This is a genomic window from Shewanella sp. SG44-2 (assembly GCF_014164215.1).
GTDB classification, from domain to species: Bacteria; Pseudomonadota; Gammaproteobacteria; order Enterobacterales; family Shewanellaceae; genus Shewanella; species Shewanella frigidimarina.
The window spans coordinates 115,344-173,014 of the sequence record NZ_JACJEU010000004.1; the positions used below are offsets into that span (position 1 = coordinate 115,344).

Sequence of the window (57,671 nt, forward strand, 5' to 3'; positions counted from 1 at the left end):
GTCGGTAAGGTCATGATTGACCAATGCCAATACGCAGCCATCGCTCATACGTACGCCGCCCTTTTCACCGATTAAATTCGCAATCATGCTCACTAAGGTGTCAATGTCGGCAGTGATAATGTCAAAGTCATCGCGCATTGATGCTTGAGACTGTGCCATTAACTGACTAAAACGGGCAATATTGTTTTGTTGCAAAGCTCTGGCAGCATTACTAGTACGTTGATTTTCGGTAATGACATGGCGTGCTCGACGAAACTGAACATCACTGAGTAATTCTTTATCTGCCGTGAGTAGGCTCAATGATAAATCACGCAAAGAATCGAGGCCAAGTAACTTGGTTATCTGATTACACTCTTGCTTACGTTGTTCAAATTGTTGGGTAAAACCATGACGGTCTTGCTTTAAGTCGATTACGATTAAGCTAAGTTCTTCTGGTAATAGCACCGATTCGCTTTCTAATTCTAAACAATCAATCAATAAGGCATGATCAGGCTCTGCCATCGCGCTAATGATTTGGTCCATCATGCCGCAATCTAACAGCATAAATTGACTTTCGCCGCGTTGAGCTAATTGGGCAATAGCGATAGGAGATAAGTTTAATTGGCTGGCATAACTGATGGCGGTACCAAAAGCGATTTCCAGTGCTGCCGACGATGATAAACCGGCTCCCAGTGGTACGTCACCCACAATTGCTAAGTCTAAGCCCTTAGCTCGTAAACCCGATTGGTTCATAGCAGCGGTTACACTTTTGAGATAATGGCTCCAGTCATCGCCTGCAGCGACTGGGCCTTCTTCACCAAAGTGCCATTGCTTAATTTCCCCAGGGAAAGCGGTTGTCACCGCGCGAAATAAATTATCATCGCGATGCTTTACCGCTATAACAGTATGAAAGTTAATTGCAGCGGGTAATGCGAGGCCTTCGTTATAGTCGGTATGTTCACCCATAATGTTAACTCGCCCGGGCGCTTGGTATAAATCATCTGGCTTGGTGCCAAATGTACGAACAAATAATTTAGTGGCGCGTTGAGCAGGGTTTGACATACTTCAAAAAATCCGACAAAGGGTGACATGGAAAGACTTGTTACTTGAGTTATAGCATGACTTTACTGTGTCTGTAACGGAGATTTTTTTATCTGAAGCAAAATTGAAAATACGCTGTAGTAAACAAAAACGCCTAGAGAGTTATCTAGACGTTTATAATCGGCGATTAGTTTTATGATGGCGACTCAGATGTCGTATCGTTTATTGCCGATTGGTTTGGCTGATCACTACTAGCCACAACTGAACCAGGTACCAGTTCTGGTGGTGAATCGAGTAGCTCTTTAATCACATGGTCAACAAAACCGGCGCCTGCAGCTTCATACAAGTTATACACAGTATGAACACCAGACTCTTTTAATGACTCAGCATCTTCAGCGTATTGCACTATCGCGCTGATTTTCCCTTCGTAATTAAGCTTTTGCAATTGTTGCACTGCAAACAAATTACCCGCGTGATGTGGCATTGCCAGTAGCACTAACTCTAAGTGTGGCGCACGTTCAAGCTTGACCCAAAAGTCAGTATCGCTAGCGTCACCTTGTACAACATTACGGCCTTCATTTCGATGAAAATCAACCAGCTCTTGTTTGTGTTCAATCCCTAAAATTTCGCCGGTGTATTTGGCGCGTAATTCATCATATGCCCCAGAACCAATACGGCCCATCCCTAAGATCAAAAAGCGTGGATTACCAATACGGATTTGTCTGTCTTCTGGGTGTAATGGGTGGCGTTCGAGTTTGGTTAATTTTGATTGAAAACGCTGATAAATATTACTGACGTTATTATTAAACGGTGCTGCAAATAAGAAACTTATGCTTAACGCTACCGCAATAATGATCAGCCATTCTGGTGGTAACCAACCCTTGTGTGCCGCTACTGCCGCTACGATTAAACCAAACTCACTGTAGTTACCTAAGTTAAACGAGGCTAATAACGATGTGCGTGAGCGCAATTTAAAGCGGGTTAGCAGATAAACAAACATCAAAATTTTCACTGGAATTAGCGCAACTAAAATCGCCGCTAAACCAATATCGGCCAATGTGGGTAATCCGTTTAACCCAATGGTTAAGAAGAAGGCGACTAAGAATAACTCTTTAAAGAAGTAAATCGACTTGGCTAATTCGGATGATTTAGCATGCCCAGCTAATAAAATACCCACTATCAATGCGCCTAAATCGGGTTTTAAACCGACGGCTTCAAATAACCATGCGCCCACCACTAATGCCATCACAAGGCCAAACAATACCAGCATTTCACCGTGGCCGACGCGATCGAACACTTTATAAATAAGCGGTCTTGCAAGCGGCAGTAATAACAATGCAAACGCCCAAACTGACGGGATGTTACCTTTAGAAATGGTTAAAAAGATCACAGCGAAGATGTCTTGCATAATCAAGATACCAATCGCTACTCGGCCATAAAGTGACTGCATGTCACCGCTGTCTTCAAGCACCTTTACCGCAAATACGGTACTGGAAAAACTTAATGCAAAGGAAATTAGCATTAGTTGATTGAAACTGAACCCGTCGAGCTGCTCAATGCCTAAAAAGCCCAACAACTTCAGCACTGGCACAAAAAATAGAATCGAACCAATTAAATGTAAGCTTGAACCGGCCCAAACTTCGGCTTTAAACAGGCTCTTAAGATCAAGTTTAAGGCCAATGGAAAATAGCAGTAAGGTGACACCTAGGTCAGCAAGTTGCTGCAAAATAGGTAAGCTAGTGTCTTCAATGCCTAAGGTGAACAATACAAAACCAGCAGCAAGATAACCAATCAGTGGCGGTAAACCCACTCGGCTGACAAGCATTCCGCAAAGTAGGGTGATAATCAGGATAGCGGGTTCCATAAAGCGCCTTGAATGAGGGGGATAAAATCTTATTGTATAAGAAAAAAGTTAACTTTCGATGACTTTAATGCGTTAAATGCAAAAAACAGCATCTTTAGTAACTAAAGATGCTGTTTTGCATAATGTTTATTGGGTGAGGTTTACATAGCGCTTTAGCTAGGGTCTGTTGAACTTTTCTGGTTGAATTTTGTTCGAGTTAAAACCGATTTAATCGAGGCGAATGGATTGATGCCTAATCATCTAAGCAAAATTCATTCAACAAAGAGTAAAACATTTTTAGCCGAACCTTTCTGGCAGAGTTTGTTGGTCATTTTTACTGCGTTATCAACTTTTTATGTAGAATAACTACACATCAAAGTCTCTGCCTTGTACAAATGGCCAACAATTAGCTGCAAAAATAACCTTGAAAGATCAACAAACCCTAATGAACCCGCTAAATTCCTTTCGCTAATTTACTTTGCTAGCAGGATATCTAAATGAGCGGCAAAGTCTTTTGGTCCCATAAAGCCAGTAACGCGTAAATCTTCACGCTGTTTGCCATCGCTATTAAACATTAACAAGGTAGGTAAACCTAACACGCCATAATGTTCTAAAAGGGTGATATCAATGTCATCGCTGGCCGTTACGTCAGCTTGCAATAGCACCATTTGGCTCATGCGCGTGGCGACATCTTTATTTTTAAAGGTAATCGCTTCAAACTCTTTACAGGCCACACACCAGTCGGCGTATAAATCTAACATCACCGTTTTACCGCTAATGCTGGCTTTATCCAATTCAACTTCTAAGTCTTCAAGCGACTTAATACGAATAAAATGATTCTCTTTATTTTGAGTTTTTCCTTCAACACCCGCTTGAGTAATATCTGGGGTTTTATGACCAAAACCTGTCATGATTGCTTGGAAACCATACGAAAAGCTTGCCATCAAAGCCAGTAGTAAAAATACCCCACGAGTGCTTTGTTTCCAGTTAAATTCTGACAACCTGTTTTGATGCATTAAGTAAGCGACTAAGCATATTGCCCATAATGACCAGAGTAAATCGGACACTAAACCAGGCCAAATACGGCCAATCATTACTATCGAGACTGAAATTAGTAAGAAACCAAAGATGGTTTTAATAATGTCCATCCACGCTCCTGCGCGTGGTAAGATTTTGCCACCCGAAGTACCAATCACTAATAACGGTAAACCCATACCCATGCTGAGTACATACAGCGCTAAAAAGCCTTGCAGTAAATCACCAGACTGCGCCACGTAAATCAGCACGCCAGATAACGGCGCCGTGGTACAAGGCGAAGCGACTAAACCTGAAATCACCCCCATCATAAACACACCAATAAGGTTGCCACCTTTTTGGTTGTTCGACATCGAGTTCATTTTTTCTTGCCACTTCGATGGCAGTTTTAAATCGTACATGCCAAACATTGACAAGCTTAGCAGCACAAACATCACCGCTAAGAAAATCAAAATGGCTGGGTGTTGCAAGGCTGCTTGAAACTTAAGTCCGGCAGAGGCAACCACTAATCCTAATAAAGAGTAGGTAATCGCCATGCCTTGTACGTAGGCCATTGATAGAGTGAAGGCTTTAGCGGTAGATAACTTCTTACCTTGGCCAACAATAATGCCCGACAAAATAGGGTACATCGGAAACACACATGGTGTTAATGCTAAGCCAATACCTAAACCAAAGAAAATCACCAAGGTCCATAATAGGCTATCGTTTTGGAGCATTTGGTTTAACGTGTCTTGCTGAGTAATGGGTGCTGCAGGAGCATCGGTTGCCGTTGTCGATGCTTGCGCGTCATCAGGTGCACCAATCACTTTTTTACTGCTTAATGTGCCGTCATTTGCTTCAATCGCTGTTAATGTTACATCGTGTTTGGTCGGCGGGTAACATAAGGTACCTTCTGCACAACCCATAAAGGTGACATGAAATACCGCATCGGCTTGGGCTTCTTTAAATGCGATAGGGATTTCAACAAACGAGTAAAACACCTCTTGGTCGCCAAAGTATTCGTCGTGATGGTTTTTACCATGAGGTAATTCAATATCGCCAATCACTGCACCGTCGACCGAAAACTGCAGCTTGTCGCGATATAAATAATAGCCTTCAGCAATCACAAAATTGATTTTGAGTTGATTACCTTGTTGTTGGTAATCAAACACAAAAGCATCGTTAACCTTCATTAACTCAGGTTCGCTGCTTAAAAAGCTGAATTTATTACTCAACACATTAGCACTGTGTGCTGCTGGCGCGAGTAAAATTGATGACATCATTAACAATGATGTAAGGCATATGGCAACGAGTTTTTTCATGATGGTGAGTTGTCTTTTATCCATTGTAAATAAGGGCCAAAACCACCGATAATCGGAGTGGCAATGAATTCTGGTACTTCATAAGGATGCATTGTGATCACGAGTTGTTCAATTGCAGGGTAATCAGTTGTCATGCATTTTATCTGCATCGGCACTTCGTGTGATTGACAAATGTTATTGTCCCACTGATAAATTGACTCAACGGCTTGGCCTATTTGTACGCACGCCGCCAACTTTGCTTCTACCAATGCCGTCGCAATGCGACAAGCAATGTCAGCGTCTGGGCAAGTGGTAAAAATAAGTAGCTGTTCAGGTTTATACATAAGTTGTCTTAAAGTTTACTTAAGTTAATGCTGTTATCATGCGCAAGGTCATCACAGTACGCTTTTTTAAACGCATTTTCATTAAACTGAGGTGATATTCGTGACGCGTCTTGAAAAGAGACCCGTTCACCCCCATTTAAGTTTCATCGGCAACGGTTATTTTACAGGTCGCCACTCTGTTATCTTATAAGTCGTCACTCTATCAAAAAGCGATCCTTAGAGGCCAATATGTTTTTTATTTTATTGTTAATATTTGTTTTAATACCGGTTATTGAGCTCAATGTACTCATTGAAGTAGCCAGCTCAATCGGTTCATGGACCACAGTCGCGCTAGTGTTATTTACCGCGATTGTAGGTGTGTCATTAGTACGCAGCCAAGGCCTAAGTACTTTAATGAGCGTGCAACAAAAATTAGCCCGAGGTGAAGCACCAGGGCAAGAAATTGTTGAAGGTATGATGTTGGCTGCCGCTGGGGTGTTATTGCTTATTCCTGGTTTTGTTACCGACTTTATTGGCTTAATTTTATTAACCCCATTTACCCGCGCTCCTATTGCGGCATTTTTATATAAACGCATGCAACTTCGTGTTGTGGCTAATGGTGGTATTCCTCCTGGTTTTGGTGGCGGACAAAGTCCTTTTGGTCAATCCGGCCCATTTGCAGGGCAAAAGCCATTTGATCAACAGGGCAACACCTTCGACGGTGATTTTGAACATAAAAATGAACGTCCACGTAGCCATCAAATTGAAGTAGTTGATCTTGATGATGACATTAACAATGATCGTGATGATATTAAAGATAAGCGCCATGACGAAAATCGTGACGATATTATAGATGTCGAGCCTATTAAGCCTAAAGATGACGACAAGCCGTCTTAATACGCACCGCTTATGACACACCATCTTAATACACATTATGGTAATACCAGCTTATTTAACAAGACCAAGTTTGATCTGTGATTTGCCGTGATGTGTAGAGCTGGTTTTATTGAGCGCCGCGTTTAGCGCGTGATAAAAAAACAAGGTAAAACAGCCGACTAGTGCAGATGCATTGCTCGGCTGTTTTTGTTTATGCTTCTGTCTCGGAATCGGCTTGCAGCTGGAGTTGCTTATCTTGCTGAGCACCAAACCAAAATGCACTGGCGACACTTAATCCCCAGTTGGCTATAAATATCCAAGTGAGTGCTGGCATGGTTGAGTTACTGGCGTCGAGGGCTACGTTGGATACCGCGGCATAAATGGAGGTTAAATCGTTACTGATATTACCCGCTAAAATTTGCTCCGCAATCACTTGTGCACGGCTAATAATTTGATCCATTATCACCAAAATACACACCACACTGACACTGATAAACCCCCAGCCGAGTAGCTTTTGACCTAGCCAGATCTGGCCACTGCCAGGGCAAACAATGCCAGAAAGCATGGCGGCGTAAATGGATTTTTTCATGTTAAACCAAGATTTTTTACCAGTAATATAGTGTTATTAATCCACCGACACAGTTTAAAAAGCAAGTGTGGCTGCCATTATTAACACAGTTTAATATTCGCCAAGGCGAGAGGCTGATTTATTTTTGTCGTCTTGCTCGCCGTCAGTGGCTAATGAGTTATCTGAACAAGGCACTGTGTGCTTAATCTCTTTTGGTTCGCTAATTTGCGTCGCAAGGTAATAGCAAGCTATCCCCATCAATGTATTAGCAATGGGTAATGCCAATAAAATCCCTTTCACCCCACCAACATACGAGCCTAGCGCCGCCAACGGTAACATTAATAACATTAAGCGGCATAAGTTAATCACCAGTGAACTCAACGGCCTATGGTAAGCATTTAAGCTAGTGGCAACCATAATAACAATGGCAAGTGGCCCATAAGAGGCAGGCAACACCATAATATAAAAACTCAGCCACTCAATAACCAGTGGGTCGTGAGTAAACAATCTTGCGATAGGTTCGGCATAAAAATACAGCGGAATAAACAAGATTGTTTGAAATACAAAAGCAAATCGCAACGACATCAATAAGGCTTTTTTGGCGCGATCAGGTTGGTTGGCACCTAAATTTTGGGCAATAAACGGCATTAAACTCGACGACAGTGCCATCACCACAATCAACAGTACCGACTCAAGCCTAATTCCAGCACCAAAAGCAGCCACACCAGCATGATCAATCCGTGCCAACATTGCCATTATAATGCCGTTGGCAATAGGATTAATCACATTCATTAATGCGGCAGGGCGAGCAATATGGGATAAGACTTTCCAATGTAAAATTAATCGACCCACATCAAACTCAGTAAACTGAACCAGTTTACGTTTTACAATAATTAAGTGGCCCGCTAATGACATTGCCACTAACCAGGATAGTGTGGTCGCAATAGCAGCGCCTTGAATTTCTAAACGCGGAAAAGGGCCAATGCCGAAGATAAGTAACGGGTCGAGGATCAAGTTTACAATCGCGGCTAACATCATAATTTTAGCCGGTGAGTGGGTGTCACCCGTGGCGCGTAAGGCTTGATTACCCACCATTAACAACACCAATGCCGGAGCGCCTAAATACCAGTACCACATGTAGTCGTTAATTAATGGCAAACTGGCACTGTTGGCCCCAAGTAAACTGAAAATAGGTTCAATAAACACACAGCCCAGTATCGACAAACCCCAAATAATAAGCAGTGTCATGCACAAGGCATCAAATAAAAACACTCTGGATTCGGGCGCATGGCCAGACCCAATCAAGCGGCCAAGATTGGTAGACACACCCGCGCCAATACCAATGCCGATGCTCGTAATCACTAAGGTTACCGGAAACGTAAAGCTCACTGCTGCCAGTGCATCTGTACCCAACTGGCTAATAAAAAAAATGTCCACCAGACTGCCACCTAGAATGGTCATAATCCCAATCAGGTTAGGCAAAGTCATGTTAAGCAGTACACGACCAATAGGTGCGCTGAGCAACCCGTGTCTGTCTTTCATCTATTCTCAAACGTTTGATGTTTCAAAGGAGCCGAATTCTATCAGGATTAGCATTGCTTTAATAAAACAGACGTAAAAAAAGTGCAATTTTTTTTAAAATTCCCCTTGGATCTGTGACCAATCACCCCCATATCACATGCATCAAGGGGGAAACCCTTATTTGTTAGTCAATAGCCTCGCTTTTTGGGCATCAAATCATTAGGAGAGTTCATAGATGAATATTCGTCCATTACATGACCGCGTTATCGTTAAACGCTTAGAAGTTGAATCTAAATCTGCAGGCGGTATCGTGCTTACAGGCAGCGCAGCAGAAAAATCAACTCGCGGTAAAATCCTTGCAGTAGGCAACGGTCGTATTTCAGAAAATGGCACAGTTACACCACTTGACGTTAAAGTGGGCGACGTGGTGATCTTCAATGAAGGTTACGGCGTGAAGAAAGAAAAAATTGACGGTGAAGAAGTGTTAATCCTGTCAGAAGCTGACCTGATGGCAGTAGTAGGCTAAGCCTCACGCATCAATCGACTTTCCAATTAATCATTAAATTTAAAGGAACATCAAAAAATGGCAGCAAAAGAAGTCTTATTTGGTAACGACGCACGCGTAAAAATGCTTGCAGGCGTTAACATCCTAGCCAACGCAGTTAAAGTAACCTTAGGCCCTAAAGGTCGTAACGTTGTTTTAGATAAAAGCTTTGGTTCGCCAATGATCACCAAAGATGGTGTGTCAGTTGCTAAAGAAATCGAACTAACAGACAAGTTCGAAAACATGGGCGCACAAATGGTTAAAGAAGTTGCTTCTAAAGCCAATGATGCTGCTGGTGACGGTACCACTACTGCAACAGTATTAGCACAAGCTATTGTTGTTGAAGGCCTAAAAGCAGTTGCAGCGGGTATGAACCCAATGGACCTTAAGCGCGGTATCGACAAAGCGGTTATCGCAGCCGTTGCTGAACTTAAACTACTTTCTCAAGAATGTTCAGACACTAAAGCTATTGCTCAAGTAGGTACAATTTCTGCTAACTCTGACGAGTCAATCGGCGATATCATTGCAACCGCAATGGAAAAAGTCGGTAAAGAAGGCGTTATCACCGTTGAAGAAGGCCAAGCGCTTGAAAACGAATTAGACGTTGTTGAAGGTATGCAGTTTGACCGTGGTTATTTATCACCATACTTCATCAACAAGCCAGAAACTGGCAGCATTGAATTAGACAGCCCATTCATTTTATTAGTAGACAAAAAAGTTTCTAATATCCGTGAATTGTTGCCAATCCTTGAAGGTCTAGCTAAAACAGGTAAGCCATTGCTTATCGTTGCAGAAGACGTTGAAGGCGAAGCATTAGCAACACTAGTTGTGAACAACATGCGTGGCATCGTTAAAGTTGCTGCTGTTAAAGCTCCTGGTTTTGGCGACCGTCGTAAAGCAATGCTTCAAGACGTTGCTATCCTAACTGGCGGTACTGTTATCGCTGAAGAAATCGGTCTAGAACTTGAAAAAGCCACGCTAGAAGATTTAGGTACAGCTAAGCGCGTAATCATCACTAAAGATAACACTACAATCATCGATGGTAGTGGCGACCAAGTGCAAATTTCTGCACGTGTTTCGCAAATCAAACAACAAGTTGAAGATTCAACTTCAGACTACGACAAAGAAAAGCTACAAGAGCGTATGGCTAAATTAGCTGGCGGTGTTGCAGTAATCAAAGTTGGCGCAGCAACAGAAGTTGAAATGAAAGAGAAAAAAGCTCGCGTAGAAGATGCATTGCATGCAACTCGCGCAGCGGTTGAAGAAGGTGTGGTCGCCGGTGGCGGTGTTGCCCTTGTTCGCGTAGCAAGCAAAATTAAAGATGTTGAAGTATTGAACGAAGACCAAAAGCACGGTGTAGTAATCGCACTGCGTGCTATGGAAGCGCCTTTACGTCAAATCGCAACTAACGCAGGTCAAGAAGCATCAGTTGTGGCTAACACTGTTAAAAACGGCGAAGGTAACTTCGGTTACAACGCGGGTAACGATACTTACGGTGACATGTTAGAAATGGGTATCCTAGACCCAACTAAAGTGACTCGTAGCGCGCTACAGTTCGCCGCATCTATTGCTGGTCTTATGATCACAACAGAAGCGATGATTGCTGAAGTACCACAAGATTCTGCACCAGATATGGGCGGAATGGGTGGTATGGGCGGAATGGGCGGCATGATGTAATCTAGCTGGTCTAAATCGGTGATAACTGCGTTGCTTCACCACTCGTTTAAGAAAGCTAAACGTCGTGGTAAAGCGCCTTGTTCTAACACGATTTATCCTGCGCTATATACATTGTCGTTCTAAAGCCTAGAACTGAATTTCTTGTAAAAGAAAAGAGAAAGCCCCGATACTTAACTGTATCGGGGCTTTTTGTTATTAGTTATCTGGGTTTCTAAGCGATTGATAGCAGAATTGGTGGGAATTAATTTATCAAGTGCGCATAGAATTATAAATAAGACCTGACAATCTTATTTATATAAAGTGACCTTATTACTTAGCAAACATGGATGTACAACCCCATGCCGGGCTCAATATTCCTCTCAATACGCAGTCCAAAAGAATCATAAATGCTAATGATTGCATTTTTTGCGAGGCCGAAATCATCAAAGTCATCGAGTCCACTGAGGTCAAATTTTACCTTTATGGAGGTAAACGCTTCACCTAAATTTGAAAGTTGTTCCGCTAGTTTTGATGAAGATAGTAACTTTAGAAGAGTAGGGAAATGACTATCCATATCAATATCTAGAGTGTGAATATAACCTTGAGCGTAACCATACATATTGGCAATAAGCCTGATTCTTTTTGAGACGCTGTTGTACATCGTATCCAAAGGTAAAAGACCAGCTTGGTAGTTATTGATTAAATCTTCAATTTCATTTGGAACATCATTTAATGTCGCTTCTAGGGTATTAAGCACAATGTTAATATTGTCATCTGTAGCGCTCGGCGAAGACATGCAGTTAGCTAAGTATTCAGACCATGCACTTTTGCTTGTAATTAAGAATGCATCGTCAAAATCATCTATTAGTCTTGACTGATCCAGTGAATTTATATTCATCTCATGAACATGAACTAGCTCATGATGTATACGGTGTATAACTGGAGCCACATTATCTAGTGATACAGAACCGTCAGAATTTATAATGTCTGAAAAGAAATTAACACACAAAACCAATGCGTATTCAAGTGGTTGGCTACTACCAGATGATTTAATTAACAACTGTGCTATTGCGGTAGCTTGCTTGCTATTTGTAAATGTTGGTGAAGACTGATGGTTGAATTCACTTGCAATTTTCGCCAGTGCAGCTGGGAAATCACAAGAAATAATCACTTGTCTTAACTTAGTTATGTCTAATGCATATTTATTATCTAATGCTTTTATCACTTCAAGGGTTAGATTGCCTATTTCTTTGGCGACATGTTTACTGTTAAACCCTTGTATTGATATGTTTAAGTCGTTTTCCATATCTGTACCTTAATTATGAAATCAATAGACTTGATGTTAACGGATATCAAGTAACCATACCCTTATAAGGCCAGAATTAACTTTCTACCATCTAAATAATCTGCTTTTCAAATCCACAATCCACACAATTCAAGGTGTAGGTTTCTTTGCGCTTAGTGACTTCGGTGTTTTTACTCATGCATTGTGGGCATGGTAATTTCATCGATGTATTTTTGCTGCATTGGTTACAGTTGATGTAGTAACCGAATTTGCCATACATCGGGGTGTATTGTGTTGATTCACCGCAATGTTTGCAGCTTATTATGGGGTGTTGCTCAGGCGCGAATGCTGCTACTGGTGCAAGTATTGCGACAGTAGATTGAGCTAGATGATGAGTGGGCGCTGATGCTGGTTTAGGCCCTTGCTCAAGCTCTGGTTTAAATTCTGGTGTATTTGGTATCGGTTGGATTTGCTTTTGTTGTGCCGGAGCGGCTTCAGTTTGCTGAGTATTTGAATCGATATGTTGGCTAATAAGAAATTGACCAATTGAATCGAGTTCTTGCTGACTAAAGTCTGGTCGAGTGTCGGTGACACTGACCAAGCGGATCAGTTTGTGTTTAAGATTCATGATATTTTTGAGCTCATCGACCAAAAATTCAGTTTTATACAGTTTGTCCGAAATCTCTTTGGGCATGGTTTTTCGGTCGATCACAGCATTACTGGATACCGCACATAAATAATGCCAGCAGCGTCCATTGAAGCCTTGCTGCTTTATACCCAGTAACTTACCTAATATGTCATTCTTATGATGCTTGAGCATTTCTTGCAACAAGGCTTGTTGCAGCTCAACTTGCTTGATGGGCGAAGACATACCTGACCATTGGTTGTTATAACTGCGTGTCCATTCGCCTTGGTTGTTCACTTTAACGTGACCTTTAATGCTTTTTGATTCAATTAGCACAAAGCCATAGGTATACACGATCAAGTGATCGATTTGAGCAGTTTCATCATTAAAGCTGAATTTGAAGTCGTTAATAACCAGTACTTCAGGATGATCTTTAAATGCACGGCGTAAGAAGAAAGCTACATCTTGTTCCTGTTTTTGACCCGCAATCGTTTGCGGCGTTTTGGTCATTTGTAGTGTTTTAGTTTTAAGAATCATTTACCAACAGCATCCATTCATAACTTGATAATAATCAAGCTCATAATATCTATGATGCTGATAAAAAAGCCAGTGTTAATTTTAAACGTAGGGCGTAATTGATTCGATAGTGTAACAACCTACACTTATAACTCGTTTGGCGACTTAGATAATTAAAAAGTGTACTTAACTACACTTTTGTTGATCTTGACAGGGGAGATTACAATAAAGTGTAGGTTGTTACACTTTGCTGTTGAAATATCAAGCATTCAGAGCTAAAGTGTAGCAAAGTACACTTTGGACTAACGTTATGACACCTGCACTCAATCAACAATCTTTGGGTTTACTCATTAAAGAAACCAGAAACAATGCGGCACTGACTCAAGATGTAGCGGCGATGCTGTGTGGCGTGACCAAAAAGACGTTAATTCGTGTCGAGAAAGGCGAAGATGTTTATATCTCGACAGTGTTCAAAATTCTTAATGGCTTGGGGATTAGCATTTTGGCGGCACAACATAGTGATGCATACTCTAATGGCTGGTACTAATGATGAGTACAGCTGAAAAACTGACTTTGGATATGCATCTTGGCGATCAGATAATTGGTGAGCTGTCATTTGACCCCGCGACCGAGACATTCACTGTTCAATACACCCATGATTGGCAACAAAGGGGTTTTCCCATTTCGCCGATGGTCCCCTTAGATGGAACCGCTAACAGCCATCAAATTGCGATGTTTTTAGTAAACCTATTACCCGAAAATAAAGGCTTAGAATATTTAATTGAATCGCTAGGGGTATCTCGTGGTAATACGTTTGCCCTTATTCGTGGTATCGGCCTTGATACCGCGGGTGCAATCGCTTTTTCGCCAAAAGGAACATTGCTACCGGCAACAGCCTTAAGGGAGATAAGTGCTGATGAAGTGATTAAGCGAATTGATGATCCGCAGCTATGGCCAATGGAAGTGTGGGACGGAAAACCAAGGCTGTCAGTCGCTGGGGTGCAGTCCAAACTAAACCTGTTTTATAATGGCAATACTTTTGGCTTTGGTGACGGTTCGCTGGCATCCACACATATTTTGAAGTTTGCACCATACCGTCATTTAGTGATTAACGAGTTTCTTACCATGAGCTTGGCTAAGGCTATTGGTAACGATGTTGCTAATGTCGATATTGTCGAGTTTGGTCAACATAAATCCCTTTGTGTCGAACGCTTTGATCGTCGTTATATATCAGAGGCTCAAAAAGTCTTGAGACGGCACATGGTTGATAGCTGCCAAGCGTTGGGTTTCAGTGTTAGCAAAAAATACGAGCGTAACTTTGGCACCGGTCGTGATGTGAAAGGTATTCGAGAGGGCGTAAGCTTTGCTCGTTTGTTTAGCCTCGCCAGTGAGTGCACTAATCCTGCAGCTGCTAAACAAAATATGCTGCAGTGGGCTTTATTTAATTTACTGAGCGGTAATGCTGATGCCCATGGCAAAAACTACTCATTTTTCATGACTCCCACAGGGATGGTACCGACCCCCTGGTATGACTTAGTCAATGTGGCAATGTATAAGGATTTCGAACAGGAGATGGCAATGGCTATCGATGATGAATTCGATCCTAATAAAATTTATGCTTATCAACTGGCCTCGTTCGCCGAGGAACTGAATTTACCACGACCATTATTAGTCAGTAATTTAACAAAGATGGCAACCAAAATAGAGCAAGTGATAGATGATGTGATTGCGATGCTTCCAACGCTTGATAAAGATGAACATGCTTTTGTGGCAGATTATCGCCAGCAACTCATGACAAGGTGCCAACGCTATCTTGATATGACGGCTGAAGTAAAGGCTGTTGAGTTGTAATAATAAAGTGAATGTAATTTAGTTGAGTCAGATTTAGTGATACCTCTGCTAATTTAATATTATGCCTTTTGAGAGGTGATCAATAAAATGATTGCTCTATTCAGCTTTGGATATCTACAATCGCTCAGAGATTCCCTGACGAATAATAAATCTATTCTAAAACTATCATAAGTAATTGTTTTTAATTTTAAAGCTATCATTTCTGATGATTTAACCTGTTTACTATTTCAAGTATATTCTTTCTATAGATTTTCTAGATTTTGTTTAGATGCACTAATAAGTTACAAATTTTATAAGTCAGTGCTAATTAAAACGTTTAGACATTTACAAGGAGTAACAATGGCTAAGTTAATAATCACTCAATCTGTAGGGGTGGGCGGTGTAAATACACCAAATGATGTGAAAGCCGTGCAGGGAGCACTAAATAATTTATTAGGACTTATACCACCTACAAGAAAACTGGTTGAGGACGGTAGATTGGGTTCTCGTCCAGAGCATTCAAAAACAGTCGCAGCGATTAAGATATTTCAAAGTAAACCTGTTGGCATGGTTCGTCCTGACGGAAAAATCGATGTAAACGGTCGCTCCCATCGTAAGTTTAACGAAAAATTAAGTGCACATTTGGCGGCTTTAGTAGTACCTATTTCAGGTTCACTCAAAGTGATTTTGAAGAAAAATCTAGAGAAATATGAGGGGCGTGTACCGCATATGTATTTAGATACTGTCGGTCAAGTCACTGTAGGTGTTGGGCATATGATGACCGATGTTCAGGCTGCTCAAAAGGTACCTTTTTTTGTTAGTAGTACGCGTGTGCCCGCAACCGCTCAGCAGATTGAAGATGAGTTTAACCTCATAAAAGCACAATGGGTTAGAGTTCAGGGCGCACAGAAACTACCTAATGCTGCTTATTACAAAAAATTTACTAAGTTGGAACTTCTTAATACAGATATTGATGTAATTAGGGACTCTCATATTGTAAATTTTGAAAAAGAGTTAAAAGGTCTCTATGGATACCCTACGTTCTCGACTTACCCTGACGATGTTAAGCTAGCATTATTTGATATGATTTTTAATCTTGGATTGACAAGGTTGAGTAATAAATTTGTTAATTTTAATATACATATAAAGGCTAGTGATTTCAAAAAAGCGGCATTGGAATCTAATCGACATCAGCTGAGTACAGATCGTAATTTTTATGTGCGTAATTTATTGAGTAATGCAAAATGATATTAAAAGTAATGTTAGTAGTAGGATCTGTAGCTGTATTTGGGATTGGGTGTGTGAGTGCAACGGGAAATATAGCACCATCATTACCATTAAATGCAGGTGAGTTTTTCCTCGAACAAACAAGGGAAACACACAATGCTGATGACTTCAAACTTTTACATAAAGACATATGGGGTTATGAAACAGAGCTGAAACATAATCACCATAAGAAGTTAACGGTTAATACCTGCGCAGATTTAGTTGCGAGTATAGATTTAGGGTATGAAGCTTCGCAGTCTGCGGATTATGGGGCCGTTATAATAGATTATAAAATATGTAAGTCATGGCAAGAATTATCTCTGTTTAAGCCGTCGCATCAAAGCTACCTTAGTGTTGTTAATTTGGACCAAAACTTTGCCAAACGTGTTCCGCCGCAATTAGCTTTAATTATCTCGAAGGATGATGAGCGTCGTTTGGTTGTAGCCACAAATTGGGATGAAATGAGTCACATCGTGAAGGTTGAAGCCATCGATGAAACTAGCGCAATTTTTGTTGATAATTCTGGAGGATCGCAAAGGCTTAATATAAGAGCTAAAGGTGACTATAATGGTGACGGTATTGAGGATATGCTTTTGAGCACCAGTAATACCGTCGAAGGTGGGAGCTACCATTCAGTAGATTACTTCATTCTTACGCGTCTATCTTCAGAAGCATCTTTTACCTTGTTAAAGCAATGGTAGTAAAACTAGCCCCATTTGATAGGGGCTTATTTTTAATTCTGCTATTACTTCCTAGTAATTTTATCCAGATATCCCATGGCAAAGGCTGATAACACAAAAGTGATGTGGATTAGCAGATACCACATGATTTTGTCATTCGCGATATTTTCGGCATTCATAAAGACTTTAAGTAGGTGAATAGACGAAATCGCGACTATAGACGCTGCTACTTTGTTTTTTAGCGAGCCAGCGTCCATCTTGCCAAGCCAGTTGAGTTTCTCACTGTTTTCGCCCACATCAAGCTGTGATACGAAGTTTTCGTAACCTGAAAACATCACCATGATGAGTAGGCCACCGACTAAAGTGATGTCGATTAACGATAGGGTGATTAGCACCAAATCAACTTCTTTTATCGAGAAAATATTGGGGATAATATGAAAGATCTCTTGAAAGAACTTTATGCCTAAAGCGAATAAGATTAGGCTTAATCCCAGATAAATCGGCGCCATGATCCAGCGCGATGCATACATCAATCTTTCAAACACTTTTTCCATTAAAAATTAATCCTTCAGATAAAATACGTAGAAATAACTCAAGTCACTCATTCTAAAACAATAACAAAATGAACGTTAACTGCGCCGACATGCAGTGGCACACATGATGATGTGTTGCCTGTACACTTTGCATAATGCACAGTGTATTGCATTATGTTCTTAGTGGTTGATATTTAGTGAGGGCAGAGTAAACGTTATTGCCGTCTAAATCACCTATTGTCTATTCATCCCAGACGTTTTTAATCTAAGCCTCAGGTTTATTGATTATACTGTTTTGCTTGGGTACGTATTTCAACACTTAAAAGAGAGATCTATCATTATGGATAAACCTACCAACGCGCCTCGTAAAATGCCTTGGGTTGCGATAAGTGTCATAGCATCCATAGTATTGCTGTTTGGGCTATTGCTAATGCTTATGCCCAAGGGGTTTACGTCTAATCTTGAACAAATTGGTACGGGCAAACCTGCGGTAGTATTTGTCTATGATCCTAACCTTGTTTCAAGTATCACCCAAACAGAGCAGATGAATGAAGCTCGGTCTCATCTTGGTGATAACGTGTACTTTCTGCTTGCTAGAACAGCAACGCCTGAGGGCGATGCGTTTATCGCCAAGCATAACGCACGAGTAACTGAACTATTCCTCTTTGATTCAGCTGGAAGCCTAGCTGAAAGACAGCTTGCGGTAATAGATGCGAATGAGCTGATGCGATGGGTACGTTAGTCATTTTAGCGCGATCGCCATCTGTGATTAGCGAGAGATTAAGTGAGGGAGTCAGTTGAGAGAGTAAGTGAGCCTGCTTTAACGTTTCATCTGACTTAATGCGCAATAACTGCGTTGCTTCAACACTATTTTATAAAGGCTCGATGTTTAATTGTATTGAGGCTTTTTAATAGCTGAACTAATCAACAGTGTATGAAGCTACACTTTATGGCGGGTTGACGGCTTTGCGCCCTGAAAGTGTATGTAAGTACACTTTTTGGGGGAATGCGAGATCCCAATAAACTATTTCCTAAACTGTTCAGTACAAAATTCTTATTCATTGATGATTACCCAAAATGCCCTGTTATTAAACGGCGTAGCGGCTTCTTTAAGTATTTTAGTGAGTGAAGGCTTGCTAGATTTTAGTCATTAGCGATTTTTTATTTCTGATTGCTTATTTCTCATTCTTTATTTCTCACTCCTTATTTCTCAATCGTGCGATTTGATATATGATGCGCCACCCTAAATTTGCCTATGTCGCCGATCCCTTTTTATGTCTACCAATGCCCTTTATACCGATTTGTCCGGTTATTACGATTTAATGTGTTGTGACATTAATTACCAGCAGCAAAGCAATAGCATAGTGCGCTTGCATCAGTTTTTGGGGAACAGTGGTAAACAGCATTTAGATTTAGCCTGTGGAACGGGGCCTCATGTAAGGCATTTTATCGACTTAGGGTTTCAAAGCAGTGGCCTTGATATCAATCAACCCATGCTCGATATTGCTATGCGTCGTTGCCCTGAAGCGCAGTTTAGTTTGCAAAATATGACTGAGTTTTATGTAGAAGAAAAACTCGATCTGATTACCTGCTTTTTGTACTCAATTCACTACTCACAAGGTATCGAGGCACTTAAAGCCTGTATTGCCAGTGTGCATAAGGCATTAAATACCGGCGGCTTGTTTTGTTTTAACACCGTTGATAAACATAAAATCAATAACAAGGCGTTAGTGAGACACAGTGCCGAATTTGAAGATAGTCAGTTTGTGTTTGAATCGGGTTGGCATTACAGCGGTGAAGGTGAGATGCAATCGCTCAATCTAAGCATTGGCAAAACCCAGTTTGATGCGACGCAGTTATGGCAAGATTCGCATGCGATGGTCGCCACTAGCTTTACTGAACTTGAAGCATTGTTAAGCCCGTATTTCGATATTCAAATATTTGAACACGATTACGACAAAATCATCCCTTGGGATTTAGCATCTGGCAATGCCTTATTTGTGTGTACGAAACGTGAGATTTAGTGGTTAAGTTTTTAGCTGCTATTCACTAAGGTTTTTAAGCGATAATGCTTATAAGCCGGAATGAAACGTTGATCTTTAGACTATAAATAAGTGGTTCAGACTATTACTTTTAAACATGGACCATTAAATTGCGAAAGTCGAATTGGAGTGAGTGGATTCAATTTAGTCGCATGCCTGTGGAGCTTCACCAGCTTTCAAATACCGATTTTTATAGACTAGAATTTATAAAAATAAGTATTTGAATGTGGTCAGCCATCATCATTAACAATGGCTGTTGATGGGGTTTTACTGCGCGGTATCAGTAAATTCAGCTTGAACCTTGTCTAATTCTTGCTGATTTTTAAGCTCAACTTGTTGCTGTTTTTTAATGCTGACTTCTTCTACTAGTGCCGCTTGTCTTTCTTTAAGGCTGTGTTTCTCATCTTTGGTCAGAAACTTAAACGCTTTTTCATTGGCAAGTGCATACGCAACAACATCTTCGCCTTTTACTCTGCGTTCATCCACTCGTTTTGAAAAACGATCGTTATCTCGAGCTTTACGCTCTTCGGCATTTAACTTACTCATTGGTGTATCCTCATTAGTTAATCACGGTAGGGGTCACTACGCTCAGTCAAACAAATGAGAATTGCACATTCATAAAGCTGATCGGCGCATTTTAGCATAAGTTGGCTTGTTAGCCTGTAATACATGGCGTCTGAGTAAACTTTATCATCTGTTGGTGGTTTCTAGAGTCGGTTCTGCTGTCAGTTACCTATAACGATCATTCATTAAAGCTGTTTAATGCCATTGCGATGTTATGAGTGGCTTGTTTGGCGCGTGCGCTGAGTTTTGTGATTGAAATAAAGCCATGCATGCAATCATCAAAATGCTGATGTTGTGTATTGATGCCTGCCGCTTTTAGGCGCTGGGCATATGCAATGCCATCGTCTCTTAATGGATCGTAACCTAGGGTTAAGATGTAACTTTTTGGTGATTCGCTGATGTCTTTTGCTTGTAGTGGACTCACTAATGGCAGAGTGACTTCGTCGAGAGAGTGTAAATATTTTAACCTGAAATAATCCATTAAATCGCGGGTGAGTATTAACTGTTTATTGAAACGGCGATAAGACTCGGTTAAGCCTTGTAAATCTACCATTGGGTAGATTAAAAACTGAAATGCGGGTGTTACTTTTGCCTTTACTGGCAGTGATGTTTGCAGTGAATGTAAACCGATGATACATGCTAAATACCCACCTGCGCTGTCACCACCCACGCCAATGTGCTGTGGATTAATATTAAGTTGTTGATGGTTAGTGTTGATATAGTTCCACGCTTCGATGGCATCACAAATCGGGATGGGGAATTTATGTTCTGGAGCCAATCGATAACCGACTGAGATAATGTTCATGTTGCCATGTTTAGCCAGGTAGCGGCAAAAGTGATCGTGAGTGTTAATACTGCCAATAACGCCGCCGCCACCGTGAAAGTACACTAAGGTTTTTTGAGGTTTGGTGGCGCTAGGATGGTAGATGCGAAGTTTTATTCTGTTGGCGATGGTATGGCTGCTATCGCTGGCGCTATGTTCGTTCAAAGGAATAGTGCCCAAAAGAGGAGTGCCAGTACTCACCGGGACCGTTAAATTAATCACCTTATCCATTTCAATTTTAGTCAGCCCAAGTACTCGGTCCATCGCTAGAAAGACATACCTGAATAATGTGACTGGCAACTTGTATAGCGGCGCTAATGATAACCACTTGGCGACCATTAATTGTTTCGCTTCAAGCTTGGGCGCTTGTAGACGTTTGCCTTGTAGCGGCTCGCCTTGCAGTGGTTCGTTTAGTGATGGCTTGTCAGTTGATGATTTGTCTTGTGACAATGGTGTTGGCTTATTCACGTTATCCATTTCTAGAGCCTTTTATTATTGTTAACTGATTAAAACCACATGTTTTATCGACTTAGCCACTTCATCGCTAGGCGATTGATAAATGCCGGTGATACGTTACTTAATCTATGCAATAGGCCATAAAAAACACTGACTGTTCTATGGGTTTTAGGGTGTTTCACTTGTTTATCAATCACAGCGACTACGTGTTCTGCGGTGATATTCACGCCGAGTCGTTGCATGACTTTGGCGCTATTTTTCTGTGCCTTAAGCATATTGGTTGCCACAAAGGGCGGCATGATATCGCATACGCTGATGCCGTACTTTTTCCACTCAAGTTCCAGCGCCTCGGTCAGTGCTTTTACGGCAAACTTACTGGCCGAATAGCTGGCTAATTCTGGTACACCATAATCGCTACTTGCTGATGACATGTTGATAATAGTACTTGTGCCGGAATTTTTTAAATATGGCCATGCAGCATGACACAGATTCATGACCCCGATGACATTGACACTTAATGTGCGCTGATGATGTTCGATAGGGATGTCTTCAAAGGGGCCTATTTCCAATATGCCGGCATTATTAACTAATATAGCCAAGCAGTTATTATGTTCCGCACAAAATTTAGCCATGGCGTGTTGTACTTGTGAAAAATCACTGACATCTAGCTGAAACAACCGTACTCGAGTTCTGTCCCATATTTCGGTGGCTTGTGTTAATTGCGCCAAATTGATGTCGGCCATACCGACCCAATAGCCCTTTTTGTGAAAGTGTCTTGCCGTCGCTAAGCCAATGCCGGAAGCTGCGCCGGTAATAAATATAGTATTTTTATTCATCATAAACCTGGTTGTTTCTAGTATGAGTCAATCAGCATGAGTGAATCAATACGGGTGGATATGTAAGGATGAAAAGGTGAATAAGCCAATTAAAATGATCGGGTATTAAGGTGTTCCATCTGCGGCTGTTTCATTTCATCAACCCATCGCTGCCAAGTGTAGGGCCATAAAATTGGGTCGCCATCGGCATCTAAATACCAACTTTGGCATCCTCCAACCCAGCTAGTGCCCGTTAACCCTCCCTTTACGTAGGCATTAAAGTCGTCAATGGCTTGTTGCTTGGCTTCAAACTCATCAAATTCATGCTCTCGCCATTTATCGATCAGTTTAATAACGTAGTCAGTTTGAACCTCGCTCATGGCGATAACGGAGAAGTTACCAATAGGTGTGTTGGGGCCGAGCATTAAAAAAAAGTTAGGGTAGTCGCTGAGTAACATTGATCGATATGCTTTGATTTTATGAGCCCAGGCTTTATCAATGTGCAAATTGTTACGCCCAATGAGATTCATGGGGCGCATAAAATTAAATGCATTAAAACCTGTCGATAACACCAATACGTCTAGCTCATGGTGTTTACCGTCTTTAGTGATAATGCCTGTTTCAGTTATGCGCTCTATACCCTCTGTTATTAACTCTGCATTGGGTTTTTGAATGCCTCTATAAAAGGTGGTGTTGATAATGACCCGTTTGCAACCTACTTGATAATGAGGTCGTAGCTTTTCGCGTAAGGTTTTGTCTTTAATGCTTAATCGTAAGTTGGCTTTACACAAAAAATTTAACGCATGCTTTTGGATAAAGTGCCCCGTGACTGCTTTGGTAAAAAAATGTTCTAGAAAAAACTTGCCCATATTGCGATGAATTTTGGTGATGATGGGAAAGCGAACCATTAACTTTCGGCTGGTTTTTGAAAAGGTAAAATCGGGCAGGTGCATTAGCCATTGTGGTGTACGCTGAAAAACTGAAACCTTAGCACCAGTTTTAATCAATTCGGGTATGGCCTGTGCGGCCGTTGACCCAGTACCGATAACTCCAACACGGGTAGAGGCGGATATGTCGACATTGTGATTCCATTGGGCGGTATGGAATGTTGTACCTTTAAAATCTTTTAATCCGGGAATGTCTGGAAATTGTGGATGGTGCAAAATGCCGGTGGCGCACACAATAAAATCAGCGATGTAGGTTTGCTGTTGGCTGGTTTTTACCGTCCATTTGCCATTGGCATATTGTGCATCGGTAACGGCTTCGTTAAAGCGAATGTCTCGTTTAACATCATATTTATCTGCTACGTGCTCAAAGTATTGTTTAATCTCTGGTCCATGGGCAAAAAAGCGGCTCCAATTTGGATTAGGTTCAAATGAATAGGTATACATGTGAGCGGGTACATCACAGGCCGCTCCAGGGTAGGTATTTTCTCGCCATGTGCCGCCCACGCAGTCTTTTTTCTCCAATACTACAATATCGGTGATGCCAGCTTGGCGCAATTTAATGTCCATTAAGATGCCCGTCATACCTGCACCAATGATCACCACAGTAGGATTTCGTTTAACTTGGGTCATGATGCCCTCTATTCTTGTTATGGTTATTTATTAACGTGCTTGGTTGTTGTTAGCTTTTGTTATTAGTCATCTGTATTTTTACTTGTTACGTTGAGCATTAATTTCTCAATAGCGGATCATTCAACAGTTGTTAATAAATTGTATTATCTATCCAGCATAGGAAACTATTGTTCATTGATCTACGCGCTAAAGGGACGTATATTTGTGATTTTAAGACATGGCAGCCTTAAGTTATGACATTTCGCAGTATTACCAGTGTGCAAATTATTGTGTCCTATGGCATTGAGCTTGGAATTGAGCAAGCGCGGTTGCTGCAAGGGTCTGGTTTGACGGGGGCCCAATTAACTGACCACGAGCAACTGGTTGAAGAAAAACAAGAATTACAGGTGTTAAATAACCTCATGCTCAATACTTCATGCCCATTTAAGGTCGGAATGGAGCTTGGTTGCCGTTATCACCTGACCAGTTATGGCATCATGGGTTATGCTCTATTGGCGAGCAGCACTGCGAGAAAGGCGATTGAATTAGGCTTACGTTATCTAGATTTAACCTATGTTTTTTCACAGATAACATTAACTGAGCTTAAAGATGATTTATCTCTAAGGTTCTCATGCGACATTCCTGGTGAGTTAGGTGAACTGGTGTTAGTCAGAGACATGTTGGGCGCTGCGATGATCCAACGAGAAGTATTTGAAAGTAACGACTTGCCGATAAAATTGCAGTTTACGTCACCTCAGCCCGCAGGCTTGTCATTCGAGGATATAAAGCAAAAACTGGGTGCTGAGATCCAATTCAATGCTAGTTATAACGGTTTTACTGGATTAGCACCGCTATTAGATCTGCCATTATTAAAAGCTAATGAAGCCACCGTCAGATTATGTGAGGCGCAATGCAACCAGCTACTGCAACAAAAGCAAAACTGGAAACCTGTTGCTAAGTTGGTCAAAGACACCTTAGTACACTTAGGCTTAACAGCATCAATGGAAGATATCGCCCAGCATTTAGCTCGAACGACTCGCACTTTGCATCGTCAACTAACACTAGAGCAAACCAGTTGGCGCCAGGTGCGTGACGATGTGCGTTTTGGCATAGCCGAAGCGTTATTATTAACGCCGATGCAACTTGATGAAATAGCCGAACGCCTTGGTTTTAGTGATGGGGCCAATTTTAGCCACAGCTTTAAGCGCTGCAAAAATATAACCCCAAGCCAGTATCGAAAGCAGGCGAAAAAATAGCGATAGCCACCTGTGACACATAGATAAAGGCTGGCTGGAACCTTATGCCTGAAGCCTAGAATCTAAAGACTCATACCTAAGGTCTAAGATTTAGCACTCTAGTGCCCAAGCAAGCGGTTAGCCAGAACCAGCTTTCTACGACTCATTTCTTAATGTTTAATTACAGAACTGCCTTTCACATGGAACTCCGTCACCTTTTCCATTTCGGCCGCCATCCATCTTTGTATTTGGACAGTTTTTTAAGTAGAACTTCGCTTCTGCGCATGATCGCATATGACTACAGTGAGTTTTACCTGCTTCGCAACGGAAATTGTTTTGTGCTGGTGCAGTTTGAATAGGACGAGTCGTTGGCTGATATCTGACTTCTTGACGAGCTTCTTGGGTAAAAGTCGGTGTGTTGTTTATTGGTTCATATTGCTCATATTTTTGATATTGTTTATAACCGAAAATCCCGATGCCGAGGAAGATAATAAGCATGATTAAGCGGCCAAGCACGGGACTTGAGTGGTAGTTTTCGTCATGATGAGATGGGCTGTTTCGATGATGTTGACCAGTGTGAGACGCTGGACGGGTTGTGTTAGACACAACAGCCACGCCTTCAATACTGGCTTTTACGGCTTTAACTTTGCCATCAGGCTGGTTCTCGCGATGAAATAGTATCTCATCGCCAACCATAGGCTTTCTGGCCATGTGCTTTAGGGTTGAGATGTGAATAAAGACATCTTGATTATCACCGGTTTCTGGCTTGATAAAACCAAAGCCTTTTTCGGTGTTCCAGCGAATTAAGGTGCCTCTTTCCATGGCGATACCATTCCTTGATAGTCATTAAGTTAATAAAAATCATGATGTAGAATCATGCTTTTAAATCAGCAACATAATACCTATAACTACAGTGTTTTAGCCAGTAATTTGATTGAGTTTATAGATAGAGTCATAAAATATATCCGCCACGCTTACCTGCTAAGGTAAAAACTGAATTGATATCGATTTGGGCACATTATCAACTGACTGCAACAAAAGCGTGGTGTTATTTAAGATTAAGTTTAACGTGTATATAGGCAGGATTATTTTGATGAATTAACCAAAGGTGAAAACAGAGGGGGAGCACGGAGAATAGAGAAACCATTGAGGAATGGCAGCTAGTTAATAGCTAGCTGAATGACATGTTTATACTTTGGGTAAAAATATGCTGCAACGGTTACATTTGGTTGTAAATGCAGTCGATTTTTATCTGAATTTGGCAACAAGCAATCTTTTTGCCGTTTGCTTGCGTATAACTGAATAAGCTATTTATCAACAAGGATTACAGATGCGTTTTTTAATGATTATTGCTGTTGTACTGCTGAGTGCTTGTAGCACCAGTTATCCAAACCAGGCTATTACAGGGCAAGATTTTCCGTCGGTGATAGGGCAAACACTTGAAAAAGAGTCGATGGCTTTTCCTGACGATTTACAAGGTAAAATGTCGCTGTTGTTGATTGGTTACAAGCAAGATTCACAGTTTGATATTGATCGCTGGTTGATTGGCTTAGACATGACTCAAACTCAAGTGGCGGTATATGAAGTTCCGACTATTCAGGGATTGTTTCCTAGAATGTTCAGTCCTCTGATTAATAATGGCATGCGTGCAGGCATACCTAAACCATTATGGAAAGGTGTGGTCACCATCTATAAAGATGGCGACCAAGTACAAGCCTTTACCGGTAATGAAAATCCCAATAATACTCGAGTCGTGCTACTCAATGAGCAAGGTACAGTGATTTACTTTTATGACCAAGGCTTCTCTGTAGATGCACTCAATCAGTTAAGAGCTCTGCTGTAGTTATTAGCTCAATGACTCGCCCATAGGCTCAGTTAATCACTCGCGGTAGTACTGAGCTTTTTTGGGCGCAGTAGCTGAATTAATGTTGGCGCGATAGAGGCTAAAATCATTCCGCTCATCAATAAATATTGATGTGGAGTGTACGATTCGCCCATTAATACTAGGCCGCAGACGATGCCCGCTATTGGGTTGGCAATGCCGCCAAAAGTAAAGTCGACTACAGACATACGTTGCAGTAACCACACATACATACTGTAACCCAGTACGGTATTGAGCAAGATTATCCAGCTTATACCAAAGCCATTAGTCAGACTAAATTGACTGACCACATCGATATATTGCTGTGGCGAAAAGAGTGCCTGAATACCCACAACAACCAACAGTAATGTGCCGCCGATAATTAATTGCCAGGTGAGTATCGTCCACCAATGAATGCGCGACCCTAACGCTTTGGTCATCGTGCTGCCGATAATAATGCAGCTGATTGCGGCAAACATTGCGACTAATCCTATGGGGTTTAAGCTAATGGAGCTTGGGTCAAACAGCATCCAAGCTAAGCCAATTAACACCGCGCCAGACAGTGCTTGTAGCAAATTAGGACGTTTTTTACTGATTACCCAATGAAATAACATTGCGAATACCGGCACTGAAATCATCCCGATGCCAGAAATAGCCGATGGCAGCGTCAGTGCCATGATAAAAATCAAACTGAAAAATACCGCAATGTTAATGGCACCGAGTTTAATTAAAATAGACCAGTCGGTTTTTTGCGGTAGGCTCGGTTTAATCGCCAGTAGAATCAATCCTGCAGGCAGTGCACGAAGGGCACCGAGTAATAATGGTGGCCAGTCTGGCAAAGTAAGTTGGGTCATCGCATAAGTGGTACCCCAAAAGAATGCAGGGATCATAGCCAGTAAAATATTCATAAACTACCTTTATGTTAAATATCTTCATGTAAAGATAAGTGCCGATTCTGGACTGTTAAGTTATTTTTGTAAAGTACCTTTTTATGAAGTATCTTTACGTTTAGTTTTTTAGCTGTGTTTTGAGTGCCAAATGATAAGGGTGAGGTATGGAGGATATTGATAGAGTTGTAGCGCAATGGGACGAACAAAAGCCGCATTTAGATACTGAGCCAATGGCGATTCTTGGGCGTTTTTTGCGTTTGCAAAAACACATAGAGGCTGAAATATCAGCTTGTCATAAGCAGTTTGACCTGACTATGGGTGAGTTTGATGTACTGGCGACATTAAGACGTAATGGTAAACCTTACACCTTAACCCCTTCGAAATTATTATCGTCGATGATGTTAACGTCTGGCGCGATGACAAATCGTTTAGACAAGCTTGAATCTAAAGACTTAATTGCACGCGTACACAGCACTGAAGACAGGCGCAGCGTATCGGTAGCTTTGACTAACAAAGGCCTTGCCACAATAGATGAAGCGATTGAGGAGCACGTACGCATTCAACACAAACTGGTGGCAAGCCTTTCAGATTCTGAACTGCCCGAGCTCAACCAATTGTTCAAAACCTGGTTAGCTGGTTTTGAAGGCGATCAATAGCGGCAGAGATCTGATAAAATCAAAAACGGCCAGCATCTTAAGACGCTGGCCGTTTTTTGTGCATTTTGTAAAAATGCCAAAATAAGTTTTATAGCTATTCTTTGTATTACTTAGTCATGGCGACTATTAGCCATACCAGCATCATTAATCAGCCATGTTCTACAGCATTATGCTCCACAGCAGCCACAAACGGTTTGAGGTAATTGCATACCTGTGCTGGCACTTTGGTTTGTCCATTGACCATTCCATTTCAGTTTTGAGGATGAATTAGTACAAGTCTTAGGGCATTCAGCTTTAGCTTGTGCCTGACTATTAATCGTAGTGGCCGCCTGTACGTCTAGGCACTGATTAGAACCGATAGCAATATCATCAAATATATGGCTTAAACTGTTAGATGTTGTATTGCTACCATTGTTGGCTGTACCAGTATAGTTATGACAACCAAAGCAATTAGATATAAATTTAGCATTAAGATCGACAGATTGATATTCAGTTTCTGCCACAGTATTGGCTAAGCGTAACGAACCTCGTTGATTGCCAATTTCTGAGTCTTTGCTAATGTTGCTCACCCATAAAGCGCCCACATTGAAGTAGTTCGATAATACTTTAAAATTACCCGTTAAAAAGGGCTGAACATTGGCATTTAGTGTACTAATACTTTGGGTGTTTTCATCGTAATTACGATCTCCTTCGGCTGAACCATAAGCATACTCGCGACAGATTTCTGAAGCTGAACCTGTGATCGACTGACTTGGTGCAGGATTGTTGAATCGACACTGAATTATTCCTAAAGCGTCTTGATTTTTTAAGTCAGTTGTACAAGCTTTACTAGCAAAAGACCAAGCGGTACTTGTTTCTGCAGAGCTACAATCAGGTGCGTTTACCTTATGTTCAAAGGTGGCCCAAACAAACTCAGGGTGATCTGGTGTGGCAACCGCAAGGTGAAAGCCGATCATGCCTAACTTAGTGGTACTAGTATTTTTTAGTTCTGGGGTAATGTTGGCATCCATAGTAATGAATTTGCTCGGATCATCGTTGGCACCTAATACTTTCCATGCGGTTTTTAGTTCTGTTGTTCCGCCTGGAAAATTTTGTTGCTGCTGAATTTTTTTAACATCACACATATTTTTACTGAACTGAACATCGTAATAGACAACATTGCTGTTTTGATCGTAAATAGTGGCACCGCCTCCAGCTTGGCCGATACGTTCCGGAATAGTAAACGTAGTGCCGTTTTCTTGGGGTTTTGCTGAGCGGATAAATAGCACATGTGAGTCATGTTTATCATCGCAAGAGTTAGCAGGACTGCCATCGGTATTAACCTCTAGCTCGTTAAACTGAGTAGAATCCTGAAAGTTAAGTACTTGAGGATTAGTTTTCGAGGTAGCCATTAAGTATGCAAAAGATTGCCAAGAGAACTGATAAAAATCACAAAATGAACTGTCCCCAGGTCCATTACTCTGCTTCACTTCAGTGGGTAAACTGGGTTGGGAGAACCAACTAGAGTCAGCACTACAATTAAATGAATTAGTAGCAGATACTGCTTTGTTGGTAGTTGTTTCATTTGATTCTGCTCGGACACTATTTACTCCCGATACGCAGAACAGCGCAGCGCTCAAGAGGGTGCCTATATTCCTTTGATAATATTTCATATTCTATTCCTTTATGTAAATAGTTCACATTGACCTTAAGGTAAATTTAACCTGTAAGCCTTTGCTGTCCACACGCATGAGTTGTCAATATAGTCAGAATGACTTACAAATAATCTTCTGATAATATTCTTGTTTAAAATTAAATAATTACTATTTGAATTTAAGTAAAGGATTGTGGTTTTAACGGAGACGTGAGCTATTTGATATCAAGATATATGAGGCTGATTGTCTCATGCGGATGTTTAACGTGTGTTTACATTTTTGATAAATTAGCTTGCATTTACTCGAGATTAACATCACCAGTAACATAAAAAACGGCCAGCATCTTAAGATACTGGCCGTTTTTTGTTAGTACATTTTTAATAGCTTAGTGCTTATGGTTGTAGCTGGGCTTTTGCCGCTTCAACTTTTGAAAAATCTAAGCCAAGTTCTACCACAGCTTCTTTGATCAAGGCTGGGTTTTGCATCACCATGCCCATCAACTGTTGTAGCTTTTCTGCAGGAATACCTAATTGACCAATAGTTGCCATTGCTGCGAATGGGTTTTCAGTTAACGTCTGGAACAACTCATTAATTTGTACGTCACTGATATTGTGTTCTTTGAAGATGGCAAGAATCGGGTTCATTGCTATACCTTGTAATGTTAATTGACTAAGTTGTGATTTTATCACGTTTTCACAATACTGTTGCAAGCCTCATTATCTATTCATGATAACTGTCGATATGATTGATGTATTGTTTACGGCCTCAGAGTCGCCGCTACGATTAACATCAGTCTAGTGATTCAGTCTTGTAGCTCCGCTTCATGACTCTATCTTAATTGCTCTGTCTTATTACGCTACAAAATATCAACTACTTGAAATAACTACATGAATAAAAATCTGTAATAATTCATAGGCTTATTCATGCCTGCCTGCTTGGTGTTGTGTTGAGGGATTATAGTGATAGTTCATCATGCCTATATTAACGGCGATGCATTATTGATTGAGTTTACAATATTGGCGTTTATACTAAGCCCGGTATGGCATGGTGCTGTATGTTTCGTTTAACTACACGGATGTTTTATATGGATATTGTTACCCTTTGTATTGCCGTTGTTATTTCTCAACCGTTAATTGTGTATTTGGCATTTTATAAAGATACCGGTCTGACAACGAAAAAAAACGAGTTTTATCAATCCTTTTTAGTTATTCCCCCCAGCTTTGCTTTCTTCTATCTAGACCAATATTGGTATGCGTTAAGTTTACTGGCTGCAGTCACGTTATTCGGTCTGCTATTGGCCAAAATGGTTAACCATAAGGCAAGCCATCCTATTGTTCGTGATGATCTCATCTCATTCGGTATTGCGTGGTTGATAATATTCGGCATAGGTCATTTTATTGCAGGTTTGTTTACAGATTCAAGTCCAGACATCGCTGTAACACCAGAAGTTACTGCGGTAACAATACAACAAGGAATGTACTCCGCATTATCAATTTCACTGCTTTATTTAGCGATTATGCTGGTGGTATTTTGTGTCCGAGTTTTAGAGAAAAAATATATAACCAAAGAAAAGTTTAGCGACTTTTTGCTACTCATTTGTAGTGTTATCGGTGGTGCGCTTCCCGTCATGGGTGACTATTTTATGTTGAGTATGATGCTAAACTTTTTTAGCTTGTTTTATATCAGTGGAATGATTATTCGCTTAGATGGGACTGGTCCTTCTAGTGGCGCCGTTGGTTTTATTTTTAGCTATTTATTTATGATGGGTGCAGGGGTTTGTCTGTTGTTCAAAGGTGGAGCTTGGTTGTTTGGTTAACCTTTACTGAGTATAAAGCTCATTATTCTGCTATCGATGTAGTACTAGTATTTTAATACGCTTAATGACAAAAAAGAGATATAGAAAAGCGAGATCACACCGTGATAAATGTTGGAATTTGCACTGCGTTTTTAATATTCTTTTTATGGTCCAGCATGCTTTTAACAAGGGCTTGGCATTACTGATTTGTACTCGTCATGCTATACAACTTACAACTTACAACTTACAACTTATGACTATTGACTATTGACGAGATTTTAGCTGAGCTTGACACAATGCTAGCAAAGCACAATTGAAGTACATGTGGCATTGAGTGTTTTAAAAAATAAAAAATCATCTCAAATTGAGATGATTTTTTGTTCGGACGATTTAAGCTATAGCCTCATTAATAACGTTTGTTTCTAGCTAATTAAAACGTGACATTTTTTTCTGCACTACAAGTGACAGTAGAAGATTCGCATACTTGATAAGTGTATGTTCCACCGCCTTTTGCTGAAATACTATCTGTATAGCTACCGTCATTTGCCGTAGTGGTTACTTTGCTGTTGTTGCGGAAAATGTCTACATTGGCTGAACTTGCACCACCAAAGGTTAAATCAACTTTGTTAACGCCTTTCGATTTATAACCATTAAGTGACAATGTAATATCGCCGCCCGTTGGTGGCGGAGTTACCCCACCGCCTGCACAGCCATTACTTGATAAATAAGCATCTGCAGCAGCAGCTTGCACAATACCATAACCAAAGTAGTCATCTTTACCTGATGCTCCGGCGTCTAACGCTGTGGCTTTAAGTGCTGCACGGATTTCACTGCCCGTACATTCGTTATGTTGTGACCATACTAAGGCTGCAATTCCCGACACCGCAGGAGTAGCCATAGAAGTACCACTCATAAAGCCAAAGTCTGATGTACCAATATCAATATTTGCAGTTGCCGCATTAACTAAGGTTGATCTATCTTCAAATGCTGCCCCAACAGCAGGAATACTTGTCGCATTAGTATCACCTAATGTACCGTACAGCATGCCTGGTTCATTATTAATAATAATGGCACCGACACCACCAGATGCTTCACAGTTAGCGACTTTATCGTAAAATGAAATTACACCACGGTCGATCACACAAATATTACCGTTAGCACCTGAGTTGGTTGACTCAGCTGTTCCCATGTAAAATGTGTTACCCACTACTGAACCTGCGTTTTCCATTGCCGATGAGGAAAGAGCGAATCCGTCTGCTGATAAATTTGACGCAGTAGCTTGCCCTGCTGGATAGGTTGAAAGGGTATCTACACCGCCGGCAGAAACTTCAACACAAATGGTTTCATCAGTTGTTACTTTACGACCTTTACCCGATGTACATGTCGGGAACTGAGAGAAATCTGCAATAACGTTATTGCTATCATTGGCACCAATCATCATCACTGATGAATAACCTGCAGGATATGAACGCACATTATTGCCATCGTTACCTGCAGCTGCAATGACGAGCCCGCCAGCATCGCTGAAGCTTTGGAATGCATTTGATTCTGTTGAGTTTGAACCGCCGCCACCTAAACTCATGCTAATAATATTGGCGCCCGCTTGTGAACAAAGATTTGCAGCTTGAGCTAAATCAGATGAGTAACCCCACCCGTCGGCGTTAAATACTTTGATGATGTGCATATCAACACCAGGAGCCATGCCAATAACGCCAAAACCGTTATCTGCAGCGCCAATAGTTCCGGCTACATGTGTACCGTGTGGACCACCATTCTCGTCCCAGTTGCCTGTACCACTGTCGTTGTTACCGGTAATATTATTCCACACAAAATCAGCATTACTGCGATCGAGACCTGAGTCGATTACACATACTTTGATGCCCGCATTAGGATTGAATGTGACCTGATCAGCTTGCGATTGATAAACTGCATAAGGTGTTATTTGGGTTGTCATTGGATTACCAATGTCGTCGGAAAAGCCCATTAAATGACGTCGTTGATCTTCTTCAATTAATTTAACGTGTGGGTTATTGAGTAATCCTTTAACTTGATCTAAATCTTTGCCGGTAAACGTCGCGGCGATAAAACCTTCTCCATCAACATTAATTTGTGCACCTAATTTTTTGGCAAGAGCTTTTACAATCCCTTTTTTTTGTGGGTCAACTTGAATGACATAACGGTCGTCGCTTGCTTGTACATGTGCCGTTGCTGTAAGACCAAGAGCTAATAGTGACATTGAAATAGTCGATAGTTTCATAGAATAAGCATTCCTATTTGTTATTATTTTGTGGTGGTTAACTCTGCTTTATAGACATCAACGTGGCTTAGTCTTCAGCAGTTAAATTATTTCTACATTTATTTTGTAACATAAAATGCATTTGATTAACAAATTATTAACGTTGTGTATTTTGGTTTTAACCACAAAACAGTTTTTTATTTGCTGTTTAGTCGAGTAGGGCATTACCATGATGCACAATAAGAGAATAACAAAGGGCATATCATGCGAGCTTTATCAATCAATCAGTCACCACCGCGCAGTCGGCAAACTGGTGCCTCTGGAGCCAAACTGTTACTGATTATTGCAGCAACGATGCTTGTTACAGCAGGGCTGACATTTTTTATTATCCGCACTTATATCTTTCCGTCACCGCTTACCCCAGTCAGCTTAAACGCTAAAGAAGAGCAACAATTGGATCAAAAATTGACTCAGTTAGGTTGGCAAGTTGAACCTCGCTCAGCGGTTACAGCATCAAGTGGTGATTCCCGTACTACTGATAATGTTAGTGCAGATAGTGATGAGTTAACCCCTGAAGCGTATCGTGAGTTTGACGCTGATCGGCAAGTGACATTTAGTGAGAAAGAAGTGAATTCGATGATTGGTCGTAATCCTGATTTTGCTCAGCGTGTCGCAATTGATTTTTCTAATAACTTAGCCAGTGCCAAAATGCTGATCCCGATCCCAGACGACTTTCCTATTATGGCTGGGGAGATTTTACGCGTGAATACTGGGCTTGATATTCATCTTGATGCTAATCGTCGTCCAGTTGTTGCGCTAGTTGGCGTGAGCTTAATGGGCGTGCCTATTCCGAATGCGTGGCTAGGAAACATGAAAAACGTTAACTTGGTCGGTGAGTTTGGCGATCGTGGCTTTTGGAATGCTTTTGCTGATGGTGTTGATGATATTGAAATTCGTGATGGTGAGTTGTCGATCAAACTGCGCAAGTAAATATTGTAAGTCGTTGGTGTTTTTAAAAGTGGGCGTTGATATCAAGCCCACAACTTAGTATTTATTTATGACTGAACTGTTCTGGGCTTGTTCATTCGAAGTGTGGCTCATTCGAAATACGGTTCACTATATGCGCGACTATTGTCGATGATACTCTTTTCAATCCGACGATAGCTAAGTGCGATAAAGTACCTTCACCACATGCCAGCCAAATTTGGTTTTGACGAGGTGCGGCGTAATGAGCTCGCCGTTGAAACAGACTTTATCGAATGGTGGCACCATTTGACCTTTTTTAAATTCACCCAAATTGCCGCCGCTTTTGGCCGAAGGACAGCTAGAATGTTTTTTGGCTAAAACATCAAATTTAGCACCGTTATTAAGCTGCTTAATGATGTCTTCAGCCTGAGTTTGGTGTTTAACTAAAATATGTAATGCTGCTGCGGTTTTGGCCATGTTGGTGCCTGTATTTATTTGTTTGAATGGGTAGATCAATGTTTTGCGCGGTATTATACCTGCTTAGTCGACCAAATTGGCATGATAATCTAGCAATAATTTGCTCTGTTATGGGGCATGGCCTGTTACTGTTTGCTCTCCTTATCGATTGAACATCTACATGGATCCTATAAAGTAGATGCATGCTAGTAAAATGCCGCAAGCAAATAACAAAAAAGGAAATTTTTAATGCTTAAGCGAATCATACCCTTATGTATAGCGAGTGCGATGACAATGGCTACACCAGTTAATGCAGAAGAAGACAAATATATTTGGTTAGAAGATGTTGAAGGCGCTAAGCCGCTGGCGTGGGTTAAGCAGCAAAATGCTGTGTCTGCAACACACATTAAGGCTTACTCAGGTTTTGATAACTTAGTCTCAAACAGCCTAGAGATTTTAAACGATAAAGCCCGTATTCCTTATGCCACTCGTATTGGCGATTATTTGTATAATTTTTGGAAAGACGAAATCCACGAGCGTGGTATTTATCGTCGTACCACACTGGCGGAATATGCTAAGGCTGAACCCAACTGGGAAACCGTGCTTGATATCGATGCCCTTGGCAAAGCAGAGGGGGTTAATTGGGTATTTAAGGGCATTGAATGCCAATATCCACAGAACGAGCGCTGCTTTGTGTCGTTGTCTCGTGGGGGCGCAGATGCCGCTGAGGTGCGAGAATTTAATTTAACCGCAAAAGCGTTTGTCGACAGCACTCAAAAGCCGTTTGTGTTGGCTGAAGCTAAGTCAAGGTTAAGCTGGATTGATAAAGATACCGTGTTTGTCGGAACTGATTTTGGTGATGCGCAAAGCATGACGGATTCAGGCTATCCAAGTGTGGTTAAATTATGGAAACGCGGCACACCGTTGTCTGCAGCCAAATTAGTGTTTAGAGGTGATAAAGCCTCAGTTGCCGTGTCGGGTTATGTGATGTTTGATGATAAAACACCGCTGAATATTGTCACAGAAAGTTTAACCTTCTACACCGCTAAACATTATGTTTATCAAGATAGTAAGTTAGTGTCGCTGCCTATTCCTAAAGATGCCGATTTAAAAGGTTACTTTAAAGGTCAGCTATATATAGAGTTAAAAAGCGATTTAGTCACCCCCAAAGGTACTTTCAAACAAGGTGCCATTGTTTACACACCCGTTGATAAACTCATTGCGCAAAAACCTGAGTTTAGTGAACTGGTATCGCCAACGAAGCATGCTTCTATTTCACAAGTCGCATTTAGCCAGAATGCCATTTTTGTCACTTGGCTAGATGATGTAAAAAGCAAACTTGTACGATACATGCAAAACGATAAAGGTGAGTGGCAAAGCAAACCTGTGCCATTTGAAGCCAATGGCACCTTAAGTGTGTTTGATGTTGAACGTGATAGTGATGATTTTTTTGTTAATTACACCAGCTTTTTAGAACCAGCCAGTTTATATCGCTTAAATGGTGCCAGCTTAAAAGCCGATAAAATTAAAGCAATGCCGCAACAATTTAGCGCCGATAAGTTTGTCACAAAACAGTACTTTGTTACGTCAAAAGACGGCACTAAAGTACCTTATTTTGTGGTGATGGCTAAAGACATTAAACTCGATAGTAGTAACCCTACATTACTTTATGGTTATGGCGGTTTTGAAGTATCGCGCTTACCAGCCTATTCGGCCACAATTGGTAAAAACTGGTTAGAGCAGGGCGGTGTTTATGTACTTGCTAACATTCGCGGTGGTGGAGAGTACGGCCCAGCCTGGCATCAAGCAGCGTTAAAGCAACATCGTCATAAAGCGTATGAAGACTTTGAAGCCATTGCCGAAGACTTAATTACTCGTAAAATTACGTCAAGCAAGCATCTTGGTATTCAAGGTGGTAGTAACGGTGGTTTGTTAATGGGCGCAGCATTTACTCGTCGTCCTGAGCTGTATAACGCTGTAGTGTGCCAGGTGCCATTATTGGACATGAAGCGCTATAACAAGTTATTGGCTGGTGCCAGTTGGATGGGCGAATATGGTAACCCTGATATCGCAGAAGAGTGGGAATACATTAAAACCTATTCGCCATATCACAATTTAAAACAAGGGGTTAAATACCCTAAAGTGTTCTTCACCACGTCAACACGTGATGACCGTGTACACCCAGCGCATGCGCGTAAAATGGTGGCAAAAATGGAAGACATGGGCATAGATGTGTTGTATTACGAAAACATTGAAGGTGGCCATGCTGGCGCGGCAGACAATACTCAGGCCGCCGAGTTAAGTTCAATGGTTTACGCATACTTAATGCAACAGCTTCGTTAAATTTATCAGTAGCCAGGGTTGAATAAAAAAGGGTTTCAGCGCTGCTGAAACCCTTTTTTTGTTTTCAATATTCACAGCTATACAGTGTTAAACTATTTATCTAAGCGGTGCATACCCAGTTTTGTATATTCAAGCCGTGCTGCGAAAATGATAAAAAGAGCCGCAGTGTAGTGCTGCGGCAAATAGCCTGAAGCTAATGAGCACAAGTGGTTTTCTCTCGCCATTAGCCGGGGGGAGGCTGAATGATGATTAATTGCTTGGGTCAATCAACTCAATTTCATTACTGGCAAGCGCGCCCTTAATTTGGACCGCAACCTTAAAGACCATTTCAGCATTTGCCGATGCTTTACTTTGTAAGTCGAGATCGCTCACATTAAAAGTATATTTACCCGCAGTATCTGTCGCTTCTAATGTGCCTGTACAGGTGTCGGTGGCTGTACTATCGCATTGATAGTTTTGAGTGACATGCCAACGTTTCCAAGCTTTAGGCTTTATGGAAGGTGAGGCCGGGTCAGGAAAACCAAAATACACAATATCGTAATTGGCTACGTTCGTTAGCGCTTCACCTTCACTATTAGCAACAGTGAATGATAGTGCGCCAGTAATGGAGTCAAATGTGTCGAGTTTAACCACCACAGTGCTGGCATCATCAATACTCACGCCATCAACAACAGGCGGTACAACTACTACTGGTGGCACAACAACAGGTGGCACAACAACAGGGGGAATAACAACCACTGGTGGCTCAGTGACAACTTCGTCATCATTGTCGCTATTACAGCCAAAGATTAACAATGAACTCGCTAATATGGCGCTAAGATATTTAACCTTCATGATGCGCTCCTTAATTGTAATGCCCTGTGTGACAAGTGGTACATTCCATATCCGTTTTCACGCTAGCTGCAGAGCCCATCGTTTCGGTAACGCCATGACAAGACTGACATGCCTGCGCTTCAGCAGACGGTTTTGCTTCTGCTAATACTGAAATATCTTCACCGGCATTGGCACGATTGAGTAAATCAACAATATAAAAAGCCATGCTGGCAGAGAGGCGTTTGCAACGTTCACCTTTTAACGCAAAAGGCTTTCCAGATGCCGCAGACCAATTACTAATAGATGAATGGCACAGTGGGCTGTTAGCAATAGAGGTTTTACCTACTTCGAGTGATTTAGCATCTGTAGAGCCAATGCCCGCAATGAACTCAGCAGATGATAAAGGTAAATCGTTAGTTTCGTAGTAGCGGAACGATGCACCAATAATGGCGCTGTTTTGCCCATTAATATCATCAAGAATATTAATCAACATACCGGCAGCATTAAGGTTGCCACACAATGTTCCTTGGCCAACCACGCCTGCCCAACCATAGCCTGCTAATGCAGTAGGGATAGTGGCAAACTTACTGGCGTCAACGCTGCCAGATGCCGCTAGCATAGTCACAATGGCGTGAAACACTTGGTGCATACAACCGCCCCCCGTTTCATAGGCAAGCTTTGCTGTTAGCATCGCATCAAGTGGCGCATATTTAAGTTTTTCACCTAGTTCTAAACGGTAGTTTCCATCTGCGTCTGTGGCAGCAAATGCAGACGTGCCTAATAATGTTGCCCCAGCTGCTGCAGTGCTTAAACCAATAATCTGTGTCAATGCTTGACGTCTGTTCATGCTCATAATAATCACCCTTTACTCATCGTTATTTTATTATTCCCAATCTCTAGTGTTGGGGGTTTTTGAGTTGTTAGTAAAAAACGGGCTAACAACTTGATGTGGTAACAATAAGCAATAGAGCAATTAAAGATGTGATTCAAAGCAGATAAAGATAGCAGATTGAAATATGGATTTTTAGTGATTATGGCATCGTTTTTTTACGGACAATTTGACTTAAATTTAAGGGTTTTCATGATGTAAGTCTCATTATTTTCCACATTTCATACATCTTCTCAGCCATTTAGTCTGTTTTTAAAATCATGAAATGACGTGATATCGCTCACAAATTGATTAGTTTGCACATTTAAAGGCTTACATTTTATAAGGAATAAAGTGCTTAAGCATCAGGATCACAGAATTAATAAGATTTTATGCATACACTTCAGTATGTCGAAATTAGGTCAATTATAGAGGCGGTCTACATGCAATTGGGGCATTGCAGGTTCAGTATCGACAAAGGGGAGTTGATTAACCAGGAAACTGGGGTGGTGTGGCATCTTCCCAGAGCCGAATTACATGTGCTGACTTTATTGGTCGAGTATCAAGGGAAAGTTGTTGCTAAACCATTATTAGAGTCAGGTCATGAAGACGAGTCACATTTAAGTTCAGCGTCAGTCGCTAGGGCTATTTTTACCTTACGGTCTTTTCTTGGACCACAATATGAAACGCTTATCGAAACAGTAAAAGGCCAAGGTTATTTGCTAAGGCATCATCGTGCCCGTAAAGAAACCGACAATAAAGTGGGCCGCGTATTCATTCGACCATTACAAGTTTTGCTGGTGGTCATAGCCCTTATTAGCGTGTCGCTGGTAAGTCTATGGTGGTTTAATCAAGTCGGCCATGCTGTCAGCCCAACCATGCCGTTGAGTATAGAAACGGTGAGCTTAAATTCAGGCCAGCAAGTCGATGTGATTTTATATTCCCCTTCAAACACTAATAACGAGTTGCTGACTGATCAAGGGCAACAGCTCACACAAAGTTTATTAGGTTGTACCGAAACGGTATGGAATAAAGCTTTTTTATCGTTATCGCATGACAAGCAAGTACTGAATATTACTTTAAGAGGTGATTATTTGGGCCAGTCTATTATTCGTAATTTAAAAATTAGCGACTTACGCCAACCTAAACGATTTATCAATTCAGCATGGCTTGAACAAGTGAACATTTGCGACTCGTTACCTGTTCGACTTGCCTCATCTCATCGATCTCAGGGGCGTTAGTACAATGGCAAGAAAAGGGTTATGGATAGTCAACATTGTCATTCTGCTGTGTTTGCTGGCCAGTATTGGTGGCATTTACGCGTTAACATCTAAGGCTCCGAGCTTTATGTTGAGCTGCAGTTCAGAACTGTTTAATCATGAAGTTGATGCAGCAGACAGCGATCATTACTTATTGGTCGATTTAGTCTCTAAAGATGGTTTAGCCCAAATTAACTATCGCTATTATGATTTAGATGGCAATTCTGCTGGCACGTTAGCGATGACGGGAAAAGTGAATAAAATAGATGCTAAAAGGCAAATGTACGATATTTCAGTGACCACTAAACAAGAGTATTTAGGTAGGAGCAGTCTCGATACACCTGCACATTATGAATATTTATCGTATGTGAGCGGAATAAATTTAAACAAGAGTGGCATGCATTCATTAAGTCTTCAGGTGTTGGAACGCGATGAAGCAAAAGATTATGCAGTAGTACTTTTTCAGCCGAGTAATACCGTGTGTGGTTGTCGTTTGGTGCATTAATTTATGCAAACAAAAAGGTCGATGCAATGCATCGACCTGTTAAGTATTTAACCCTAGCTCGGGTTATTTATGCTTTAACCGAGTGTAAGGTCACTTTTTCTGCTTCAGCTGCTTGGGGCTGAACCTGAGTATTAGACTGAGTTAACTCTCCAACAGGTAAAATAGTTCGGCCGTATTCAGCATTAAGCACTTGGGCCATGGCAAAGTAAATGGCGCTTGCTCCGCAAAAAATACCCTCAAAACCTGCAATAGTGCCAAGCAACGCATTACCGGTAAAGTCACGAGCGGCCAATAAGAAAAACAAGATAGTTAATGAACCAAATACTACTTGTTTTGCCCGTGGATAACGTAACGATCCTACAAACATAAAGGCAGTAAAGGTGCCCCATAGTGTTAGATACCACCCCATAAAGTGTGCTGGACTGGCGGCTATGCCCATATTTGGCATTAGGATGATGCCCACTAAGGTTAACCAAAATAGGCCGTATGAAGTAAACGCGGTGGTGCCGAAGGTGTCGCCACGCATAAAGCACATCATACCGACAATAACTTGGCCAATGCCACCGTAGAAAATCCCCATTGCGAGGATCATCGAATCAATTGGAAAATAGCCAGCATTATGAATATTGAGCAGTATGGTTGTCATGCCAAAGCCCATTAATCCTAATGGCGCCGGATTCGCTAATTTTGTAGACATTGTGTTCCTCTAATGGAAAAGTTCAACGGCGAATGTAATGCCGCCAAAAGTGAATCTGTACCCTTATGGGCAAGGCGCGCATTTTAGAGAAAGCGTCTGTGGGTAGCAATAAGCAAGAATGGGCATGTTGCGTGAATGATAAAATAAATATTCACCTTTAAAAACAATAGCTTAACTGATTATTTTTATGAAGTAGTTTAAGGGTGGCTGGGATGATTATAATAAGTTGTTTAAATTCAATTAGATAATGGCATTGCATCGGAATGGGGTGACATAGTTCAAGTTGTTGCTATTGGTGTGATGAGTCTCAAAAACAGCATCGTTATATCATTCACTTGGGTTATTAAGCCGTAGCTGATAAACGTAATTTTGTGATGCAAGCGATACAAATTCACTAAGTTTGTTGTGGCCTGCAAAAATAACATTTGCTGCAAAATTTATCTCTATGGTCAATAAATGCCGACTAGCACCGACAATTTCCTGCTGCTACTTTGCGTATTATACCAAGCTCATTTACCCGTTCGATTACTTCACCTATCGAGATGTTTGGTCGCAGATGACAACTCATTTGTTTGATTTGTGTGCTAGACCACAGACGCGCTTTCGTGTGATAGCTAGTCTGTAGTTAGGCTTTAACTAAAACCACATTAAATATACCAGCATCTTTGTGGTTTATTGGCATCGGAGGTTATATGCAACATAGGTTTATCACTACAGTATTAGGGACTTTAAAGCCTAATCTACTGCAATCACTTGCCCAGGTTAGCCGTGAAATAGGTGCAAGTTGGGAAACCAGTAAAGTCATTAAACTCGACGGGCAATTTGTGGCCATGATGAGGGTGATGATAGATGTCGATAAGGAAGCGGCATTAAAACAAGCATTAGAGCAACAGTTTTCACAATTAACGTTCGTCTATGCAGAATATGAGCATGATTCTGTTCGTCTATCACAAGAATGTAAACTCACTCTAGATTGCAATGATCGCTCAGGTTTAACCCATGATATGAATCAAATTTTAGCCGATCTTGAGGTAAGCGTAGACCACCAGGAATGTTACCGTGTGCAAGTCACCAGTTTAGGTAAAACGGTGTACAGCGCTAAGCTGACATTAAGATTACCGGAAAATGTGACTATCGCATTGTTAATTTCACAGCTAGAAACATTAAGCGATAATATTCGAATCGAAGTTAACTAACCTGTCCCTCATTTGGGCAATCGTTCATCGTTTTCCTGGAGTGGCTTCGATTCAGAAGTAGTGAACTATCTTGAGCTGAGTTCGCTAAAGACTACTTTGTTTCTGCCACTGCTTTTGGCTTGATATAACGCGCTGTCGGCGAGATCGATTGCTTGTTCTATTGGTATGTCTTGGTTACTGAGTTCAACGACCCCAAAACTGGCGGTCACGCTAATTTGCTGACCGCAATAAACAATAGGTGTTTGGTTAATCATGGCCCTTAATCGCTCGGCGACATTGATAGCCTCCTGATAATTGCTGCGCTCGATTAATATAACAAACTCTTCACCGCCCATGCGGCCGATTAAGTCGTCTTTTTTTATATGTTGTTTGATTAACTGGGTAATGCTGATTAATACTTGATCGCCGCCAGCATGGCCGAACTGATCGTTAATTGCTTTAAACTTATCTATATCCCAATAAATGAGGCACGCATGTTGCGGCTGCTTTTGTAACTCAAGTAATTTTTGTTTTGCGTGGCTATAAAATCCTCGACGATTAAAGCAATCAGTCAGCGGATCTGTCATCGCCAGCAACTTCATTTCTTCGGCCAAATCAGAAGCCAGCATATAAATCACAAATACTGACATCCCAACATAAGCCGCAGGTAGGGCGGTAAAGTTAACAATGGCGTAGAGCTTTATAAGTTCTACATCCATCTCTCTACCTTGGGATAGTGCGATACTCGCTGCAACCAATATGCACATTGCAAATATGAAATGCATTAACGACGCACCAATTTCGGCAGGGCGTGATTTGGTGCGGTGTTTAATAATCACCACGCTGGTGATCATCAATAACAACACATCAACGTATAAATACAACGACATTCTTAAGCCTAGGTGGGGGCTAATATACGTAAAGTAATAGGTTAGCATCATCCCAAATACGCCTATGCCTAGCAGTGTTGCGGGATGGATTTTAGTGTTAGTGCGTAAGCAATGCCCCCATGTCCCGAGCACCACCGACAGCATGGAAACACTGCAACCTATCATCCAATACAGTTCGTGAGAAAGAAATAAGCTTTTAAACAGACTATTAGCCCACAGCACTGTTGAGGCTAAAAAAGATAATGAAAACATTAACGCATATTTTTGTTTTCCCATGGTTTGCCATGTCATGAAAAAGATTATCGACAGCAGAATGCTAGAAAAAAACAAGGTGATTAAAATATACGTAAACGGACTTTCCATATGGTGACTTCCTAGCTTATGGCTTTGTTTATACAAATCCAAAACGGAGCTATGTTTACTCGAACTAGACAGCGGATTGCAGTGCTTGCTGGTAATAAATAACCGATGGATGGGGCAACAAATACTACAGTGTTTATCAACTGTAGACGGCAATAGCAGCCTTAGCCAATTGGGATAGGATAATAACTTTTGGATGGTTAATTAATCAGCAATGATGAGGTTAGGCTGTAGCGAGTTGTTTTATCGCTTGTTCGGTTAGCGTTTCGGTATATGAGTTGATTTTGAAATGCTCAACACTCCAACCTTTAATAAAACGTTGAAAATCAGCCCAAGCCACACAATATAAAGGTCGCCATTTTTGTTGTACCTCAAGTGGATCGATTAACGGATGACACTCAGCTAGGCCTTGGGTTAGCGCGGCAAAATAATGATTAAGATAACCATTAATTAACGCTTCTGGTTCGTGATAGCTCAATACACTGCTTAACAACATTATCACGTCTTTCATGCCGCAACCTTGGCCGATATATTGAAAATCGACTGCTGCAGCATGGTCATTCTGGCTAAAACAAAAGTTAGCTAATTTGGCATCGCCATGCACCAAGGTTTGAAATGGACATTGTTTCAAGGCATCGTCGATGAGATGGGCTGCCGACTTAAGTGGGCTGTGGGCTAAAGCGGCTAACTCGTCTGGTCGCGTATCGAGATGCCAATATGTGCCAATAGGCCAAAGCCCTGTTGGTTGTACGTGCATGTATTTAGCATGAAAATGCCCTAGCCACGTTAAGCACGCGAGTACGGTGGCAGATGTGGCTGTTTTTCTGACTTGGGTAAACCCCAGGGTATGCAAGTCCTGTAATACTAATAGGGTTTCATTGGCTTGTTGGTCTACATACAAACAACGCGGAAGAGGACTGAATTGCTGCTGTGTATGATTATTTGCATAGTGTTGATACCAATTCACTTCTACTTGATACGACTGTAATTTACGCTGATGCGACAGTGGAGTATTCCAACCTCGAGGATGCGACTCCGGTTGAGGCAAACAGATATATTTCACAATCACCGATGAGTACTGTTTGCCTGTTACATAAGCGCGAAATAATTGGCCATAACCACCCCAAAGCGGTTGAATTACCTCTATATGAGTGACTCTATCTGCCGAAATAGCCTGACTAATTGTTTGTAAAATACGGTTTGGAATTTTCAACGCTATCTCGTTAAAGCTATTTCTGGCTGATGTGAAGTAAGTTGCTCATTATCCATCGTTTAGCATCCATCATTTATTCAACTTATAAAGTCGGGCGATGTAAATCAAAACGTAACTCGTCAGAAATACCATAATAAGCCGATGGACCGCCAGCACGTAATACGGGTTCAGCTAATGCTGTTTGATAAATCCCTTCTGCGCTCAACAAGTGCTTTTCAATATGCACAGCCACTACTTCACCAAGTACTAGCCAAGTATCAATTTTGTCACCATTAGCTGCGGTTAACTGAATGCATTGCGACAGTTTGCATTCGAAGCTGACCGGGCTTTGCGCAATGCGATCGGCTTTAACAATGTTGCCTGCTATTGGCGTTAGTCCGGCAAATTCAAATTCATCAGTACCACGGGGTAATGCGGCAGAGGTTTGGTTCATTTGCGCGGCTAAACTGCGGGTAGTTAAGTTCCATACAAACTCGCCAGTTTCAACAATGTTGGCGACGCTGTCTTTCCAACCAGTACTGGCAAAACCGATAATTGGCGGATCGTAATTAAAGCAGTTAAAGAAACTATAAGGCGCTAGATTTCGCTGGCCTTGGGTATTGCGAGAGGCAATCCAGCCAATGGGGCGTGGGCCAATAATGGCATTGAGTGGGTTATGTGGCAGGCCATGACCTTTACTAGGTTCATAAAAATAGCGATTATCAGCACTCATATTTTACCTTCTTTATATTGTTGAGCTTGTTATAGCGACATCAAATATTACCACATCAATTATGGTATCAGCGCCGTCCACAGTAAGCGTAAACCTACCACTATCATTAAGCTTAGAATGATTTTTTTAAACTGTTTTTCATCAAACTTATCTTGAATGCGCAGTCCGACTTTTACCCCAACCCAGGCAATTGGCGCCAATAGTGCGGAGACTAATAAATTACTAAGGTTAATTTGTCCTAGCATGCTGTAGGGAATTAACTTTACTGCATTCACAACCGCAAAAAATACCACAGCAGTGCCTAAGTATTCTGTTTTGGGCAAACGCAGTGGGATTAAATAAGCATTTAATGGCGGCCCACCGGCATGAGCAACAAAACTGGTAAAGCCAGCAATCGTGCCGCAAATTCGGCCGATAAAAGAGGATGGTTTCCGTTGTGACCATTCACCTAAGGTCAGGCCATAAACACCAAACCCTAACGAAATAACCCCTAATAAGCCGCGTAAATACTGCTCATTCAGTTGATCAAATAGCAGATAAGCCACCACAATACCGACAATGGCCGCAGGCAACAAAATCCACAGTTGGGTCGTATTTTGTTTTCCCCACCAAGAGCGCACACTTAAAAAGTCCATGTAAACCAATAGCGGTAACATGACTGCCGCAGCGGCTGCAGGGCTAATGGCCAAGGCAAGTAAAGGCACGGTTAATCCGCCCGCACCGCCAGCAAAGCCTGATTTTGACATCCCGGTAATTAATACCGCTGGAATAGCCACTAACCAAAATAATGGATCTGTTAACACTGACGTTCCTCGCGATGTTAATCAGTTAAAATGGATAGGCTAATAACAGATGGTTAATAGCCTATTCATGAAAATGAATAAGTTAACTGAACATGTCGTTTGGTTGAAGTTAAACGAGATGGAATCATAGCACCCGCTCCCGTTAATTAGGCAAGAAATTAGCAGGAGGTTAAGTGCTTATGACTAGATTAAGAATTAGCAGACCGCAATAAGAAGGGAATACTACTTTCGTGATGATTTAAAGGAACGAAAAATGCTAGCTAATTTAAGTATCTATTTATCATTAACTTAAGCGTAACAACGTTATTTTTTATGGCTCACCTTCCATAGAAACAGACTAGCCAATATGGGGGTGATGTGTGATTCTGTTATCTAAGCTCATTATTTAACGGATAATATCGTCATGATCCAACTGTGCGAGTGGCAACAGCAGGGGCAATTTTTGTCTATTAACGATCAGCAGATCTTTACTCGTCAAGCGGGTGATAGAAAGGCGCCAGCGTTATTGTTAATTCATGGTTACCCTAGCGCAAGTTGGGATTGGGAAGGTATGTGGCATGAGCTAACTCAACACTATTTTGTGGTAACTCTTGATATGTTGGGCTTTGGATTTTCAGACAAACCCAAAAATGTTGATTATTTAATCAGTCAGCAAGCCGATATTTATGAGGCTGTTTTACAGCAGTTTGGCGTTAGCCATTATCATATTCTAGCCCATGACTATGGTGATACGGTCGCGCAAGAGTTGTTAGCAAGACAACTTGATGGCAACAGTACATTGAGTATTAACAGTGTGTGTTTTCTTAATGGGGGTTTGTTTCCCGAAACCCACAAACCTTTGCTCATTCAAACCTTGCTACTGTCTCCATTAGGGCCTCTGGTGTCTAAGTTAATTAACAAACAAAAGTTTGCAGTTAATTTACAACGTATATTTGGGCCATCGACACCGCCTACGCCACAGGTTATCGACGCTTTATGGCAACTGCTTAACCACAATAATGGCTTAGCGGTAATGCATAAATTGATTAACTATATCACCCAGCGTAAACAACACCGCGAACGTTGGGTTGGGGCGATTATCAACAGTACAATACCGATCAAGTTGATCGCTGGGGTTAAAGATCCGATCTCGGGCCAACACATGATCGATCATTATCGTAAATTGATTCCTCATGCAGATGTAACCGAACTGCCTACGTTGGGGCATTACCCACAAGTCGAAGACGCGAATGCCATTATCGCTGCCTACTTACAGTTTAGATTAAGTCGTACTTAGCAAATAACTTAGCAAATAACTTAGCAATAAGAGTTGGCATTATGAGATAGCAATAAGAGCTAGCTTACGTACAAATAACACGGCCTCAGGTCACTGCATTAGTCTGCAGTATCGTTTGTGTTTACGTCGTGTCGAAGCGCAAAAAATACTCAACTTACGTTTTAGGTTGTTCTCAACAATTATGGCATCACTGCTTTATGTGCGCGGTTTTGTTTGAGTATTGTCGAATCAAAATTGTTCCGAATTATCCATAATAGTAGGCTTACATCTCAAAAAGCATCCGGAATTATTATTCGCTCATATCCTCCTGCAAAATAACATGATATTTTACAATCAAATGGAGTTTAACCTGTTAGGTTTATGGAGAAACAATGCAGGCTTTTTTAGTCGCTCAAGCAAATATACCCTTTTCAATTGCGCTCGCTATTGTGGTCATATTGGGGATGTTCGAAATCATCGCCTTGATTGCAGGCTTAAGTGTATTTAGTGCACTTGAAAATTGGTTTTCACTCGATGTAGATACAGATGTTGATACCACGGTATCTGTTACCGGTATGACCGGTATATTGGGTTGGCTGTGTCTTAATCGCTTACCGTTACTTATCTGGTTTGTATTAGCGTTAAGTAGTTTTGCGATAGCAGGGTATGTGATTAACTTTGGCTATTCACAACTTTTTGGCAGCTTCTTACCCCAAATCATCACCGTACCGGTTGCGTTAGTCATAATGTTTTTTTCTAGCCACTTTATTGGTAATGGTATTGCCAATATTCTCCCTAAAAACGAAACCTCAGCAATATCAATTGATGCGCTTGGCGGTTGTGTCGGCAAGATCACCCAAGGTCGTGCAATAAAAGGCATGCCGACAGAAGCGGTGGTTCGGGACACATTTGGGCAGAAACACTACGTGTTAGTTGAACCAGAACACGACGATGTCGAATTTTTGCCTGGCGTCGATGTTGTACTCATCGCTCATCAAGGCAAAGTCTGGACAGCAACCAGATTCAGTTAACCAAAAATATCTTATTGAGATATACCCTAAAAATAAAAATGTCATTCCAATGACACTTTTTGATAAACACAGTTGTATTTAAAAGGAAATTAAATGGAAACGTTAACAAACTTTGATTCAGGAAGCGGCTTTGTCCTCCTCATTGCTGGCATAGCAGTATTAGGATTGATTATTATTGGACTTATATTTGCCAAACTGTACAAACGAGCCAGTAAAGAAATGGCTTTTGTTCGTACCGGGTTCGGCGGTGAGAAAATCATTAAAGATGGTGGCGCAATTGTGCTGCCAGTGCTGCACGAAACGATTTCGGTCAACATGAATACCTTGCGTATTGAAGTTGAAAAAAATCAAAAAGATGCCCTGATCACCAAAGACAGAATGCGCGTGGATGTAAAAGCCGACTTCTATTTACGTGTTGCGCCAAATGCCGAAGGGATTTCAATGGCAGCGCAAACGTTAGGTACTCGCACTAATCGTGTTGAAGAGCTTAAAAAGTTAATGGAATCGAAGTTTGTCGACGTATTACGTACCGTTGCAGCCGAAATGACCATGACCGAAATGCACGAGCAGCGCGCAGACTTTGTCCAGCGAGTGCAGAACAATGTCGCCAATGACCTTGAGAAAAACGGCCTAGAATTAGAATCTGTGTCGCTCACGGGTTTTGATCAAACTGACTTGCAATTTTTTAATGAAAATAACGCATTTGATGCCGAAGGTCGTGCTCGTCTAGCAAAAATCATTGAAGAAAAACGTAAAGAAACCAACGATATTCAACAAGAAAACCGTATCAAAATTGAACAGCGTAATCTTGAAGCGGAAAAAGAATCGTTAGAAATCGAAAAGTCGGAAGAAGAAGCTCGCCTTGCTCAGCAGCAGTCACTCGAATTTAAACGTGCCGATCAAAAAGCTGAAATCATTAAACAAAAAGAAAACAAAGCCCGCGAAGAACGTGAAGCAGAAATTGCCAAAGAGCGTGCAATTGAAACGGCTGAAATTGAAAAAACCAAAGACATCGAAACCCGTGAAATTGAAAAGTATAAGTCTATTGAACAGTCACGCATTCAGCAACAACGCGATATTGAAGTATCTGAACAAGACAAACGCATTGCGGTAGCTGCTAAGTCGGAAGAAGAGTCAGCCGCTCGAGCTCGCGCTGCAGAAGCTGAAAAAACCAAGGTAGAAAAAGAAGAAGCGGTTATTACTGCGCGCCAAACTGCAGAAGCTAATCGTCGTAAAGACATTGAGGTGATTGACGCCCGTAAAGAAGCTGAGCGCGAGGCCGTGGGCGTTACAGTTCGAGCTGAATCAGAAAAAGTTGCCGCGGAAGATAGAGCTAGCGCCATTTTAATTGAAGCGCGTGCCAGTGCAGACGCTAAAATGCTAAAAGCCTCAGCCGATGAGAAAATCTATGCAGTTGAAGCGGCTGGTAAACGGGCACAGTACGAAGCTGAAAACGTACTGAGCAACGAACAAATTGCACTGCAAAGATCATTAGCCATATTAAAAGCCTTACCCGACATTATTGCTCAAGCCGTAAAACCGCTTGAAAAAATTGAAGGTATTAAGATTTTACAAGGCTATGGTACGGGCAATCAAATGAGTAACGGCGAGGGTAACCAATCCCAGGGTGGTATTGCAGAGCAAGTAACCACTGCAGCATTAAACTATCGTGCTAATGCCCCTGTGGTTGACGCCATGCTACGAGAGTTAGGTTTAGTTAATTCAGAGTCTGGTAACTTAAATGACCTACTGACAGGCAATAATGCACTGACATCTGAAGCGATTAATGTCATTCAATCGGCCAAAACAGGTTTTAGTGTGGATGAAGTTACCCCTGGCGTTAATCCAGCGCAATAAATGCTAAGTTGCTAAAGAGGTATCTTTCCTCTTTAAAATACAAAAAGTGCCTTTTGGCACTTTTTGTATTTATCGGCATCACTCTATAACAGAGTCATGCCGACTATGTTCAATCTCAATCTCAGTCGCTTAGCGAGAGTGTGAAACACTTTTTTACGCTAAAGAGTGAGTTACAACAGCTGGCCCTGTAACAGGTTTATGTTGTTCTACCTTATTAAATTATGGTCTTAATCGTAGAGAAACTTAATATTCTTTAAGGTTTATTGTTAGTTTATTATGAGCTTGGTTGTAAAGTGCTTTGTGGCCAAAAGACAGACTTTAAGCAATAGTACGTAGAATTTATCTGTTAGTTATTATTGTATTATGGTCGTTACCAGTTACCAGTTACCCGTTATCTATTAGCAGTTAATGCTAGGTATGAGCTAAATACACTTGTGTAATCACTCAGTCCCTCAAATAAGCCTAAAAAGGTAATGTGAACCATGACAACAGCAATAGATTATTATTTTACTAGCCTTTCACCTTATGCCTATTTAGGCCATAACACCTTTACCTCGTTGGCTGAACAGCACAAAACTGCTATCAACTATAAGCCGATTAAACTGGCAAAATTGTTTGCAGTATTAGGTGTGTTACCGGTAAAACAACGCCTGCAAGCCAGGCAAGACTATCGTTTAATTGAGTTAGCTCGTTGGTCAACAAAGCGCAAATTAACCCTTAATCTGCAGCCCGCTTTCTTCCCTGCAGACCCAGGTTTGGCCGACAGATGTACTATTGTGTTACAGCAAGCTGGACAAGCTGTCAGTGAGTTTGTTGCCAATGTACTGGCAGCATGTTGGGCAAAAGATCAAAACATTGCAGACGAAGCGGTTATCCGACAAATATTAACCTCACTTAATCTAGATGCCGACGGTGTTGTGCAGCAAGCATTGTCAGCCGAAATAGAAGCAATATACGAATCTAATACCGTAGATGCTATTGAAAAAGGTGTGTTGGGTGTGCCGACCTATGTGTATCAAAATGAGCCATTTTGGGGACAAGATAGACTCGATTTACTTAACGATAAGCTGGCTGGATAACGTTATTTAGGTGAGGTCTAAAATAAGGTTGCAGTGGTTATTTACTGTAACCTTTACCGATGCCAATAATAATGAACGTTCAAAAGTAAAAACCAATAATCAATTGCTGTTTACACGTATTAATTTGGTTTTTGGAGTCAATAACGTTACTTATAAATAGTCATCAGTTGGCAGCCATTATGGTTGAATGTTTTTACATCAACGTTTAATCACAATCCATTATTTCAACTTTGTAATACCTATTAGAACCGCAATAATACCACCGGCCATTCCAGCCCAGGCTTCAATTGGCGTATCACCGCTTATCGCGCGGGTAACTTGAGAGCTCGCTGCATCATAAATATTGTAGCCCCACAACGCTAAAAAAATACCCGCAATAACAAGTACAATCCCAATAATTTTACTATTCATGCTAACTCCAGACTTTGATGAGGTGGCAGTGATGCCACCGTTGATGACGTTCAGTTAATAATGTTGCAGTAGATAACCCGAAACTAACCAAACTCATGAGGGCTCTTTATACAAGCTCCCAGACCAATCTCTGGGGGGGGCGCTTCCATCTGTTTCATTTTAGCAAAATGAAACAGACACAAGCTAACCTGTTATTACGTTGATCGATCTTTTTATAGTCACTATAGTTTGACGTTATTTCTAATCTGTTCTATTCGCTCGCGGTTAACCCCAAAGTCAGACTCTCCGATACGTGAAGCAGATCTAACATGGATGGTAATGTTATCAGATGTTGTTGACGGGAAATAAAACTCAACATCATCGACAAAACGCATTATCTGCGAGGTAAATTCTACTCGGATATAATCATCCTCAACCACGACGATATTCGCTCGTTCAGCAGCCTTTAGTACGTGCAACAGTTTTGCCTGTGCCTGCTGGCGTGTGCCGATGAACTCTATCGGTTGTATCGCGTGTTCTTCATCTGCAGCTGATTGTTGGCTATTGACGCAATTTGGCGATTCAGGACATGGCATTAACTGGCCATCATTAATGCCTAAAGTAGGCACCGTGCCAGAACAACCCATTAACAGCATCATGCTAAGTGTAATAATTGAAACTTGCTTGTACATTATTAATATCCTTTTATTTATTTTCGCGGTGACCATAACTTAATACACGGGTTATTTGCCATTTATCGTCTACTTTACGCCAAACCATGACAAAGTCAGCTTTACCTTCACATTGGTTGGTTTTATTTTGACAAAAGATATGCACCCCTTCGGTAATCGCACCAAAATCTTTAATCGAGTGGACGTTAAAAGAGCCCTCAACTAACTTCCGAGTGTAATGGCCACAGGCATTGTTTTTAGTATTGGCAATCATGCTGTCACGGTCCCACGTTACCCCACCATTATCATGATAAAACTCAACATCCGCTGCAAAAAAGCTTGCGTGCTTATCTAGTTCTTGCGGATTTTGACAATGATTAAATGAGTCAAACACCGCAGTATCAAGCGCTTTCATCGTGTCAGCCAACACCATGTCATCAGCCAATGAAGGCATTGAGACCAAGGCCAATAAAACCAAGCAAATTTGTTTCATCGTTTCAATTCCTAATGGGTTAGTGACAAGGTCAGTGGTTCAGTCACAAAGCGTGTTGTAAATAGGCGGTCAAATACGGTTAACACAGAAACTTTATGAGGTCTAAATATAACTACAGAATATAAACGTAAAGTCATCGTTCTGAAAACTCAATATTCAAAGGGGTAGGGATTTGAACCCTCGCCCTCATTCTAAGATGCCTGTATACGCGGGTTGTACGAGTATTGAATGAGTTGATTGTTACACCAAACGGTTGTTTTATTTATCGTCAGAAGAATGATGTTTAGCCTCAAGTGCTAAAACTTAATCATAGTTATTGAGCCATAGTCTCTTGTTAAGTTCTAATACTTTTTTGGGACTGGTTTCTTTGAATCCCAGCTATTTACAACTGCCTCTAGGCTTGAAAAAAGACCACTGACATTTTGAGTTGTTCGCACATGAGTTATATATGGCAGAAGCTCTTTATAGTGCCTTGTAAATTTATGGCTATACATTTCACGTGCTGCATCTTCATCTACAGCTCCCATTTCAATCGCAGTACAGAAGCTTTCCAACAAGTTTAGGTAACTCTTTAGTTTTACTCTTAGCTCTTTATTATCATCATTAAATAGAGCAGTGACTTCGTTTTCATTTAAAGCTTTATTTCTATCGATTAAAGCAATAAAGCTATTATTGAGCTCTTTTTCGATTTCAATAAATTCATGTGACTTAGGCAAATAACTAAACGCACTATTTAATTTATTCCACCTTTTGGCATCATCAATAGATCTTTTCACTTCTTTCAATTGCTGCAATGCAATAAACGCAACTCCAACTCCGACTAATCCACCAACACCAGAGAAGAAAGCCCAAAGCCCCATCCATGTAAAATCTTGCACAATACTCTCCTTAAAAGTTAACGCCGCATTAAGCGGACTAAAATAGTGGGTTATGATGTGAAGCATAGCGAAACGTAACCCACTATTTTAGTTTCGTTTAAAGCCTTGTATAACTCATTGGCAGATTACATAGGTAACTTCCAATCTGAACTTGCATATCTAAAGCGTGGGTTTTCTATTTTTTGAGGAATGTAATGTGAACTATCAATTACAAATGATGCCGCCAATATATCGCGAAAACCTCCTAAACGCTCGACACTAGTCAACTCATTTGTCACATCCTTAAATACGGTAGAGAAACCTTGGTGTTGTTTTGATTTCATAAAGTTTGGTGTGCTTAGTGCAAACTCTCTATCTGGCAAAGGAGGTATACCTACAAATGCAGTTGCAGTATTTATCGATTTGATTAAAAAGCTACCCTGAATGCCTTGATGAGATGTGACTCCATATTTACGTTTAATGTCCCCTGATATTTTATCGAGATCGGATTGTAAGCTAGTAACTTTTTTATTACCTGCAGCCACACCGCTTTCGTCATATGCCGCATGTATTTCACGAATGACTTCTCTACACGTTATAAAGCAATCTTCTTTTTTAACTTCTAAGGCTGATTGAATAACCTGTTTAACATTACCAGATTCATTTGCTAACCAAGCTGAAAAAATAGGCAAATCCATCGATAATGTTGAAGCTCGACCATGATCAATAATTTCAGATCTAGTAGTACAAATTTTCTGTGATAAATTTTGAATGATTTTAGCAGTGTAATCGTGCCCAAACGCGCCTGTTTTTTTCATCCAATGTAATTGGTATGCATGCCTAATTGGATGTATAAAGGAATCTGCTTTAAAGTGCTTAGCAATTACGCTGTAATAAATTGATTTATATGCCATCCAATTTAGAGAAGCGATGAACATTTCTAATTGCTTTGTCATCCCTCCTTTACCACGAGACTTCTTTTCCCTTTCTCGCTTAAATTCATCTTCAGTAAACTCATGCCCTGATGCACTTACAAGTTTTATACCTTTAGACCAATAACCTTTTGTATCCGAAGCATCGGATAATTCGTTAAAGATAGAAGCACTAAGTTCGCTATATTTGTCATATTCAGGCGTATTTGGTTGTCCAAGCATTTTCATTGTTAGATAGTACACGCTGGTTCGAAGATCCCACGTACAAACCATATTTAGTTTGAGCATTTCGACTAACTGCCTAAAGTCATTATCAACAAACTCACCACCTCTAATTTCAGGATTTATTTGTCGAGCGGCGGTCTTTGCAATCTTGTCAAATTGATTAAGCTCAAAATCGCTTTCAGATAAAAACCTAATAAAGTTGAATTTTGCAATGCGTTTCTCACGATACTCTTCTTTGTAGTTATCAACACAGATTAAATCATCGTAAAAAAGGATTGCTTGAATTAGGTTCTCAAATGCAACTAGATCACCATTAATAGTGTCAGGGTTTGTTATGATGATATCGCCTAATGTTCTTTCGACTGCAGTTAACGAAGCATTATCAATTAATGCATAAGACATTTAATTACCTCTAAACTAAAATGAGTTATAACGCTTATTGAACGGCTCGACCGATAAAGCCGACCGTTTAAGTTATTGATTTAAATCATCCTACATTCTCTATGTCTTTGATGTAAAGTGATAAAGCACTCTCAACCTCCCAAAACAAACCGAGGTTGCGCGTTAATGTCGTTCAAAAAACAAGCGGTGAAATTTATTTGCCATATTATCAATCCATTATATTTTTCGAAATAAATCTACATTACGACTTTAGGCTTACCTAATGAACTTTTGGCTTACTTCATGAATTAGTTGATTTTAATTAAGCTAAATTTATTTATACCTGTATCTAAAATCATTCGGTTAAGCACAATCTAACCAGTAAATAATGGTTTCTATAGAAAAGCACCTCAATACTTCGAGTAACTATTTCTCAATAAATACAGTCAGCATGTATACCTCAGCGTATACATTTCCGCGTGCAGAGACATGCCGCCTGTAGACATAAATGACCACACTAATTCGTCATTGAATGAGTAACCACATGCTGAATACACTTTACAACTCATATGTAAGTATCGATCTTATAAATAGGAACCCGTGGGTTCAAAGTCCTATCTTTCACCTAAACGAAAAAAGGCTCATCATTTCTGATGAGCCTTTCGTCTTAAATCTTGAGGAGGGATAGCTTGCTTGTAATAAAGAGGAACCCTTGGGTTCAAAGTCCTATCTTTCGCCCAATAAAAAGGCCCGCTATAAATAGCAGGCCTTTTTATTTGAATGTGGCGGAGGGATAGTGATCTTTTATAAAGAGGAACCCGTGGGTTCAAAGTCCTATCTTTCGCCAAAACAAAAAAGCCTCATCATTTCTGATGAGGCTTTTTTGTTAAATGTGGCGGAGGGATAGGGATTTGAACCCTAGAACGGGATAAACCGTTGCCGGTTTTCAAGACCGGTGCATTCGACCACTCTGCCATCCCTCCGAACGCGGTGAATAATAAGGGTATTCTAAAAAATGTAAAGCCTTGATGTGCTCAATGGCACAACAAATGTGCAAAATGACCTTAAAAGGGTCGCGTTTGGACAATATTTACACTTTTAACGCGATTAATTTATTATTAGCTCTGTTGACGATAGTGAGTTTGCCTCTCTCGATAGCTTGTTGCTAACGAGAGAGACAGTAACATCAGTAACGATTAGTGAACTAAACCACGACGCTTTAATAGGGCGTCGGTTGATGGCTTTTTACCAGCAAAGTCGATATAGCTTTGCATTAGATCTCGGCTGTTACCTTTTGACAATACTGCGTCACGGTATTTTTGGCCGTTCTCTAACGTTAATCCACCGTGAGCCATCATGTAAGCAAACGAGTCTGCTGCAAACACTTCGGTCCATAGGTATGCGTAATAACCAGCTGAATAACCGCCGCCGAAGCTGTGGCTAAAGTAGGTGGTTTTGTAGCGTGGCGCAATTGGG

54 protein-coding genes and 1 tRNA gene (2 of these 55 cut by a window edge) are annotated in these 57,671 nt (G+C 41.1%); 22 read left to right on the forward strand and 33 right to left on the reverse strand.

Annotation, left to right across the window (positions count from 1 at the left end; all coding sequences use genetic code 11):
• The 4 genes from galK to cutA form a co-directional block, all read right to left on the reverse strand.
• Positions 1 to 1,041, reverse strand: the 5' portion of a protein-coding gene (gene galK, locus H5181_RS04455; RefSeq protein WP_182750338.1) for a galactokinase. 102 nt of this gene lie to the left of the window's left edge; 1,041 of the gene's 1,143 nt are visible here — the first part of the coding sequence; the start codon lies at positions 1,039 to 1,041; the stop codon falls past the left edge of the window.
• 172 nt (positions 1,042 to 1,213) lie between these two features.
• Complete coding sequence (locus H5181_RS04460; RefSeq protein WP_011639082.1) at positions 1,214 to 2,884, reverse strand: cation:proton antiporter family protein; 1,671 nt, start codon at positions 2,882 to 2,884, stop codon at positions 1,214 to 1,216.
• A 452-nt stretch (positions 2,885 to 3,336) separates the two neighbouring features.
• On the reverse strand, positions 3,337 to 5,199 hold the full coding sequence (locus H5181_RS04465) for a protein-disulfide reductase DsbD (RefSeq protein ID WP_041413239.1): 1,863 nt from the start codon (positions 5,197 to 5,199) through the stop codon (positions 3,337 to 3,339).
• Positions 5,196 to 5,522: a divalent-cation tolerance protein CutA gene (gene cutA, locus H5181_RS04470; RefSeq protein WP_059747807.1), complete on the reverse strand. Its 327-nt coding sequence runs from the start codon at positions 5,520 to 5,522 to the stop codon at positions 5,196 to 5,198. The genes H5181_RS04465 and cutA overlap by 4 nt, the downstream gene beginning before the upstream one ends.
• Positions 5,523 to 5,750: 228 nt before the next feature.
• Between cutA and H5181_RS04475 the strand changes: the two genes are divergently transcribed.
• The gene (locus tag H5181_RS04475; protein WP_182750339.1) at positions 5,751 to 6,398 is read left to right on the forward strand and encodes an FxsA family protein; all 648 of its coding nucleotides are present in this window, start codon (positions 5,751 to 5,753) and stop codon (positions 6,396 to 6,398) included.
• Positions 6,399 to 6,588: 190 nt separating this feature from the next.
• Here the strand turns inward: H5181_RS04475 and H5181_RS04480 are convergent, their stop codons facing one another.
• Positions 6,589 to 6,966 carry a hypothetical protein gene (locus tag H5181_RS04480; RefSeq protein ID WP_182750340.1) on the reverse strand — a complete coding sequence of 126 codons (378 nt, stop codon included), beginning with the start codon at positions 6,964 to 6,966 and terminating at the stop codon, positions 6,589 to 6,591.
• A 90-nt stretch (positions 6,967 to 7,056) separates the two neighbouring features.
• Complete coding sequence (locus tag H5181_RS04485) at positions 7,057 to 8,487, reverse strand: MATE family efflux transporter (protein ID WP_182750341.1); 1,431 nt, start codon at positions 8,485 to 8,487, stop codon at positions 7,057 to 7,059.
• Between the two features lie 214 nt (positions 8,488 to 8,701).
• On the opposite strand from H5181_RS04485, the gene H5181_RS04490 reads away from it, so the two are divergent.
• Together H5181_RS04490 and groL are read left to right on the forward strand one after the other, a co-directional pair.
• Entirely contained in the window at positions 8,702 to 8,992 is a 291-nt protein-coding gene (locus H5181_RS04490) for a co-chaperone GroES (protein WP_011639076.1), read from the forward strand.
• 57 nt (positions 8,993 to 9,049) lie between these two features.
• On the forward strand, positions 9,050 to 10,687 hold the full coding sequence (groL, locus tag H5181_RS04495; RefSeq protein ID WP_011639075.1) for a chaperonin GroEL: 1,638 nt from the start codon (positions 9,050 to 9,052) through the stop codon (positions 10,685 to 10,687).
• A 313-nt stretch (positions 10,688 to 11,000) separates the two neighbouring features.
• Here the strand turns inward: groL and H5181_RS04500 are convergent, their stop codons facing one another.
• Positions 11,001 to 11,972: a hypothetical protein gene (locus H5181_RS04500; protein ID WP_123883080.1), complete on the reverse strand. Its 972-nt coding sequence runs from the start codon at positions 11,970 to 11,972 to the stop codon at positions 11,001 to 11,003.
• 91 nt (positions 11,973 to 12,063) lie between these two features.
• On the reverse strand, positions 12,064 to 13,113 hold the full coding sequence (locus H5181_RS04505) for a nuclease-related domain-containing protein (RefSeq protein WP_182750342.1): 1,050 nt from the start codon (positions 13,111 to 13,113) through the stop codon (positions 12,064 to 12,066).
• 289 nt (positions 13,114 to 13,402) lie between these two features.
• On the opposite strand from H5181_RS04505, the gene H5181_RS04510 reads away from it, so the two are divergent.
• The 4 genes from H5181_RS04510 to H5181_RS04525 all read left to right on the forward strand — a co-directional run bounded on the left by H5181_RS04510 (position 13,403) and on the right by H5181_RS04525 (position 16,889).
• A complete protein-coding gene (locus tag H5181_RS04510) occupies positions 13,403 to 13,639 on the forward strand; it encodes a helix-turn-helix domain-containing protein (RefSeq protein ID WP_102037534.1) in 237 nt (78 codons plus the stop codon).
• 2 nt (positions 13,640 to 13,641) lie between these two features.
• Positions 13,642 to 14,943, forward strand: coding sequence for a HipA domain-containing protein (locus tag H5181_RS04515; RefSeq protein WP_182750418.1), 1,302 nt, complete (start codon positions 13,642 to 13,644; stop codon positions 14,941 to 14,943).
• Positions 14,944 to 15,282: 339 nt separating this feature from the next.
• Positions 15,283 to 16,170 (forward strand): hypothetical protein, encoded by an 888-nt coding sequence (locus tag H5181_RS04520; RefSeq protein WP_182750343.1) that lies wholly within the window; start codon positions 15,283 to 15,285, stop codon positions 16,168 to 16,170.
• On the forward strand, positions 16,167 to 16,889 hold the full coding sequence (locus H5181_RS04525) for a hypothetical protein (RefSeq protein ID WP_182750344.1): 723 nt from the start codon (positions 16,167 to 16,169) through the stop codon (positions 16,887 to 16,889). The genes H5181_RS04520 and H5181_RS04525 overlap by 4 nt, the downstream gene beginning before the upstream one ends.
• A 44-nt stretch (positions 16,890 to 16,933) precedes the next feature.
• Here the strand turns inward: H5181_RS04525 and H5181_RS04530 are convergent, their stop codons facing one another.
• Positions 16,934 to 17,422 carry a TIGR00645 family protein gene (locus tag H5181_RS04530; RefSeq protein ID WP_011639070.1) on the reverse strand — a complete coding sequence of 163 codons (489 nt, stop codon included), beginning with the start codon at positions 17,420 to 17,422 and terminating at the stop codon, positions 16,934 to 16,936.
• 319 nt (positions 17,423 to 17,741) lie between these two features.
• Here H5181_RS04530 and H5181_RS04535 point away from each other — a divergent pair, with 319 nt between their 5' ends.
• Together H5181_RS04535 and H5181_RS04540 are read left to right on the forward strand one after the other, a co-directional pair.
• A complete protein-coding gene (locus H5181_RS04535; RefSeq protein WP_182750345.1) occupies positions 17,742 to 18,143 on the forward strand; it encodes a hypothetical protein in 402 nt (133 codons plus the stop codon).
• A gap of 532 nt (positions 18,144 to 18,675) precedes the next feature.
• A complete protein-coding gene (locus H5181_RS04540) occupies positions 18,676 to 19,425 on the forward strand; it encodes a class I SAM-dependent methyltransferase (RefSeq protein ID WP_011639068.1) in 750 nt (249 codons plus the stop codon).
• A 285-nt stretch (positions 19,426 to 19,710) separates the two neighbouring features.
• On the opposite strand, the gene H5181_RS04545 is transcribed toward H5181_RS04540, so the two are convergent.
• The 4 genes from H5181_RS04545 to H5181_RS04560 all read right to left on the reverse strand — a co-directional run bounded on the left by H5181_RS04545 (position 19,711) and on the right by H5181_RS04560 (position 23,678).
• Positions 19,711 to 19,989: a hypothetical protein gene (locus tag H5181_RS04545; protein WP_011639067.1), complete on the reverse strand. Its 279-nt coding sequence runs from the start codon at positions 19,987 to 19,989 to the stop codon at positions 19,711 to 19,713.
• A gap of 196 nt (positions 19,990 to 20,185) precedes the next feature.
• Complete coding sequence (locus H5181_RS04550) at positions 20,186 to 21,307, reverse strand: alpha/beta hydrolase (RefSeq protein ID WP_182750346.1); 1,122 nt, start codon at positions 21,305 to 21,307, stop codon at positions 20,186 to 20,188.
• Between the two features lie 44 nt (positions 21,308 to 21,351).
• Positions 21,352 to 22,122 (reverse strand): SDR family oxidoreductase, encoded by a 771-nt coding sequence (locus tag H5181_RS04555; protein WP_182750347.1) that lies wholly within the window; start codon positions 22,120 to 22,122, stop codon positions 21,352 to 21,354.
• An 89-nt stretch (positions 22,123 to 22,211) separates the two neighbouring features.
• Positions 22,212 to 23,678 (reverse strand): NAD(P)/FAD-dependent oxidoreductase, encoded by a 1,467-nt coding sequence (locus H5181_RS04560; RefSeq protein WP_182750348.1) that lies wholly within the window; start codon positions 23,676 to 23,678, stop codon positions 22,212 to 22,214.
• Between the two features lie 233 nt (positions 23,679 to 23,911).
• On the opposite strand from H5181_RS04560, the gene H5181_RS04565 reads away from it, so the two are divergent.
• Positions 23,912 to 24,913: an AraC family transcriptional regulator gene (locus H5181_RS04565; RefSeq protein ID WP_182750349.1), complete on the forward strand. Its 1,002-nt coding sequence runs from the start codon at positions 23,912 to 23,914 to the stop codon at positions 24,911 to 24,913.
• Positions 24,914 to 25,069: 156 nt separating this feature from the next.
• Here the strand turns inward: H5181_RS04565 and H5181_RS04570 are convergent, their stop codons facing one another.
• Complete coding sequence (locus tag H5181_RS04570; protein WP_182750350.1) at positions 25,070 to 25,714, reverse strand: cold shock domain-containing protein; 645 nt, start codon at positions 25,712 to 25,714, stop codon at positions 25,070 to 25,072.
• Positions 25,715 to 26,222: 508 nt separating this feature from the next.
• On the opposite strand from H5181_RS04570, the gene H5181_RS04575 reads away from it, so the two are divergent.
• Positions 26,223 to 26,735 (forward strand): hypothetical protein, encoded by a 513-nt coding sequence (locus H5181_RS04575; RefSeq protein ID WP_182750351.1) that lies wholly within the window; start codon positions 26,223 to 26,225, stop codon positions 26,733 to 26,735.
• Between the two features lie 32 nt (positions 26,736 to 26,767).
• Here H5181_RS04575 and H5181_RS04580 read toward each other — a convergent pair whose 3' ends face one another.
• A complete protein-coding gene (locus H5181_RS04580) occupies positions 26,768 to 27,661 on the reverse strand; it encodes a DMT family transporter (RefSeq protein WP_182750352.1) in 894 nt (297 codons plus the stop codon).
• Between the two features lie 146 nt (positions 27,662 to 27,807).
• Here H5181_RS04580 and H5181_RS04585 point away from each other — a divergent pair, with 146 nt between their 5' ends.
• Positions 27,808 to 28,299 (forward strand): MarR family winged helix-turn-helix transcriptional regulator, encoded by a 492-nt coding sequence (locus H5181_RS04585; RefSeq protein WP_182750353.1) that lies wholly within the window; start codon positions 27,808 to 27,810, stop codon positions 28,297 to 28,299.
• Between the two features lie 167 nt (positions 28,300 to 28,466).
• On the opposite strand, the gene H5181_RS04590 is transcribed toward H5181_RS04585, so the two are convergent.
• Entirely contained in the window at positions 28,467 to 29,951 is a 1,485-nt protein-coding gene (locus H5181_RS04590; RefSeq protein ID WP_182750354.1) for a mannan-binding lectin, read from the reverse strand.
• Positions 29,952 to 30,325: 374 nt separating this feature from the next.
• Complete coding sequence (locus tag H5181_RS04595; protein WP_011639055.1) at positions 30,326 to 30,577, reverse strand: DUF2999 family protein; 252 nt, start codon at positions 30,575 to 30,577, stop codon at positions 30,326 to 30,328.
• 440 nt (positions 30,578 to 31,017) lie between these two features.
• Between H5181_RS04595 and H5181_RS04600 the strand changes: the two genes are divergently transcribed.
• Positions 31,018 to 31,749, forward strand: a complete 732-nt coding sequence (locus H5181_RS04600) for a hypothetical protein (protein WP_182750355.1) — start codon at positions 31,018 to 31,020, stop codon at positions 31,747 to 31,749.
• A gap of 409 nt (positions 31,750 to 32,158) precedes the next feature.
• Here the strand turns inward: H5181_RS04600 and H5181_RS04605 are convergent, their stop codons facing one another.
• Positions 32,159 to 33,985, reverse strand: coding sequence for a S8 family serine peptidase (locus H5181_RS04605; RefSeq protein WP_182750356.1), 1,827 nt, complete (start codon positions 33,983 to 33,985; stop codon positions 32,159 to 32,161).
• Positions 33,986 to 34,228: 243 nt separating this feature from the next.
• Between H5181_RS04605 and H5181_RS04610 the strand changes: the two genes are divergently transcribed.
• On the forward strand, positions 34,229 to 34,954 hold the full coding sequence (locus tag H5181_RS04610) for an arginine N-succinyltransferase (protein ID WP_182750357.1): 726 nt from the start codon (positions 34,229 to 34,231) through the stop codon (positions 34,952 to 34,954).
• Between the two features lie 174 nt (positions 34,955 to 35,128).
• Here H5181_RS04610 and H5181_RS04615 read toward each other — a convergent pair whose 3' ends face one another.
• Positions 35,129 to 35,407 carry a peptidylprolyl isomerase gene (locus H5181_RS04615; protein ID WP_011639051.1) on the reverse strand — a complete coding sequence of 93 codons (279 nt, stop codon included), beginning with the start codon at positions 35,405 to 35,407 and terminating at the stop codon, positions 35,129 to 35,131.
• A 228-nt stretch (positions 35,408 to 35,635) separates the two neighbouring features.
• Between H5181_RS04615 and H5181_RS04620 the strand changes: the two genes are divergently transcribed.
• Positions 35,636 to 37,729, forward strand: a complete 2,094-nt coding sequence (locus H5181_RS04620) for a prolyl oligopeptidase family protein (protein WP_182750358.1) — start codon at positions 35,636 to 35,638, stop codon at positions 37,727 to 37,729.
• Positions 37,730 to 37,978: 249 nt separating this feature from the next.
• Here the strand turns inward: H5181_RS04620 and H5181_RS04625 are convergent, their stop codons facing one another.
• Both H5181_RS04625 and H5181_RS04630 read right to left on the reverse strand, forming a co-directional pair.
• Positions 37,979 to 38,563 carry a hypothetical protein gene (locus H5181_RS04625; RefSeq protein WP_011639049.1) on the reverse strand — a complete coding sequence of 195 codons (585 nt, stop codon included), beginning with the start codon at positions 38,561 to 38,563 and terminating at the stop codon, positions 37,979 to 37,981.
• A 10-nt stretch (positions 38,564 to 38,573) separates the two neighbouring features.
• Positions 38,574 to 39,395, reverse strand: coding sequence for a hypothetical protein (locus H5181_RS04630; protein WP_011639048.1), 822 nt, complete (start codon positions 39,393 to 39,395; stop codon positions 38,574 to 38,576).
• Positions 39,396 to 39,853: 458 nt separating this feature from the next.
• Here H5181_RS04630 and H5181_RS04635 point away from each other — a divergent pair, with 458 nt between their 5' ends.
• Positions 39,854 to 40,651, forward strand: coding sequence for a helix-turn-helix domain-containing protein (locus H5181_RS04635; RefSeq protein ID WP_102035844.1), 798 nt, complete (start codon positions 39,854 to 39,856; stop codon positions 40,649 to 40,651).
• A 4-nt stretch (positions 40,652 to 40,655) separates the two neighbouring features.
• The gene (locus H5181_RS04640) at positions 40,656 to 41,174 is read left to right on the forward strand and encodes a hypothetical protein (RefSeq protein WP_182750359.1); all 519 of its coding nucleotides are present in this window, start codon (positions 40,656 to 40,658) and stop codon (positions 41,172 to 41,174) included.
• A gap of 67 nt (positions 41,175 to 41,241) precedes the next feature.
• On the opposite strand, the gene H5181_RS04645 is transcribed toward H5181_RS04640, so the two are convergent.
• Positions 41,242 to 41,871 carry an acetate uptake transporter gene (locus H5181_RS04645; RefSeq protein WP_059747845.1) on the reverse strand — a complete coding sequence of 210 codons (630 nt, stop codon included), beginning with the start codon at positions 41,869 to 41,871 and terminating at the stop codon, positions 41,242 to 41,244.
• A 692-nt stretch (positions 41,872 to 42,563) separates the two neighbouring features.
• Between H5181_RS04645 and H5181_RS04650 the strand changes: the two genes are divergently transcribed.
• A complete protein-coding gene (locus H5181_RS04650; RefSeq protein WP_059747846.1) occupies positions 42,564 to 43,067 on the forward strand; it encodes a glycine cleavage system protein R in 504 nt (167 codons plus the stop codon).
• Positions 43,068 to 43,132: 65 nt separating this feature from the next.
• On the opposite strand, the gene H5181_RS04655 is transcribed toward H5181_RS04650, so the two are convergent.
• The 4 genes from H5181_RS04655 to H5181_RS04670 form a co-directional block, all read right to left on the reverse strand.
• The gene (locus tag H5181_RS04655; protein ID WP_182750360.1) at positions 43,133 to 44,299 is read right to left on the reverse strand and encodes a GGDEF domain-containing protein; all 1,167 of its coding nucleotides are present in this window, start codon (positions 44,297 to 44,299) and stop codon (positions 43,133 to 43,135) included.
• Between the two features lie 220 nt (positions 44,300 to 44,519).
• The gene (locus H5181_RS04660; RefSeq protein WP_182750361.1) at positions 44,520 to 45,509 is read right to left on the reverse strand and encodes a phosphotransferase; all 990 of its coding nucleotides are present in this window, start codon (positions 45,507 to 45,509) and stop codon (positions 44,520 to 44,522) included.
• Between the two features lie 82 nt (positions 45,510 to 45,591).
• Complete coding sequence (locus H5181_RS04665; protein WP_011639041.1) at positions 45,592 to 46,221, reverse strand: flavin reductase family protein; 630 nt, start codon at positions 46,219 to 46,221, stop codon at positions 45,592 to 45,594.
• A 59-nt stretch (positions 46,222 to 46,280) separates the two neighbouring features.
• Positions 46,281 to 47,024: a sulfite exporter TauE/SafE family protein gene (locus H5181_RS04670; RefSeq protein WP_123776699.1), complete on the reverse strand. Its 744-nt coding sequence runs from the start codon at positions 47,022 to 47,024 to the stop codon at positions 46,281 to 46,283.
• A 403-nt stretch (positions 47,025 to 47,427) separates the two neighbouring features.
• Here H5181_RS04670 and H5181_RS04675 point away from each other — a divergent pair, with 403 nt between their 5' ends.
• The 4 genes from H5181_RS04675 to H5181_RS04690 all read left to right on the forward strand — a co-directional run bounded on the left by H5181_RS04675 (position 47,428) and on the right by H5181_RS04690 (position 52,246).
• Positions 47,428 to 48,300 carry an alpha/beta fold hydrolase gene (locus H5181_RS04675; protein WP_182750362.1) on the forward strand — a complete coding sequence of 291 codons (873 nt, stop codon included), beginning with the start codon at positions 47,428 to 47,430 and terminating at the stop codon, positions 48,298 to 48,300.
• 371 nt (positions 48,301 to 48,671) lie between these two features.
• Positions 48,672 to 49,310, forward strand: coding sequence for an OB-fold-containig protein (locus H5181_RS04680; RefSeq protein ID WP_182750363.1), 639 nt, complete (start codon positions 48,672 to 48,674; stop codon positions 49,308 to 49,310).
• Between the two features lie 93 nt (positions 49,311 to 49,403).
• Positions 49,404 to 51,167, forward strand: coding sequence for a flotillin family protein (locus tag H5181_RS04685; RefSeq protein WP_182750364.1), 1,764 nt, complete (start codon positions 49,404 to 49,406; stop codon positions 51,165 to 51,167).
• A gap of 482 nt (positions 51,168 to 51,649) precedes the next feature.
• Positions 51,650 to 52,246: a 2-hydroxychromene-2-carboxylate isomerase gene (locus tag H5181_RS04690; RefSeq protein WP_182750365.1), complete on the forward strand. Its 597-nt coding sequence runs from the start codon at positions 51,650 to 51,652 to the stop codon at positions 52,244 to 52,246.
• 219 nt (positions 52,247 to 52,465) lie between these two features.
• Here the strand turns inward: H5181_RS04690 and H5181_RS04695 are convergent, their stop codons facing one another.
• The 7 genes from H5181_RS04695 to H5181_RS04725 all read right to left on the reverse strand — a co-directional run.
• Positions 52,466 to 52,657: a DUF3185 family protein gene (locus tag H5181_RS04695; protein ID WP_011639035.1), complete on the reverse strand. Its 192-nt coding sequence runs from the start codon at positions 52,655 to 52,657 to the stop codon at positions 52,466 to 52,468.
• Positions 52,658 to 52,878: 221 nt separating this feature from the next.
• On the reverse strand, positions 52,879 to 53,328 hold the full coding sequence (locus H5181_RS04700) for a DUF1499 domain-containing protein (RefSeq protein WP_182750366.1): 450 nt from the start codon (positions 53,326 to 53,328) through the stop codon (positions 52,879 to 52,881).
• 13 nt (positions 53,329 to 53,341) lie between these two features.
• Entirely contained in the window at positions 53,342 to 53,800 is a 459-nt protein-coding gene (locus tag H5181_RS04705) for a nuclear transport factor 2 family protein (protein WP_182750367.1), read from the reverse strand.
• 341 nt (positions 53,801 to 54,141) lie between these two features.
• Positions 54,142 to 54,678, reverse strand: a complete 537-nt coding sequence (locus H5181_RS04710) for a DUF4760 domain-containing protein (RefSeq protein WP_182750368.1) — start codon at positions 54,676 to 54,678, stop codon at positions 54,142 to 54,144.
• 125 nt (positions 54,679 to 54,803) lie between these two features.
• Entirely contained in the window at positions 54,804 to 56,216 is a 1,413-nt protein-coding gene (locus H5181_RS04715; RefSeq protein ID WP_182750369.1) for a hypothetical protein, read from the reverse strand.
• An 872-nt stretch (positions 56,217 to 57,088) separates the two neighbouring features.
• Positions 57,089 to 57,178, reverse strand: a tRNA-Ser gene (locus tag H5181_RS04720).
• A gap of 213 nt (positions 57,179 to 57,391) precedes the next feature.
• Positions 57,392 to 57,671, reverse strand: partial view of a M3 family metallopeptidase gene (locus tag H5181_RS04725; RefSeq protein ID WP_011639030.1) — the final stretch only. Its footprint extends 1,877 nt past the window's final position; the window shows 280 of its 2,157 coding nt (coding positions 1,878-2,157); the start codon falls outside the window, past its right edge; its stop codon occupies positions 57,392 to 57,394.

Excerpts from the sequence above, each read along its gene's own strand:
- H5181_RS04630 (WP_011639048.1), bottom strand. The coding sequence starts at position 39,395 with ATGAGCATGAACAGACGTCAAGCATTGACACAGATTATTGGTTTAAGC.
- H5181_RS04510 (WP_102037534.1), top strand. The coding sequence starts at position 13,403 with ATGACACCTGCACTCAATCAACAATCTTTGGGTTTACTCATTAAAGAA.
- H5181_RS04615 (WP_011639051.1), bottom strand. The coding sequence starts at position 35,407 with ATGGCCAAAACCGCAGCAGCATTACATATTTTAGTTAAACACCAAACT.
- H5181_RS04605 (WP_182750356.1), bottom strand. The coding sequence starts at position 33,985 with ATGAAACTATCGACTATTTCAATGTCACTATTAGCTCTTGGTCTTACA.
- H5181_RS04565 (WP_182750349.1), top strand. The coding sequence starts at position 23,912 with ATGACATTTCGCAGTATTACCAGTGTGCAAATTATTGTGTCCTATGGC.
- H5181_RS04580 (WP_182750352.1), bottom strand. The coding sequence starts at position 27,661 with ATGAATATTTTACTGGCTATGATCCCTGCATTCTTTTGGGGTACCACT.
- H5181_RS04550 (WP_182750346.1), bottom strand. The coding sequence starts at position 21,307 with ATGGATAACGTGAATAAGCCAACACCATTGTCACAAGACAAATCATCA.
- H5181_RS04620 (WP_182750358.1), top strand. The coding sequence starts at position 35,636 with ATGCTTAAGCGAATCATACCCTTATGTATAGCGAGTGCGATGACAATG.
- H5181_RS04695 (WP_011639035.1), bottom strand. The coding sequence starts at position 52,657 with ATGAATAGTAAAATTATTGGGATTGTACTTGTTATTGCGGGTATTTTT.
- cutA (WP_059747807.1), bottom strand. The coding sequence starts at position 5,522 with ATGTATAAACCTGAACAGCTACTTATTTTTACCACTTGCCCAGACGCT.
- H5181_RS04560 (WP_182750348.1), bottom strand. The coding sequence starts at position 23,678 with ATGACCCAAGTTAAACGAAATCCTACTGTGGTGATCATTGGTGCAGGT.
- H5181_RS04635 (WP_102035844.1), top strand. The coding sequence starts at position 39,854 with ATGCAATTGGGGCATTGCAGGTTCAGTATCGACAAAGGGGAGTTGATT.
- H5181_RS04465 (WP_041413239.1), bottom strand. The coding sequence starts at position 5,199 with ATGAAAAAACTCGTTGCCATATGCCTTACATCATTGTTAATGATGTCA.
- H5181_RS04475 (WP_182750339.1), top strand. The coding sequence starts at position 5,751 with ATGTTTTTTATTTTATTGTTAATATTTGTTTTAATACCGGTTATTGAG.
- H5181_RS04500 (WP_123883080.1), bottom strand. The coding sequence starts at position 11,972 with ATGGAAAACGACTTAAACATATCAATACAAGGGTTTAACAGTAAACAT.
- H5181_RS04600 (WP_182750355.1), top strand. The coding sequence starts at position 31,018 with ATGGATATTGTTACCCTTTGTATTGCCGTTGTTATTTCTCAACCGTTA.
- H5181_RS04700 (WP_182750366.1), bottom strand. The coding sequence starts at position 53,328 with ATGTACAAGCAAGTTTCAATTATTACACTTAGCATGATGCTGTTAATG.
- H5181_RS04460 (WP_011639082.1), bottom strand. The coding sequence starts at position 2,884 with ATGGAACCCGCTATCCTGATTATCACCCTACTTTGCGGAATGCTTGTC.
- H5181_RS04585 (WP_182750353.1), top strand. The coding sequence starts at position 27,808 with ATGGAGGATATTGATAGAGTTGTAGCGCAATGGGACGAACAAAAGCCG.
- H5181_RS04520 (WP_182750343.1), top strand. The coding sequence starts at position 15,283 with ATGGCTAAGTTAATAATCACTCAATCTGTAGGGGTGGGCGGTGTAAAT.
- H5181_RS04515 (WP_182750418.1), top strand. The coding sequence starts at position 13,642 with ATGAGTACAGCTGAAAAACTGACTTTGGATATGCATCTTGGCGATCAG.
- H5181_RS04530 (WP_011639070.1), bottom strand. The coding sequence starts at position 17,422 with ATGGAAAAAGTGTTTGAAAGATTGATGTATGCATCGCGCTGGATCATG.
- H5181_RS04505 (WP_182750342.1), bottom strand. The coding sequence starts at position 13,113 with ATGATTCTTAAAACTAAAACACTACAAATGACCAAAACGCCGCAAACG.
- H5181_RS04650 (WP_059747846.1), top strand. The coding sequence starts at position 42,564 with ATGCAACATAGGTTTATCACTACAGTATTAGGGACTTTAAAGCCTAAT.
- H5181_RS04595 (WP_011639055.1), bottom strand. The coding sequence starts at position 30,577 with ATGAACCCGATTCTTGCCATCTTCAAAGAACACAATATCAGTGACGTA.
- H5181_RS04540 (WP_011639068.1), top strand. The coding sequence starts at position 18,676 with ATGTCTACCAATGCCCTTTATACCGATTTGTCCGGTTATTACGATTTA.
- H5181_RS04490 (WP_011639076.1), top strand. The coding sequence starts at position 8,702 with ATGAATATTCGTCCATTACATGACCGCGTTATCGTTAAACGCTTAGAA.
- H5181_RS04645 (WP_059747845.1), bottom strand. The coding sequence starts at position 41,871 with ATGTCTACAAAATTAGCGAATCCGGCGCCATTAGGATTAATGGGCTTT.
- H5181_RS04675 (WP_182750362.1), top strand. The coding sequence starts at position 47,428 with ATGATCCAACTGTGCGAGTGGCAACAGCAGGGGCAATTTTTGTCTATT.
- H5181_RS04655 (WP_182750360.1), bottom strand. The coding sequence starts at position 44,299 with ATGGAAAGTCCGTTTACGTATATTTTAATCACCTTGTTTTTTTCTAGC.
- groL (WP_011639075.1), top strand. The coding sequence starts at position 9,050 with ATGGCAGCAAAAGAAGTCTTATTTGGTAACGACGCACGCGTAAAAATG.
- H5181_RS04705 (WP_182750367.1), bottom strand. The coding sequence starts at position 53,800 with ATGAAACAAATTTGCTTGGTTTTATTGGCCTTGGTCTCAATGCCTTCA.
- H5181_RS04545 (WP_011639067.1), bottom strand. The coding sequence starts at position 19,989 with ATGAGTAAGTTAAATGCCGAAGAGCGTAAAGCTCGAGATAACGATCGT.
- H5181_RS04665 (WP_011639041.1), bottom strand. The coding sequence starts at position 46,221 with ATGAGTGCTGATAATCGCTATTTTTATGAACCTAGTAAAGGTCATGGC.
- H5181_RS04555 (WP_182750347.1), bottom strand. The coding sequence starts at position 22,122 with ATGAATAAAAATACTATATTTATTACCGGCGCAGCTTCCGGCATTGGC.
- H5181_RS04480 (WP_182750340.1), bottom strand. The coding sequence starts at position 6,966 with ATGAAAAAATCCATTTACGCCGCCATGCTTTCTGGCATTGTTTGCCCT.
- H5181_RS04570 (WP_182750350.1), bottom strand. The coding sequence starts at position 25,714 with ATGGAAAGAGGCACCTTAATTCGCTGGAACACCGAAAAAGGCTTTGGT.
- H5181_RS04535 (WP_182750345.1), top strand. The coding sequence starts at position 17,742 with ATGGATAAACCTACCAACGCGCCTCGTAAAATGCCTTGGGTTGCGATA.
- H5181_RS04685 (WP_182750364.1), top strand. The coding sequence starts at position 49,404 with ATGGAAACGTTAACAAACTTTGATTCAGGAAGCGGCTTTGTCCTCCTC.
- H5181_RS04485 (WP_182750341.1), bottom strand. The coding sequence starts at position 8,487 with ATGAAAGACAGACACGGGTTGCTCAGCGCACCTATTGGTCGTGTACTG.
- H5181_RS04525 (WP_182750344.1), top strand. The coding sequence starts at position 16,167 with ATGATATTAAAAGTAATGTTAGTAGTAGGATCTGTAGCTGTATTTGGG.
- H5181_RS04625 (WP_011639049.1), bottom strand. The coding sequence starts at position 38,563 with ATGAAGGTTAAATATCTTAGCGCCATATTAGCGAGTTCATTGTTAATC.
- H5181_RS04610 (WP_182750357.1), top strand. The coding sequence starts at position 34,229 with ATGCGAGCTTTATCAATCAATCAGTCACCACCGCGCAGTCGGCAAACT.
- H5181_RS04680 (WP_182750363.1), top strand. The coding sequence starts at position 48,672 with ATGCAGGCTTTTTTAGTCGCTCAAGCAAATATACCCTTTTCAATTGCG.
- H5181_RS04590 (WP_182750354.1), bottom strand. The coding sequence starts at position 29,951 with ATGAAATATTATCAAAGGAATATAGGCACCCTCTTGAGCGCTGCGCTG.
- H5181_RS04690 (WP_182750365.1), top strand. The coding sequence starts at position 51,650 with ATGACAACAGCAATAGATTATTATTTTACTAGCCTTTCACCTTATGCC.
- H5181_RS04640 (WP_182750359.1), top strand. The coding sequence starts at position 40,656 with ATGGCAAGAAAAGGGTTATGGATAGTCAACATTGTCATTCTGCTGTGT.
- H5181_RS04715 (WP_182750369.1), bottom strand. The coding sequence starts at position 56,216 with ATGTCTTATGCATTAATTGATAATGCTTCGTTAACTGCAGTCGAAAGA.
- H5181_RS04575 (WP_182750351.1), top strand. The coding sequence starts at position 26,223 with ATGCGTTTTTTAATGATTATTGCTGTTGTACTGCTGAGTGCTTGTAGC.